The sequence below is a fragment of the Rathayibacter sp. AY1F9 genome, assembly GCF_002932155.1.
Taxonomy (GTDB): Bacteria; Actinomycetota; Actinomycetes; order Actinomycetales; family Microbacteriaceae; genus Rathayibacter.
Genome location: NZ_PSVA01000019.1, coordinates 1 through 55,527 on the forward strand (window position 1 = coordinate 1; position 55,527 = coordinate 55,527).

Consider the following 55,527-nt stretch of genomic DNA (forward strand, 5'->3'; position numbering starts at 1 on the left):
CCCGCGATCAAGCGTCGAAGCGGTAGCCGAGGCCGCGGACAGTAACCAGGAGCACCGGCTCCTTCGGCGTCTTCTCGATCTTCGAGCGGATGCGCTTGACGTGGACGTCGAGGGTCTTCGTGTCGCCGAAGTAGTCGCTCCCCCAGACGCGGTCGATGAGCTGGCCGCGGGTGAGGACGCGGCCCGCGTTGCGGAGGAGCATCTCGAGGAGCTCGAACTCCTTGAGGGGCATCGGGGTCTCGACGCCGTCGACTTCGACCGTGTGGCGTTCGATGTCCATGCGGACGGGGCCCGCGACGACGATCCGCTCCTCGCCGGGCTCCTCGGTGCGGCGTCGGAGGACGGCGCGGATGCGGGCGAGCAGTTCGCGGGTGGAGTAGGGCTTGGTGACGTAGTCGTCCGCGCCGAGCTCCAGGCCGACGACGATGTCCACTTCGGAGTCCTTGGCGGTGACCATGATGATCGGGACGGAGGAGCGGGTGCGGATCTCGCGGCAGACCTCGGTGCCGGGCATGCCGGGCAGCATGAGGTCGAGGAGGATCAGGTCGTAGTCGCCCTCGTCGAAGGCGGCGACGGCGCGGTTGCCGTCCTCGGCGACGGTGACGTCGTAGCCCTCGCGTTCGAGCAGGTAGCTGAGGGGCTCGCTGAGGGCGCTCTCGTCCTCGACGAGCAGGATGCTGGTCACGCGTGTTCTCCTATCGGGGCGGTCGCCGCGAAGGGCGTCCGGGCGGGGTCGGCTTCGGGGAGCCGGATGGTGAAGGTGGAGCCGCGGCCGGGCTTGGACCAGACGCGGACGTCGCCGCCGTGGTTCTGCACGGCGTGCTTGACGATGCTGAGGCCGAGGCCGGTGCCGCCGGTGTGGCGGGAGCGGGCCTGGTCGACGCGGTAGAAGCGCTCGAACACCCGGTCGAGGTCCTCCTCCGGGATGCCGATGCCCTGGTCGGTGACGGCGATCTCGACGACTCCGCCGGTGGAGCGGACGCCGATGCCCACGCGGGAGCCTGCGGGCGAGTACTGGATGGCGTTGGCGAGGAGGTTGTGCAGCGCCGAGACGAGCATCTTCTCCTGCCCCACGACGTAGGCCTTCTTCATCCCGCCCTTGACCAGGGTGACGTCGTGCGACTCCGCCATGACGTGGGTGGTCTCGAGCGCCGCCGTGACGACGTCGTCGACGCGGATGATCTCGGCGGAGCCGGCGACGTCGGCGGCCTGGAGGCGGGAGAGCTCGATGATCTCGCGCGTGATCTTCGCGAGGCGGTGCGACTCCTGGGTCAGCCGGTGCGCGAAGCGGCGCACCTGCTGGGGGTCGTCGGCGGCGGAGTCGAGGGCCTCGGCGAGCAGGCCGACGGCGCCGATCGGGGTCTTCAGCTCGTGGGAGATGTTGGCGACGAAGTCCCGGCGGACGGCCTCGAGCCGGCGCGCCTCGGTGTGGTCCTCGGCGATGACGAGGACGTAGCGGGAGCCGAGGCGGGTCGCGTGGACGACGAGCGTCACGGCGGCGTCGGAGAGCGGGCTGGTCGCGAGCTCGAGGTCCTGGACGATGTCGTCGCCGAAGCGGCGGACGCGGTCGACGATGGCGGCGAGGTCGGGGTGGAGCAGCGTGTCCTGCGAGACCAGGCCGAGCGCGACGGCGCGGGTGGACGCCTTCAGCACGTTGTGAGACGGGTCGGTCACGAAGGCGGGCGAGCCGACGGCGTCGATGATCGCCTCGATCCCCTCGGGGAGCCCGACCGAGATCACGTCCTGCGCGATGCGGCCCTGGCGGGCGGCGAGCGTGAGCACGGTCGTCAGAAGGATCCCGATCGCGACACCGAGAACGAGCGACAAAACCACGATCAAGCCCGAATCCACGGACCCAGGCTAACCATCCACCGGGCGTCCCCCTACCGGACTCCCGTCGATCCTCCGGGGGTCGAGTACTGTTCAAACGCCCGGCACCGTTCGTTAACCTGCCGTGGTCATCATGACTGCGCCTGCGCCCACGGAGTGCAGTCGCAGCGGCGTGCGAGGTGCTCGCCGCAGATCCGGCGCCGTCGTCCGCGCGCGCCGTAGAGAGGGTCGAACACAGATGCGCGAAGTTTTCCAGCAGGAGCTGGCCGAGGTCCAGGAACGACTCGTCGAGATCTCCGGACTCGTCGAGATCGCCATCGAGAAGGCGACCCAGGCGTTCAACCACTCCGACGTCACCCTCGCGGAGGAGGTCATCGCGAGCGACGCGCGCATCGACGAGCTGGCCATCAGCCTCGACGAGCTCGCGATCGACATCCTCGCCCGGCAGAACCCGGTCGCCCGCGACCTGCGGATCGTCGTCTCGGCGCTGCGCATCAGCGCGTCGCTCGAGCGGATGGGCGACATCGCCGAGCACATCGCCCAGCTCTCGCGCTATCGCTTCCCCGACAAGGTGGTCCCCAAGAGCCTGCGTCCGACGTTCGTCGAGATGGGCCGCCTCGACGTGGTCGTCGCACACAAGCTGACCGACCTGCTCCGCTCGCAGGACCCGCGCATCGCCGAGGAGATCCGCGACGAGGACGACAAGATCGACGAGCTGCACGTCAGCGTCTTCGACAAGGTGCTCAGCGAGGCGTGGAAGGGCCAGGCCGCCGACACCGTCGACGCGACCCTCGCCAGCCGCTACCACGAGCGCTTCGCCGACCACGCCGTGTCGATCGCCAAGAAGGTCCAGTACCTGATCTCGGGCGACTACTCCTAGTCGACACCTCGGGCTCCGGCCCGTCTCACCGTCCGGCCCGCAGGAACGAGCGTCTCCTGCGGGCCGGACGTGTCCGTGCGCTCCGCCTCCGGGGCTACGGGAACGGCCCGCCGGAGTCGAGGACTCGGGCGGGCCGTTCGCGCGTGCGGGGCGGTGCTACTTCTTGGCGCCCTGGGCGGCGACGGCGGCGGCACCGGCGGCCGCGGCCTCGGGGTCGAGGTAGCGCGCCTCGCCGATGGGCTCGAAGTCCTCGTTCAGCTCGTAGACGAGCGGGATCCCGGTCGGGATGTTGAGCTCCGCGATGTCCGAGTCCGAGATGCCGTCGAGGGTCTTCACCAGCGCGCGGAGGGAGTTGCCGTGCGCGGTGATCATGACGGTCTTGCCCGAGGCGAGGTCCGGCTTGATGTCGGACTCCCAGTACGGGAGCATCCGCTCGATCACGAGCTTCAGCGACTCGGTGCGGGGCAGGGCGTCGCCGAGGTCGGCGTAGCGCTCGTCGTGCGCCTGCGAGTACTGGTCGTCGTCGTCGAGCGGGGGCGGCGGCACGTCGAAGGAGCGGCGCCAGGTCTGGAACTGCTCGGGGCCGTACTCGGCGAGGGTCTGCGCCTTGTCCTTGCCCTGCAGGGCGCCGTAGTGGCGCTCGTTGAGGCGCCAGGAGCGCTTGACGTCGATCCACAGGCGGTCGGCGACCTCGAGGGCGATGTTGGCGGTCTGGATCGCACGCGTCTGGCGCGACGTGTAGACGATGTCGGGGTGCAGGCCCGCCTCGGTCAGCAGCTCGCCGGCGCGGGTGGCCTCCGCGACTCCCTGCTCGGTCAGGCGCACGTCGACCCAGCCGGTGAAGAGGTTCTTCTGGTTCCACTCGCTGTTGCCGTGGCGCACGAGGATGAGGGTGTAGGTCTCGGACATGCGTCCAGCTTAGAGGCGGCCCCCTCGCCCGCGGATACGCTGGAGAGCATGCCCATCGGAGCCGTCACCCGCGGAACGACGGGCACGAACCGCCTCCGCCGGGTCGACCGCCGGCTCGCCGAGCTGCCCGTCCTGCGCAGCACCGCCTCCCCGCTCGTCGTCGATCTCGGCTTCGGGGCGAGCGCGGTCACCACGCTCGAGCTGCACCGCCGGCTCGTCCGGGCCGCGCCCGACGTCGAGGTGCTCGGCCTCGAGATCGAGCCCGCACGGGTCGACACCGCTCGGCGCCAGCTCGCCCGGGTGAGGGAGGGCGGCACGCCGTTCCCCGCGGACGCGCGCGTGCGCTTCGAGCGCGGCGGCTTCGAGGTGCCCCTGCCCGCGGGGCGGCGGGCGGGCGTCATCCGCGCCTTCAACGTGCTCCGCCAGTACGACGAGGACGCGGTGGAGGAAGCCTGGGCGACGATGACGGACCGCCTGCAGCCCGACGGCGTCCTGGTCGAGGGCACCTGCGACGAGATCGGCCGCATCTGCACCTGGATCGAGGTCGGCCGGGAGGGCCCGCGCTCGCTGACCCTCTCGCTCCGGCTCGCGGCGATCCCCTCGCCGATGACGGCGGCCGAGCGCCTGCCGAAGGCCCTCATCCACCGCAACGTGCCCGGCGAGGGCGTGCACGCCTTCCTCTCCGCCCTCGAGCGGGCGTGGACGCTGAACGCCCCTCTCGCCGTCTACGGTCCGGGTCAGCGCTGGATCGCGGCGGTCCGGGACCTCCGGCCGGAGTGGCCGGTCCTCGGCGGGCCGCGGCGCTGGCGCCTGGGCGAGGTGACGGTCGCGTGGGAGGCGGTCGCCCCCTCCTCCTGAGCGCCGGGCCTGAGCACCGGACCTGAGCACCGGACCTGAGCACCGGACCTCCTGAGCCCTAGGCGAGCGGGGGCAGGGCGGCCCGCGCCTCGGCGGGAGCGGCGCCGGTCGCCGTGAGCAGGTCGACGACGAGCGGGCGGAGCAGGACGAGCACCGTCTTCTCCGCGAGGCGCGCCTCCGGGATCAGCCGCTGGGGGTCGAGCGTGGTCGCGAGCAGCACGAGGTCCTGACGCGCCAGGGCGAGCACCGACGGATCGGCGACCGCGCGGCCGAGCAGCGCCATGCCCGGGCCGAGGGCGGCGACCGCTCCGGCGAGCTCCGGCCGCGGGGCGCCGTCCCGGACGAGGAAGTCGGTGCGGCGCGCGACGATGCGCAGGTTGCGGGTCGCGAGGTCCAGCGCGGACAGCATCACGGCCTGGCGGGAGAGCTCGCCGCGGTGCCGGCGGACGAACGGCGAGATCCGGGCGACGCCGGTCGCGGAGTCGAGCGCCGCGGTCCAGCCGTCGATGACCGGCTGCGTCCCGCGGATCCGCTCGAGGGCTGCGGTGGACGCCGAGGAGTCGCCCCGGCGGAGCGCCTCGGCCAGCTCCTCCACGGTCCGGCTGAGCGCGGTGAGGAGCCGGTGCGCCTCGGCCCGCGCTGTGCGCAGCGGCGGGCGGGGCACGATCGCCGTGCAGAGCAGCGCCGCGAGCCCGCCGATCAGGCCGTCGACGCTCCGGGTGAAGACGCCTCCGTCCGGCGCAGGGAGGACCATCACCAGCATCGCCTGGGTCCCGGCGGCCACCGCGAACCCCGGCGAGGGCGAGAGGGCCCGGCCGAGCGTGAAGACGATCGCGAGGACGACGGCGAGCTGCCAGACGCCGCTCCCCCAGAGCAGGAGCAGGACCTCGCTGGCCGTGATGCCGATGAGCATCCCCGTCGCTGTCTCGGCCACCTGCTTGGGGCGGGTGTCGCGCGCGATGCCGAGGCTCGAGATCGTGGCCGTCAGCGCCAGCACCGGCGCGGGGTGCCCGAGGAGGAAGTGCGCGACGGAGTAGGCGAGGGTCGCCGCGAGCACGATCTGCAGCACGGCGGGGAGCGACGCCCCCGCGCGGGCGAGGGCGCGCGCGGGACTCAGCTCGGGGGTCCGGACGAGACCGCGCAGCCGCTCGGCCGCCCGGCCCCGCTCGGCGGGACGTGCGGCCACCACGGCGTGGCCTACCTGGTCGTCGCCCCGAGGCGGGGCAGGCGGGGCACTCCCGCCTCCGCTCCGGCTCCGGGCGGGACCACGACCTCCTGGGCCGCGGCCACGCGCGAGTCGCCGGCCAGCACGGTCAGCTCGAGATCCACCGGGACGCTCCGCTTGACGACCGCGAGAGCGACCGGTCCGTCCTCGTAGTGCCAGGCGCTGGAGGTGACCGTGCCGACGTCGACCGGCTCGCCGCCCTTGAGCGCCGTGACGACGTCGCCGTGGGCGGGGAGGACCGAGTCGGAGCCGTCGAGCTGCAGCAGGACCAGGCGCCGGGGCGGGTGGCCGAGATTGTGCACCTTCGCCACCGTCTCCTGGCCCCGGTAGCAGCCCTTGGCGAGGTGCACGCTCGAGCGGAGGAGGTCGAGCTCGTGCGGGATGGACCGCTCGTCGACCTCGGTCGCGTGGCGCGGGCGCCAGGCGGCGATGCGCAGCGCCTCGAGGGCGTCGACTCCCGCGAGGGCCACTCCCACCCCGACGGCCGTCTCCGCGAGGGCCTCGAGGGCCGCTCGCGGGACCAGGACCTCGCGGAGCTCCCAGGAGGCCCCGGGGTGCTCTGTGGTCAGCGCATACTGCCAGCCGCCCGGCTGGACCTGCGACCACGGGTCGCTCCAGACGACGGGCTCCTCGGCCAGGGACAGGGCGAGCGTCAGGGCCGGCCCGTCGCCGAGGGCGGCGAGGGTCGCGAAGTCGTCGGTGCGGTCGGCGACCTCGACGCGGAGCATGAAGCGCATCCGGTCGAGCCAGGCGGCCAGGCCGGCCGTCTCGTCGCGGTCGAGCAGGAGCCAGGCGGTCTCGCCGTCGTCGACGAGGCGGATGACGTGCTCGATCCGGCCGGTCGGGTCGAGCAGGAGCGTCTCGGCGGACGCGCCGGGAGCGAGGCGCGAGACGGCCTGGCTGGTGAGCGAGTCGATCCAGGTGAGGCGGTCCGGCCCCGTGACGGTCACGACGCCGCGGCCGGAGAGGTCGACGAGCGCGGTGCCCGCGGCGAGAGCGCGCTGCTCGCGGAAGGGCTCGCCGTAGTGGGCGGCGACGCCGGGCTCGGCGGCGCTCGTCGTCGCGACGGCGCCCGGGGCGGCCAGGAGCGGGGAGAGCGCGTCAGTCGACACGGGCGAGCCGTCCGGAGGAGTGGGTCCGCAGGCCCTGGCCGAGCGCGGCGATGTCCCACGCCCACAGCAGGTGGTCGTCGACCAGGCCGTAGAGGCGCGTGGCGGCGGCGTAGTCCTTCGCCGCGGCGGTGCGCATCACCGCGTCGGTCGCGAGGTCGATCCGCGGCCCCTTGACCTGGCCGAGGTAGAGCTCGCTGACCCCGTCCGGGTGCACGAGCGAGACCTCGATGTCGAACCCGCCGGCGGCGTTGCGCAGCGTCTCGACGGACTCCGCGTCGGGGAAGGCGGGTGCGCCGCGGCCGGGCAGCATTCCCGGGCCGGCGTCGGAGTCGGTCAGAGCGCGGCTGAGGCGCCAGTAGCCGGTCTCGGTGACCAGCGGCCGGGGCGCCTCCTCGGCGCCCTCCTCGATCAGCCACGTGTAGGAGTTGTAGTTGAGGTACGGGAGGCCGTCGTAGCTGAAGCTGATGCGATGGCCGAACTCGGCCTGGACGGAGTCGTCGCCGATCGTGTAGTCGATGACGCCCGAGCCCTCCCAGACGCCGAGCAGCCAGGACAGGGGGACGAGCTCGGGCGGCAGGCCCGACGGAAGCGAGATCACTCGGGCTCCGGCGGCGGCTAGCGCTGGCCGCGGTAGAGCTTGTAGACGACCACGCCGGAGACCCACGCGATGGCGAGGGAGGCGAGCCCGAGCAGACCGAGGTAGAAGAGTTCCAGGGCGAGAAGCATGCGCTCATCCTACCCGCCGCCTCCGACGCAGGGGCGGGGCGGACGCGACCGCTCAGGCGGTGCGGATCCGGGCGCTCGGGACGGGAGGGCGCGACTGCTCAGGCGGGGAGGAGGAGGGCGATCCCGCTCGCGACCGCGACCACGGCCATCGCTCCGACGATGCTCGTCATCGCGCGGAGGAGGTACCCCTCGGCGCGGGCCACGGCGAGCTGCACCGCGAAGGTCGCGAGCACGCAGCCGCCGAACGTCAGCGCGAGCCAGAGCTGCCGGGACTCCGGAGCGGCGATCGCCAGCGTCAGCACGGAGCCCGCGAGTGCGAGCGCCCAGACGACTCCGATGCCCACCCGATCCCTGCCCATCCGACAATTGTGCCCCAGGCGGACGCCCCTCCCGGCCCGCCGCTAGTATTGCGGGCAGACCAGTTCTGGAGGATCCGTGGCGCAGTTGTTGATACTGACCTCGGCGGGAGGCGCCGAGGTGCTCCCCGCACTGGGGCTCCTCAGCCACCGGACCCGGCAGATCCCCGCGGAGCCCGCCCAGCTCGTGAACGCCCCGAGCTGCGATCTGATCCTGGTCGACGCGCGGCAGGACCTCGCCAGCGCCAAGTCGCTCTGCAAGATCCTCACGACCACGGGCATCAACGTCCCCCTCATCCTGATCCTCACGGAGGGCGGGCTCACGGCCGTCTCGGCCGACTGGGGCGTCAACGACGTCATTCTCGACTCGGCCGGCCCCGCCGAGGTCGACGCCCGCATCCGCCTGGTGATCGGCCGGCTGGCGCAGGAGCAGTCGACCTCGCGCATCCAGGCCTCGGGCGTCGTGATCGACGAGGCAAGTTACTCCGCCAAGGTGCACGGGCGCCCGCTCGACCTCACCTTCAAGGAGTTCGAGCTCCTCCGCTTCTTCGCCACGCACCCCTCGCGCGTCTTCACCCGCGAGCAGCTGCTGAGCGAGGTCTGGGGCTACGACTACTTCGGCGGCACCCGCACGGTCGACGTGCACGTGCGGCGCCTCCGCGCGAAGCTCGGCGACCTGGAGTCGCTGATCGGCACGGTCCGCAACGTCGGATACCGCTTCAACGTGTACGAAGAGGACAATGAGCGAGTCGCTCAACCTGTCCGTTGAGGACCTGGCCGATCCCGCGGTGGCGGCCGGCCTCGAGCACCTGATCGGGCGCGCCGCCTGGTTCGACCATCAGCCCCCCTTCAGCGACCAGACTCTCGTCGACGCCCGGGCCGGCTCGCGCACCCTCCTCGTGGGGCTGCGCGCCGACGTGGTCGTGGCGGCGGCGATCCTCGGGCAGGGCGAGCTGGAGTTCGTCGTCGATCCGGAGTGGCGCGGGGTCGGCTTCGGCACCGCGACCCTCGAGCAGGTCCTCGCGAGCGGCCGGACGGGCCTGCTCGCCTGGGCGCACGGCGACCACCCCGCCGCCCGGGCCCTCGCGGCCTCCCACGGCTTCGCCCCGGTGCGCACCCTCCTGCACCTCGAGCTCGAGCCGCTCGCCGCCCCCGAGGTCCGCGTCCCCGAGGGCGTCGTCCTCTCGGACGCCCGCGACCTCGCTCCGGCCGAGTGGATCGCCCTGAACGCGCGGGTCTTCGCCGCGCACCCCGAGCAGGGGCGGATGACGGAGGAGGACCTGGCGGCCCGCCGCGCCGAGCCGTGGTTCGACGAGGGCGACTTCCTCCTGCTCCGCGACGCCGACGGCACGCTCCTCGGCTACGACTGGCTCAAGATCGAGCCCGGATCGACGACCGGCGAGATCTACGTCCTCGGGGTCGCCCCCGAGGCGGCCGGACGGGGACTCGGCCGCACCCTGCTGAACGCCGGGCTCGCGCGGATGCTCGAGCGCGGCTGCACCGCGGCCGACCTCTACGTCGAGGCCGAGAACCGGTCGGCGGTGGCGCTCTACCGCTCGCTCGGGTTCACGGACGCCTCCGTCGACGTGCAGTACCTGCAGCGCGCCGCGCCGCTGCGCTGAGCCGGCACTCCTCCACAGGGCCTCCCCCGGCCCCGTTCATCCGGCATTCACGAGCGGCGGCGCGGAGCGGACGGACGCGGTGCCAGGATGGTCGCATGGACGGCGACAACCTGCTTCTCGAAGACGGTCTCAGCGATGACCTCGACGACGACTTCGACGACGAGGAGGAGCACTCGGACCCGCTCCTCCCCGACAACCGCTACCTCGACCGGGAGCTGAGCTGGCTCGCGTTCAACCAGCGCGTGCTCGAGCTCGCGGAGGATCCGCTGGTTCCGGCGCTCGAGCGGGCGAACTTCCTCGCGATCTTCTCGTCCAACCTCGACGAGTTCTTCATGGTCCGGGTCGCCGGCCTCAAGCGCCGCATCCTCACGGGGCTCGCCCTGCCGACGAACATCGGGCGCGTGCCGGTCGACGTGCTGACCGACATCTCGGAGAAGGCGCACCTGCTGCAGCAGCGCCACTCCCGAGCGTTCAAGGAGCTCGTCGAGCCCGCCCTGCGCGACGGCGGCATCGACCTCGTCCGCTGGGACGAGCTGAGCGACGCCGAGCGCACCGTGCTGGACGACTACTTCTCGGCCCAGGTGTTCCCGGTGCTGATGCCGCTCGCGGTCGACCCGGCGCACCCGTTCCCCTACATCTCCGGCCTCTCGCTCAACCTCTCGGTGCGGGTGCGGAACCCGAAGACGCAGAAGGTCGAGTTCGCGCGCCTCAAGGTGCCGCAGATGCTCCCCCGCTTCGTGCGGATCGCCGGCGTCGCGGCGCCGGGCGAGCCGATGCGGTTCATCTCGCTCGAGGACCTGATCGCCAACCAGCTGGACGACCTGTTCCCCGGCATGGAGATCCTCGACCACCACGTGTTCCGGGTGACGCGCAACGAGGACGTCGAGGTCGACGAGGACGAGACCGAGAACCTGATCAAGGCCCTCGAGAAGGAGCTGCTGCGCCGCCGGTTCGGCCCGCCCATCCGCCTCGAGGTCACCGACGACATGGACGACGAGACGCTGGGCCTGCTGGTCCGCGAGCTCGACATCACGACGCAGGAGGTCTACAAGCTCCCGGCCCCGCTCGACCTCAGCGGGCTCTTCAGCCTGCAGAAGATCGACCGCCCGGACCTGAAGTACCCCAACCACGTCCCGACGACGGCAGTGCAGCTCTCGCCCAGCGAGCCCAACCAGCGGCAGGACGTCTTCAAGGCGGTCTCCCGCGGCGACGTGCTCCTGCACCACCCCTACGAGTCCTTCGCGACGAGCGTGCAGTCGTTCCTCGAGCAGGCGGCGGCCGATCCGGACGTGCTCGCGATCAAGCAGACGCTCTACCGCACCTCCGGCGACTCCCCCATCGTCGAGGCGCTCATCGACGCGGCCGAGTCGGGGAAGCAGGTGCTCGCCCTGGTCGAGATCAAGGCGCGCTTCGACGAGCAGGCGAACATCTCGTGGGCGCGCAAGCTCGAGAAGGCGGGCGTGCACGTGGTCTACGGGCTCGTCGGGCTGAAGACCCACTGCAAGCTCGCGCTCGTCATCCGCCAGGAGAAGGGCGGAGTGCTCCGCCACTACTCCCACATCGGCACCGGCAACTACAACCCGAAGACCTCGCGCATCTACGAGGACCTCGGACTCCTGACGGCCGACCCCGAGGTCGGCAAGGACCTCACGCGTCTGTTCAACGAGCTCTCGGGCTACGCGATCGAGAAGAAGTTCAAGCGCCTGCTCGTCGCGCCGCGCCACCTGCGGAAGGGCCTGCTCAAGCGGATCGCCGCCGAGACCGAGAACGCCCGCGCGGGGCGCCCCTCGGGCATCCGGATCAAGGTCAACTCGATCGTCGACGAGTCCGTGATCGACGCGCTCTACCGCGCCAGCCAGGCCGGCGTGCCGGTCGACGTGTGGGTGCGCGGCATCTGCGGGCTGAAGCCCGGCCAGGAGGGGCTCTCCGAGACCATCCGCGTGCGCTCGATCCTCGGCCGCTACCTCGAGCACTCCCGCATCTTCAGCTTCGTCAACGGCGGCGAGCCGGACGTCTTCATCGGCAGCGCCGACATGATGCACCGCAACCTCGACCGCCGCGTCGAGGCTCTGGTGCGGATCGTCGAGCCGGCGCACCTCAGCGAGATCGACGACATGTTCGAGCGGGCGATGGACGAGCGGACCGCCTCCTGGTGGCTCGGCCCGGACGGCGACTGGACGCGGCACCACCTCGATGAGGAGGGCGCTCCGCTCGCCGACCTGCAGAACCAGCTGATGCAGCACATCACCCATCGCAAGCGCGCGGCGACACGGTCCGCCAACCGGGCCTCCAGCCGCTGACGCCCGTGACGGGCACCGTCTACGCAGCAGGAGCGGTGTGCTGGCGAATCATCGAGGGCCGCCCGCACATCCTCGTGATCCACCGGCCGCACCGCCGGGACGTCAGCCTGCCCAAGGGCAAGGTCGACGCGGGCGAGTCCCTCCCGGAGACCGCGGTGCGCGAGATCCGCGAGGAGACCGGGCTCTCGGTGGCGCTCGGGGTGCCGCTGGGGTGCACCGAGTACACGCTGCCGAGTGGGCGCCCGAAGGCCGTCTACTACTGGGCGGCGCAGGTGACCGAGAAGGCCGTCCTGGCGTCCGACTTCCTCCCGAACGACGAGGTCGAGGCGCTCGAGTGGGTGACGCTCAAGCGGGCCCGGAGCTACCTGACCTATCCGCACGACGTGACGATCGTCGACGAGTTCGCCCGGATCGCCGCACGCGGTGCGCTCGAGACCTTCGCGATCGTGGTCCTGCGGCACGCGAAGGCGGTGCCCGCCTCCTCCTGGGACGGCCGCGACTCCACCCGCCGCCTCACCGGGCGCGGCCGGGTCGAGGCCGCTGCCGCCGCTCAGGCCGTGGCCGCCTGGCGCCCGCGCCGCCTCGTCTCGAGCACCGCCAAGCGCTGCCGGTCGACCATCGCCCCGCTGTCCGGTCTGGTCAGGAAGCCGGTCAAGCTGCGCGACGACCTCAGCCAGGAGGCGCACGAGCAGGGCACCGCCGACGTCCGCGCCCTGGTCGGCAAGCGGGTCCGCGCCCGCCGCACCGCCGTCCTCTGCAGCCACCGACCGGTGATCCCCGAGATCCTGCGCGAGATCGCCCTCGCCACGGCGACCCCTCTCGGCGCCTACCTCGACGAGGCGGCAGCGCTCCCGACCGGCGGCTTCGCCGTGGTGCACCTCTCCACCGGTCACCCCGGCTCCGGCATCGTCGCGATCGAGACGCACACGCCGCTGGCCTGACCCGCCCGGGCGCTGCGCGGCCGGCTCGACGGGTCCCTCCGGACCGGGCCGGTCGCGCCGCCGGGACGCGCCCGACGCACCGCGCCTTCCCCGCCGCCCCGTCGCTCCGCAATCCCCGAGGCGGACCCGTTCACCGCGCGTTCACCGAGCGGTCGGTGCCAGGACACGACCCCTCCGTACTCTCGCTCGCGGGCTGCACCAGGCCCTGTTCTGTTTTCCACGCTTTCCTACCCGAAAGGGATACTTGTGAGATTCTCGCGTCTCGGCCAGGCGGCCGTCGTCGCCGCCGTCGCAGCGATCACGCTGACCTCCTGCGCTGCCAACGAGGCACCGGCCGCAGGCGGCAGCTCCGGCTCCGCCACCACCTCCACGCTCTCCGGCACCATCACCGGGATCGGCTCGTCCGCTCAGGGCACCGCGCAGACCACCTGGGCCGCCGCGTTCCAGACCGCGAACCCCGAGGTCACGGTCAACTACGACCCGCAGGGCTCCGGCGCCGGCCGCACCAACTTCATCGACGGCGCCGCCGACTACGCCGGCTCCGACTCCGCGCTCAAGGACGAGGAGCTCGCGGGCACCTTCGCCGCCTGCGCCCCCGACACCAAGGCGATCGACCTCCCGGTCTACATCTCGCCGATCGCGGTCATCTTCAACGTGGAGGGCGTCGACGAGCTCAAGCTCGACGCGGCCACCATCGCTGGCATCTTCAAGGGCACCATCACCTCCTGGGACGCCCCGGAGATCAAGGCCCTGAACCCCGACGCGACCCTCCCGTCGGCGAACATCACCTCCGTGCACCGCTCGGACGACTCGGGCACCACGCAGAACTTCACCGACTACCTCGCGGCCACCGCGAGCGACGTCTGGGACGCTCCCGCCGCGCAGACCTTCCCGTACCAGAGCGGTGACGGCGCCAAGGGCACCTCGGGTGTCGTCGACGCGGTCAAGAACGGCACCAACACGATCGGCTACGCCGACGAGTCCGGCGCCCAAGGCATGGACATGGCCCAGCTGAAGGTCGGCGACGCGTTCTCGACCATCTCGGCCGACGGAGCCGCGGCGGTCGTCGCCGCCTCGCCCATCGCCGACGGCCGCGAGGACAACGACCTCGCGATCAAGATCGACCGCACCGGCACCGAGGCGGACGCCTGGCCGATGGTCCTGGTCAGCTACCTCATCGTGTGCCAGGAGTACGCGGACGCCGACAAGGGCGAGGTCGTCAAGTCCTTCGCCTCCTACGTCGCGAGCGAGGAGGGCCAGGAGGCCGCCGCCGCTCAGGCCGGCTCCGCTCCCCTGAGCTCCGAGCTCGCCTCGACCGTCGCCACCGCGATCGAGTCGATCAAGTAGTCCCACCGGCAGGGCCCGTCTCGCAGCACGATCCGCGGGACGGGCCCCGCCTGTGCCGGGCTCGACCCACCGGACGCCCCTCCGAGCCCTAGCATCTCCCTGTGCGCCCCGCCGAACCCCCTCGTCTGAAGAGAGTCCCCTGGAATGGCAACTGAGACCGTCGTCCGCCCGAAGGCGAAGGTGCGTGTCGGAGATCGGGTCTTCTCGATCTCGACCGTCGCCGCCGGCTCCCTCATCCTCCTCGTCCTCGCCGCCGTCGCGATCTTCCTCATCGCGCAGTCGATCCCCGCGTTCACCGCGCCGGCCGGCAGCCTCCCCGGCGACGCGACGAGCTTCTGGGCCTACGTCGGCCCGCTGGTGTTCGGCACGGTCTGGTCGGCGGTGATCGCCCTGGTGATCGCCCTGCCGCTCTCGATCGCGATCGCCCTCTTCATCTCGCACTACGCGCCGCGCCGCATCGCGATGGCCCTCGGCTACGTGGTCGACCTCCTCGCCGCCGTCCCCTCGGTGGTCTTCGGCCTCTGGGGCGCGACCGTGCTGGCGCCGATGGTGCAGCCCTTCTACCTCTTCCTCAACGTGAACATCGGCTGGTTCCCGCTCTTCGGCGGCCAGGCGTCGGGCACCGGCAAGACGATCCTCACCGCCTCGGTGGTGCTGGCCGTCATGGTCATCCCGATCATCACCGCGGTCTGCCGCGAGATCTTCCTCCAGGCCCCGCGCCTGCACGAGGAGGCGGCGCTCGCGCTCGGCGCGACCCGCTGGGAGATGATCCGCATGGCCGTCCTGCCCTTCGGCGCCCCGGGCATCGTCTCGGCCGCCATGCTCGGCCTCGGCCGGGCCCTCGGCGAGACGCTCGCCGTCGCGATGGTGCTCTCGCCCGCGACGGTCGTCTCCTTCCTCCTGCTCACCTCGCAGAACTCGAACACCATCGCCGCGAACATCGCGCTGCAGTTCCCGGAGGCGAGCGGAGTCGGCGTCAACGTCCTCGTCGCCTCGGGCCTCATCCTCTTCGTCATCACCCTCGTCGTGAACTCGGTCGCGCGGTTCATCGTCAACCGCCGCAAGGCCTTCTCGGGAGCCAACTGATGTCCGCCGCCACCTCGTCGATGCCCTTCTCGCTGCAGGCGGGCAAGCTGCCCAAGGGCACCCCCTGGATGCTGCTCGTCGGCAGCTGGGTCGTGTTCGCCGCCGTCTTCCTGATCCTCCAGGCGGCCGGCATGATGAACGACTTCAGCCTCGTCGGCGCGATCTTCTGGGGCACCGTCCTCTTCGACGTCGCCATCTACGTGGTCTCGCGCCTGGTCGAGGGCGGCCGCAAGGCTGTCGACCGCCTCGTGACCTCGCTGGTCGCGACCGCGTTCATCATCGCGCTGCTCCCGCTGATCTCCCTGCTCTACACGGTCGTCTCCAACGGAGTCGCGCGGTTCGATCCGCTCTTCTTCTCCTCGTCCATGCGCAACGTCATCGACGCGGGCGGCGGCGCCCTCCACGCGATCATCGGCACGCTCGAGATCACGGCCATGGCCGCGCTGATCTCGGTGCCGATCGGCCTGCTCACCTCGATCTACCTCGTCGAGTACGGCCGCGGCCACCTCGCCCGGGCGATCACCTTCTTCGTCGACGTGATGACGGGCATCCCCTCCATCGTCGCGGGCCTGTTCGCGTACGCGCTCTTCGCGCTGCTCCTCGGCCCCGGCGTCCGGATGGGCTTCGCCGGCTCGATCGCCCTCGCCGTGCTGATGATCCCCGTAGTCGTCCGCTCGTCGGAGGAGATGCTGAAGCTGGTCCCGAACGAGCTGCGCGAGGCGTCCTACGCCCTGGGCGTGCCGAAGTGGCTGACCATCGTCAAGATCGTGCTGCCGACCTCCATCGCCGGCATCACGACGGGCATCACCCTCGCGATCGCCCGCGTCATCGGCGAGACCGCCCCGCTGCTCATCGTCGCCGGCTTCACCGCGTCGATGAACTACGACCTCTTCAGCGAGCGGATGATGACCCTCCCGGTCTTCGTCTACACGCAGTACGCGAACCAGGGCCCCGACGCCGAGGCGTTCCTCAACCGGGCCTGGACCGGCGCGCTGGCCCTCATCCTGATCGTCATGGCGCTGAACCTGGTCGCCCGCCTGATCGCGAAGATCTTCGCCCCCAAGCTCGGCCGCTGACACCCACCACTCGGCTCCGGCCGGAATCCCCGAAGGAAGCAATGTCCAAGCGCATCGAGGTCAACGACCTCAACGTCTACTACAGCCAGTTCCTCGCGGTGGAGGGCGTCTCGCTCGCCATCGAGCCCCGCACGGTCACCGCCTTCATCGGCCCGTCCGGCTGCGGCAAGTCGACCTTCCTCCGCACGCTCAACCGCATGCACGAGGTCATCCCCGGCGCGCACGTCGAGGGCGAGGTCCTGATCGACGGCAACAACCTGTACGGCCCGGGCGTCGACCCGGTGCAGGTCCGCCGGCAGGTGGGCATGGTCTTCCAGCGCCCCAACCCGTTCCCGACGATGTCCATCCGGGACAACGTGCTGGCCGGCGTGAAGCTCAACAACCGCCGCATCTCGAAGTCGGACGCGGACGCGCTCGTCGAGCGCTCGCTCCAGGGCGCGAACCTCTGGAACGAGGTGAAGGACCGCCTCGACAAGCCGGGCTCCGGTCTCTCCGGCGGCCAGCAGCAGCGTCTGTGCATCGCCCGCGCGATCGCCGTCTCCCCCGACGTCCTCCTGATGGACGAGCCCTGCTCCGCCCTCGACCCGATCTCGACCCTCGCGATCGAGGACCTCATCGAGGAGCTCAAGAACGACTACACGATCGTCATCGTGACCCACAACATGCAGCAGGCCTCGCGCGTCTCGGACCGCACCGCGTTCTTCAACATCGCGGGCACCGGCAAGCCGGGCAAGCTCATCGAGTACGACGACACCGCGACGATGTTCTCGCGGCCGTCCGTCCAGGCGACCGAGGACTACGTCTCGGGCCGCTTCGGCTGATCCGCCCCAGACGAGAGCGAGCCGCGTCCCTCCGGGGTCGCGGCTCGCTCTCGTTCCACCGCGTTCCCTCCGGGAACGAGAAGAGCCGCACTCCGTCATGGGAGTGCGGCTCTTCTCGTGCTCGGGCCGTCAGGCGATGTCGATCGCCAGTATCGGATCGGTGGTCGGAGTCGGCGAGCCGCCGGCGTCCTCGACCGTCACGGCGACGACTCCGCCCTCGGTCAGGCTCCCCTCGAGCGGGGCCACGGTGCTGCCCTCTCCCCCATCGAACGTCCCTGCGGCGACCGGACCGGACGAGCCGATGTACCAGAGCTCGTAGGTCTTGTCCTCCGGCAGCGGCGCCAGGTCGTCCACCACGAGGGCGGAGCGGCCGAGCGAGCTCGACCAGACCAGCGTCGCCTGCTCGCCGGTGGCGACCGTGCCGGTCGTCTCCTGCGCGTCGGGGGCGCTGCGGATCTGCTCCAGAGCCGTCTGCTGCTGCGTCTGGCCGGGGCCGGACGAGAGCAGCGGCGGAAGGGTCACTCCGCCGACCACGATCACCGCGGCGGCCGCGGCCGCCGAGAGGTAGACCGCGGGGCGGGCGAACCAGCGGCTCCGGGCGCGGTTCGCGGCGCTGCCGCCACCGTCCCGGCGAGCCGTCGGACCGCTCCGCTCGCCCTCGGAGGCGACGGGGACCAGACGGGGCGCGGCGGGCGCCTCGTGGTCCTCGTCGGGCTCCTCCAGCGGCAGCTGCGGAGTGGTGGCGATGAGCGCCATCAGGTCGGCCTTGAAGCCCGGCGAGGGCTCCACGGCGGGTGCGTCGGCGACCAGCGCCTCCGCCACCTCAGCGAACGCGTCGGCCTCGCCGCGCGCCTCCGGGTGCTCGGAGAGGAAGCGCTCGAAGCGCTCCTGCTCCTCGGGCGTCAGGATGCCCAGTGCGTGACCCGCCGCGAGATCGCGCGGGTCGTCCATCCCGTCGGGGAGTCGCACATCGTTCACAGGGCCACCCCCATCTCTTCTCGAAGTCTGATCATTCCGTCACGCAGGCGTGTCTTGACGGTTCCCACGGGGCACTGCAGGATCCCCGCGATCTCGCTGTGCGAGTATCCGCCGTAGTAAGCGAGCTGCAGCGCCTGCCGCTGCAGTTCCGTCAGGCGGCCCATGGCGGCCGCGACCTTCTCGTGCTCGAGGGACACCTCCGCCTGCTCGGAGACCTGGTCGTAGTCGCGTCCGAGGTCTCGGATTCCGATGCGCATGTCCCGATCACGGCCGGCTTGAGCCGCGCGGACCCTGTCGATGGCCCTGCGGTGTGCCATCGTGAGGATCCAGGTCGTCGCGCTTCCTTTATTCGGAGCGAAACGCCCAGCGGTTTGCCAGATCTCGAGGAAGACCTCCTGGGCCACCTCCTCGGACTGGGAGCGGTCGACGAGGACGCGGATGATCAGGCCGAGGACCCGGCCGGCCATCTGGTCGTAGAGCGCGGCGAACGCGGCCTGCTCTCCCCCGGCGATGCGCTCGAGGAGGACAGCCGCCTCCGCTGTGGTGTCGTCCGTCATCAGCCCCGCCTCGCCCGCGCCCGGGCTGAAAGATTCCGCGTCATCCAGAAGGCTGTCACGGCCAGGCCTGCAACGACGACCGACACCTCGATCGGATGCGTCACGAATCGGACATCCAGCGCCAACGTGCCGATCGGCACGAGCGCGGGGTCGCCCAGCCGGGGGGCCAGCCAGAGCGAGATCACGGCCACCGCCGCAGCGGTGATGCCCGGATAGCTGCGCGGGCGGATGAGGACCCAGAGCCCGGCGAGCACGTCGAGGACCGCGAGGACGCGCATCACCGTGCCCTGCGAGAGCGAGACCCCCGCGGCGAACTGGGCGCCCTCCGCGTCGTCGACGCTCGGCGCGGCGAGGAGGTAGAGGGCGGCGACGACCAGCAGCCCCGTCCCCGCCCAGACGCGCGCGCCGATCCGGAGAGCTCTGCTGTTCTTCATTCCGCTGGCGCCTGTCTGTGGGGACTCGGGCGAGGATCGACTCCTCCTGGGCCCTCGCCTCGCGCACCGTGGCCTCGATGCGAGCAGAGAAGGGGCCGGACCGCAGGAACGCCTCTCGGCGCGAGGCCGCTCGAAGCGGCTATAAGTGGAGCCCGGGGTTACTGCGATCCGGCTTCCGCCAGTCTACCAAAGGCCTCCGCGGTGGCGGCGAGCGGCGTTCGCAGTGGGTGAACGCGGGTTGCGCGTCACTCCAGGGAGTCGCTCCGCCACAGCCGCGCGCAGCTCACGAGCTCGGCCGCGGTGGTCGAGAGGCGCAGGGCGCGGGTGGTCAGCTCGCTCGCCCGGGCGGGGTTCACCGGCTCCACGTCGTCGGCGACCGAGACGGCTCCGGAGGCGCTCACGCGGCAGAACGCCGCGGCGCGGTCCAGTGCCACCGCGAAGTCGCCGTCGAAGACGCCGCGGAGGATCCGGTCGGCCAGCTCGGTGATCTCGGCCGGCCCCGTGGGAGTGCTGGCTCCGGCGACCACCGGGTCGATCGTGGCGGACAGCTCGACTCCGCGCTGGTAGAGGAAGCTCGTGCTCTCCGGGTCCTGCCGGATGACCAGCCGCAGCAGGTAGATCCGCCAGAGGGCGCCTGGCAGGCTCGCCGCGCTGGAGCGCGCCCAGAGCTCGGCGAGCGCGTCGATGCCGTTGTGGTCGGTGTACTCGACCAGGCGGTCGATGACCACCGGGTCGGGGTCGTTCCGGACACGGCTCAGCAGCGCGATCGCGGTCTCGTGGGCGACACGGCTGATCTGCGCCGGGTCCTCTCCTCCCTGGAACGCCTCGAAGACGTGGGAGGGGAACTTGGTCGGCTTGTGGAAGCCGTCTGTCATGGGGCCGCCTTCCGCGGTCGTGCGCGCGGACGCTCTCGCGCTCGCGCTCCGTAGGGGGTTCGAGGAGGGTAACGCCCGCGGCTGGGCGGGTATGCCCGCGCCGAGGACGCGGTCCGCTCCGGGATCGTCCGCGGTCCGGGCCGCACCTGCTCCGGGCCGCACCTGCTCCGGGGGCGTCGACGGCCCGCTACCCTGGAGCGCGCGGGCCTCTAGCTCAGTTGGCAGAGCAGCGGACTTTTAATCCGCGGGTCGTCGGTTCGAGCCCGACGGGGCCCACCACATCCCCGCCAACGCAACAGTTGACTCGGGTTGATGGTTCGTCACTCCGAACTAACTCCGAACATTGGGCCGAGCGCGTCCGCAGCCTTGCGTGTCTTCGTGGTGCGGCTCATGTAGGTGTTCGTGGTGATGGTCGGGTCCTCATGACCTAGATACTCCGCGATCTCGTTCAGCGGCATGCCGGCCGCGCTGAGCGCCGTGGCCACTGTCTTGCGGAAGCCGTGACTCTTGAACCCGGGGTAGCCCAGTCGCTCACGGTTCGCGCGCCAGTCGGCCTCCGTGTTGGACGTGTCACGGAGCCTGCCGAGGATCGAGGGGAACACGAGCCCGAGGTCGGTGATGATGCCCTCCCGCTGTCGGCGCTCGAGAAGGGCGACCGTCGCAGCTGGCACGATGATGGTGCGGGTCGAGGCAGCCGTCTTGCCCTCGTCCTGAATCCGAAGGCCGACCCCCTTGATGCGCACCACGTTGGGGCCGATCGAAACCGTCCCCGCTGCGATGTCGACACGATCCCACGTGAGGCCCAGCGCCTCACCGATGCGGCATCCGGTCGCGAGCATGAACTCCCACAGGTCGACCAGATCGAGTCTCTTCATCTCGCCGTCTGCTCGGATCGTGGCAACGAAGGCTGGCACGGAATCGAGTGGTAGCGCCGTCGCCGCAGCGCCAGCCGGTGCTTTCTTAATGTTCTGGATGCCCGCGACAGGGTTCGACTGCAGGGCATCGTTCACGACCGCGAGCGCAAGCATCCCGGAGAGTGCCGACCGACAGCCCTTCGCCGCTCCTGGCCCGTTCGTCTTCGTGACCTGCGTGATGAACTTCTGGACCCGCATCGGGGTCATCTCCCCCACGGTCAGACTCCCGATAGCAGGCACGATGATGCTCGAGATGTTGTGCCTGTAGGTGTCGATCGACCGCGGCTTGAGCCCAGCCTCCGTCTTCACTGCAAGGTACGTTTCAGCGAGCTTCGCGATGGTCGTACCGCGTCGGATCTCCTCCTCTGACGGAGCCTCAATGGTCGTGAGCGCGAGTAGCAGAGCCTGGCGAGCCTTCGGCCCCGACTCTCGGACTCGCTCGACCTGTCGCCGCTTGCCGTCATGGAATCGGTACAGCGTGCGCGCGCGCCACTTGCCGGGCTCGAGCTCCGAGATGTTCAGAACACCATGAGACCCCGCAGGGTTACGAGGACGCGCCATCGGTTCCACCACTCGCCTCGAGCGAAAGCTTGTATGCGACTTCGACTAGCTCCGGCTCATCGAGACTCTCGAGCTGCAGATCCAGCGCTAGTTTTGTCCAGCGGTCGACAGATCGGGCGCCCGTTGCAGCCTCGGGAACTCGGTCGAGGGTCGCACGGAGCAACGCCGTCGCCGTCGCCAGCTGACGCGCGCTCTTGATCACCCATTCGTCAGCCAGGATCTCCTCTGGCGACAAGCCAGCCAGCGACCCCCTCGTTCCGAACCCGCTCACCGTGAGCAGCTTGTTCCACACGCTCCACTTGATTCCCGGGAGGCTTGCGAGCAACTGCACGAGATCGTTTCCGCTTCCCAGGGCGGCGGAGTCCGGCGGCGCGACCGTCCCTACGGGCTCGCCGAGGCCGAGAAAGTTCGAGTTCACCAGGTCGACCGGATGAACCCTGACGCCGGGCAGCACCTCCACCGGCTCGTCCTTCTCGCTCATGAGCGGCGCGACGGGAGCCAGTAAGACGAGCGTGCTCACCCCAAGCGCAGCCGCGAACGCGGTCACTTCGCTCGTGGAGATCGAACGCCGTTTGCCGCGAAGGATTCCGAGCATGGTGTTGACCGGCACCGGCCATCCCACCAGCGCGAGCCTGCGACACAGCTCGACAGGGGTCACCTCGAAGAGTTCGCAGAAGTGCCCTACCCGCGCCACGACTCTCAGCGCATCGCGCTTCTCGAACGCGGCCCATGCGGTGCGTTCTACCTCGGTGTCGTCGATCATATTTTGATTCTTTCAGATCAGAACTTGCGCGTCAACGCGAGAGGGCGTACAACTGTCGCTAGGCGCAATCAACGCTTGCTTGTCAAAATCACTTTTTGATTGGAGTTCCATGACCGATACGAAACGCGTCGCCTCACGCACCTTCCTGGACGTCAACGACGTCGCTGGCCAGCTGAAGGTGAGCGTCGCCACCCTCTACCGGTGGCGCAGCATCGGAGCCGACATGCCAAAGGGGTTCAAGGTCGGCTCCAAGCTGCGCTTCACGCAGGAATCCGTGGACGCCTGGATAGAAGAGCAGCAGGCGAAAGCGGTGCCGGCATAGACGGCAACCGGCACGCCCCGTCTCAGGCCGACCTCCGGGCGCCTGACTTCAACTCCCTGACGTACCGGGACCCGACAGGAGATCGGGCTGTCAGGAATCTGACCCCCGGCAACTACAAAATCAGCGGCCCCGCTGGCGACGTCTTCCTCATCGAGTCGGGCCTGCTCGAGGCGGTCCTCGTCCACTGCGAGGCGGTACCGACGCGTTCCGGCAGGTCGCGCCGCATCCAGGTCAAGAGCGAAAGGTCGCAAACGTGATCCGCACGAAAAAGCCGGTCGAAGCCCTGGCAGGCCCGACCGGCAACACCCCACCCGAAAAGTCTCACGAATCCGAAGGAGCTATTCCGATGACTGTACCGGCCATCGCCACCGACCAGAAGCCGACCGCACTCGCAGACTGGCGTCGTCTCGTCGTCGACCAGCGCGCTGACCTCCTCTCCGCGGCCGTGACGATCACCGTCGATCAGGACACCGAGGGCTCCCGCAGCTGGCTCGAGCTCCCTCGCCCCAACCCCGCCTTGGATATCAACACCGTCCACGACCTGACGTCCGGAACATGGCAGGTAGAGGCGAACGTGCAGAGGGCCTTGTCGAGCGACGAGGCCCTCGCTGCCTCGGTCGCACTCGCCACCGCTGCCCGTCAGGCCGACACGCTGAACGCCGGAGAACTGTTCTCTATCCCGACCTCGCACGTGTCGAGGGACATTGTCGGCCGGATCGGGTCCGTCGTCTCGCTCGTTGCCACCGAGTACGAGGGCATCGTCGCGCTTCACATCAACCTCGACGCCCACGCCGAGCGGTTCACGGCGCCTGGTGCCCGCTGGTCCTGGCAGGACGAAGACTCTGACTGCCCGATGCTGTTCGAGTACCTCGGTGACTACCGCGTCGTCGGTCTCGACGTGCTCGACGCGTTCTCGCCGCGCGTCATCCTTGCGAGCACGGAGCCGGTGCTTTGAGCAGCATCGCGGTCGACGTCCGTCACGCGGCGGGGGCCGTCTTCGTCAGGCCCAAAGCGTTCCTCGATCGGCCCGCCGTTCACCTCGCCTTCCCCGAACTCGAGGTGCCTTTATCGCCCGCCGAGGCGTGGAGGCTCGCCACAGCCCTCCTTGAGGCGGCACACCGGTCCGAGCATCCCGTCGTCAACTACTGGCTCGACGACCCCGACGCGGAGGAGGCGGCGTCACGGACGGACGACTAATCGGCCACTCCGTCGACGCACAGCTGGAAGAGACGCTCTGGCGCCTCATCGCTGGCGAGATCGGGCTGCAGCAACTCGCACCCGGTCTCGCCGGCTTCTGGTCACTCGCTTACGACGAAGGTCGCGCTTCACGTCAAGCCGAAATCGACCGAGCGAACGCCGACGCAGACAGGTACTACCGCGCCGCTTACGACACCCGCGAACGCCAACTTCGTCGGATCGACACCGCCGCCGAGAACTACTGGCAGGACGTCATGACCGGCCGCATCGACCTCACCGAAATCCCTTCCCGAAAGGAGGAAGCCGCATGACAGAAGCCGCACGCACCCTCCATCTCACGCGCGCATCGCACATCAAGTCCCTCAGGCAGCCCTGGCTCATCCCCAGCCTGATCCCGCTTTCCACCCTCACGGTCTGCGCCGGCAGGGGAGGCGCCGGCAAATCCTCCTGGGTCCTCGCCCGGATCGCAGACCTCACCCACGGCCGGCTCACCGGTGACGTCCGAACGCCGACCGACGCCCTGATCGTCGGGCCAGAAGACGATTGGAGTGCCGTCATGGTTCCCCGGCTCATCGCGGCCGGCGCCGACCTCGAGCGAGTCCACCGCTTCGAGGTCCGAACAACCTACGAAGGCGGCGAGTCCTCAACAAGCTCACCGGTCATGCCTCTCGACGTGGACCGACTGCGCGAAGCGATCGAGGTCACGAAGGCCGGACTCGTGATGCTCGACCCCGCCTCCTCGATCGTCTCCGGCGACCTCAACAAGCGCGAGGACGTTCGCGCGGCCATGGACCGCCTTGCGACCGTCGCGCAGGAGACGCGCACCGCCATCGTCATCGTCAGCCACTTCAACAAGGGAGCGGGCTCGGTGAGCGACAAGCTGACAGGCTCCGCCGCCTTCCGAGACGCAGCGCGCTCCGTGCTCGTATTCGCCGAGGACGAAGAGACCGGCGATCGCATCGTCTCCGTGGACAAGTCGAACTACTCAGCCGCGGCGGGCGAATCCCTCGCGTTCCGCCTCGAGTCGGTCGACGTCCCCACCGACGACGGCGAGCTGACTCAGGTAGCTCGTGTCATCGACCTCGGCATCACCGACAGGACCGTGCACGACGTCATCAACAGGGGGAGCGAGGACGAGCAAGACGACCGGAACGCTGCACAGGCCTTCGTCCTCGACTACATCCGGAGCACCGAAGCGCAGGAGGCGAACGCGGCCGACGTCATCAAGGCCGGTCGAGGAGCTGGCTTCAACGAATCCGAGATGAAGAACGCCCGCAGACGCTGCAGGAACCCGAAGATCCAGAGCGTGAAGTCTGCGTTCGGGTCCGGCTGGGTCTGGCAACTCGACCACGAAGGTGTCACCGAAGGCGTCAAAGGTGTCACCACCCTGAGGCCCGACGCCTTCGACACCTTGGCTGACGCCTTCGAGGGACCGCCCGCGATCGTGAGCCTCTTCCCAACCCCTCATCACCAGCAGGAGACGCCATGACGCTCCCACTCGCCGTAGCACTCGCGGAGATCTACGCGCACGGTGGCTACTTCGCCACCACCCCCGACGCCCTCCTCCTCGTCATGCCCGAAGGAGCGACCGTCTCTCCAGACGTACACCGTTGCATCGCGCTGAACCAGGCCGAGTTGTACGAACACCACCACAAGCACGAGCACGAAAGGGAAGAAGCATGAACGACAACACCGAGGATCAGATTCTCTGGGAGGGCACTGACGGCACACTCGCCGCGATGCCCAAGGAGCAGTACCAGCGCGACTCGACGCGCCTGTTCGAGCTCATCATCACCGCCGGCGCGGACTCGAGCGTCAACGTGAGCAAAGAGACGCGGCGGATCTTCGACGAGACGAGCGCCGACTACCTCCTCGCGGTCGGGACCACCGTCGCAGGCACCTTCGCCGGGTTCTCGCTCACCCACCCGAACACGTTCCAGGTGTCGGCCGCGCTCATCAACTTCGGCGCGTTCCTCACCACCTTCCGCGCGCTCGTGCCACCCGCGCCGTATCCGACGGCCACCACCGAGGAGGACGCGGCATGAGCACTTCCAGTCGCTACCTGCCCAAGAACCATCCCGTGCGGTTCCTGCTCGAGTCGGCAGCGAACGGCAGCCCGGTCACCGCGGCAGACCTGCAAATCCTCGCCCACGCCGACCTGCCGACGTCCGAGTCGCTAACCGTCTTCGCCAACGTGATCGAACAGGCGGGGCTGTTCATCGCGAAGGTCGGTGCTACCGGAGCGCGACAGCCGGCCCTAAAGCTCGCGCAAGAGCAGTGGGAGACCATCGCCGCATCCATGACCGACAGCCAGCGCGCGGTCGACACCACCGAACGGGCAACCCCGCCCGACACCGACATCGACGCGATCGTGACCCGCGTCTTCAACCGCTAGCCCAGGAGGCACGCATGCTCACCATCACCACCCCCGCCAAGGACGCACACGACGACCTGACCCGCCAGCTCGAGCAGCTCGACCGGCAGCGGATCAACCTCGAACAGTCCGCCCTCGCCGGCAATGTCGACGGCGCATCCCTCGCCCGCTTCGACAACGAACGCGCACTCGTCGCAGCCCGACTCAACGCCGCACGCCGAGCCCTCGAGCAGGAGACCAGCGCACGCGGACCCGAAGCCGACATTCGCGCCGCCCTCGACGAGATGCTCGCGGACGAGGCGCTCAGTACCGACCAGGCGGCAGAAGCGATCACCGCGCTCAATACTGCGCTCGAGCAGGTCATCCTCGCCTTCGATGCACGCAACACCTCAGTCCGCGAATGGGCCGCTCGCCTTCGCAAGCTCGGCATCCCGCGCGACGGGCTCGAGATAGATGGCGTCCCCGTCACCGTGCGAGGCGGCGGGGCTGGCGAATGGGGCGACACCGAGATCGTGTACGGCGGCAACCGCATCTCCTCCATCCCAGGAGCTGCACCCTTCGTGAAGGCCGTCACCGACCCGATCACGACGGGCGAGCAGTTCACCCAGGGACTCGACGCGCTCGCCCGTCACGACCGGCGAGACCAGCCGGCCAATCCCGAGGTGCGTGTGCGACTTCTCAAGGACAGCGGCGGGCATGCAGCCGGCGACGTCATCACCAGCCACAAGCTCGCTGCGTCCTCGCTCCGGCACCTCGTCGGCGCAGGCAACGCTGTGGAGATCGACGAGGACGGCTACGACGTACCGACCGAGTAACGCTGGGGCGCGTCGAGCGGACCTGGCTCCGGCGCGCCCTACCGTTCCTGCTATGAGTGAAAGCGTCTGGACTGCAGTCATCGCGGGATTAGCCCTGATCGTTGGTGCCATCTTCCAAGCGCCCAGGCTGCGGAACACGAGGGCTGACGTTCTTCGTGACATCGAGATCTACAACGCGATGCCCAGCGACCTCAGCTCGAAAGCCCAACTGAAGAGGCGCATTGACCGTGACGTCAGCATCTTGGCCACAGGCGGTGAGAAGCGACGCGACGGTCCGAGCATCGTGATCGGACTGCTCTTCCTTGCCACGTCGGGCTGGCTCACGTGGCAGCTGTTCACGATCGGTCAGGCTTGGTGGTGGTTCGGCAGCCCCGTCTTGTTCGCCCTCTGGCTTATCGGCCTGGTCGGCACCGTGCAGGGTGTCACAAAGCACCACCGCACCGCCTCGGGGCGCATCATCAAGCCCCAAGCGCTTAGCACCGATCCGGTGGACGTGGCTTCAGCTTGAGGAGACGATAACCCTGATCGAAAGGGGGTGGGGGTGCCCCTTTTGTGTCGATACAAAAAACCGCCGGATAGCCATCCCTGGCCAGCTAGGTCTCCCCGGCTGGTTCTCCCGGCCTCGCACCATCAGTGCCGTGCATTCGCGCGGCTTCTTCTGTTTCTGGGGCTTCCCCTGAACGATTCGAAAGGAATTGAAAGTGAGAGTAAACGCACCGAAAGGCCTGGCTTTGACCGGCAAACGGCTATGGAAGGAAGTGACCGCCACGTACACATTGCGTCAGGACGAGCTCGAGGTGCTCCGCGCCGCGTGCGGCACGGCCGACCTCATCGATCAGCTGCAGGACGCGATGAAGGATCAGCCTGCGATGGTGCCGGGCTCGAAGGGGCAGTTGGTAGCTCATCCTCTGCTGCAGGAGGTCCGGCAGCAGCGTTTGACGTTCTCGCAGCTCGTACGCGGGCTGAAGCTCCCTGACGAGAACTCCGGCGCCGCGGTCAACCCGCACCGTGCAGGCGGTCAGTCACGGTGGATGCAGGCGTACGGCAAGTCCATTTGATGAGCATGGACGCGGGTGGCCCAGTCTGCGCCAACTCGGACAACGACCGAGCGGCGGTGCTCTTCGATCTCGAGTGCGAGGCTGTCTTGGCGGAGCCGCCCGCCGACACGGATGATGGGTGTAGCGCAGATGGTTCAGGTGTCGCGACAATGAGCGACATGCCTTCGATACTTTGCCCGTTCTGCGAGAACCGCACGCACGCCACTGTCCGCTGGGGGAAGATCAACGAGAGGGGTACGCGACTTCGGATTGCTGCCACGTGTGACTACTGTCACGAAGTGTCGTCCGCTTCGTCTTATGTCCAAAGTGGCTACCCAAACAACACGCATTTGGACACCATCAACCAGACGGCCGAAGAGTACTCGTCCTCCCTCGATTGGTGGCCGAAAGTTGGCGTTTCGCCCGAAGTTCGTGATGTACCGGAGCACATTGCACGGGCGGCCCGTGAAGCCTATTCGAGCGCCAGCGTGAATAATGCAATGGCTGCAATCCTGATGGCTCGCACGGTCGTTGAGGCGTGCGCCAAGAGTCAAGGAATATCTTCCGGCACGCTCGCTTCGAAGATCAACGCGATGCGAGATGGTGGACTTATTCGACCGGCAATCGCAGAGCAGGCTCATGAGGTTCGCTTCATGGGAAATGATATGGCGCATGGCGACATTGATTCCGCTCCGGATTCCCTCGATGCTGAAGAGATCCTTGCCCTGATGGCCGAGGTTCTCAGCGAGGTATTCCAGGGACCAGCTCGACTAGCTCGCATACGCGAGAAACGAATAAATAGGTCAAACTGACCTCTCCCCATAACCAAAGCCCCATCTGTGAATGCAGATGGGGCGTTTTCATACCCGAAAGGAAACCAAAATGGTCGATAGGCAGGTAAAGGTCACTGCGATTTTGCAGGCGACTCAGTACATCCAGGGCCTCGACAAGATGCAGCGCAAGATGCGCGAGACCACCAGGGACGGCGTCGACAAGCTCGCGGAGCAGCGCGAAGCCATGAACCAGCTTGGCACCGCCGCGATCGGTGTCGGTGTCGTCGCTATCGCCGCGGTGGGACTCGCGATCGCCAAGTTCGCCGAGTTCGACAAGGCGATGTCGGGCGTCGCGGCTTCGACTCACGAGTCCACGGCGAACATGGGGCTCCTGCGGGATGCGGCTCTCGAGGCCGGCGCGGAAACCGTGTTCTCCGCCACCGAGGCGGCAGGCGCGATCAACGAGCTCGCGAAGGCTGGCGTCTCGACCAAGGACATCCTCGGCGGAGGCCTGATGGGTGCGCTGTCGCTCGCGTCCGCAGGCTCGCTGGACGTTGCTGACGCTGCAGAGATCGCAGCGACCGCAATGACCCAGTTCAACCTGAAGGGGTCGGAGGTACCCCACATCGCGGACCTGCTCGCCGCGGGCGCCGGCAAGGCTCAGGGGTCCGTCGAGGATCTGTCGCAGGCGCTTAACCAGGGCGGACTCGTCGCCTCGCAGGCCGGGTTCTCGATCGAGGAGACCACCGGGACGCTCGCGGCATTCGCGGCTGCGGGTTTGGTTGGTTCGGATGCGGGTACTTCCCTCAAGACCGCGATCCTCGCGCTGCAGAACCCCTCTGAGAAGGCGCGGGGGGTGATGGAGCAGTACGGACTGTCCGTCTACGACTCTTCGGGCAACATGCTGTCGTTCTCTGACATCGCAGGGCAGCTCGAGAGCAAGCTCGGCGGTCTCACTGACGAGCAGCGCAACGCAGCTCTGGCAACGATCTTCGGCAACGATGCGGTCCGTGCCGCAAACGTCCTCTACTCCAACGGGGCGGACGGCATCACGGACTGGACATCGAAGGTCAACGACGCCGGCTACGCGGCGATCACCGCCGCCACCAACCTCGACAACCTCTCCGGAGACCTCGAGTACCTGCAGGGCGCGATCGACACCGGGCTCATCAAGGCGGGCTCGGGCGCTAACGAGGTGCTGCGAGAGATGGTGCAGCACGCGACCGATGCCGTCGACTTCTTCGGGCAGCTCCCCGCCCCCGTGCTCTCGGCGGGACTCGCGGCCACCGGCACGGTCGGCGGATTCTCGCTCCTCGGCGGCACGCTCCTGATCGGCGCTACGCGCGTCGGAGAGATGCGCCGCAGCCTCGCCGTGCTGAACGAGGAGATGCCCCGAACCGCGAAGTTCGCAACTGGCGCGGCGAAGGGCCTCGGGCTGATCGCTGGGCTCACCACCGTTGCTGTCGTCCTCGACGCGATCGCCAACAGCGGCAATCGGGCGGCGCCCTCTCTCGAGGAGACCGCTCGCGCCATGAAGCAGCTGGACGGCGTCGACAAGATCTTTGCGCAGCTGGACGGAGCCGGCCCGGTCGACGACCTCGACGGTGCGCTCAAGCGACTCCTCGGGAACGATCTGGACGAGAACCTCGACGGATTCAACCGGTGGGCTTCGGGAATCAACCAGGCGCTCGGCGGACCCGTCAGTGACTCCGTGCAGACCACGCGGGACCAGTTCGAGAAGATCGACCAGGTACTCAAGGCTCTTGTCGAGGGTGGTGCGGCCGACGAGGCAGCGCGACAGTTCCGGACCATCGCTGACGCGGCAGAAGCGCAGGGAATCCCGACGCAGAAGCTCATGGACGAACTGCTTCCCGGCTACCAGGAGGCCCTGCAGGGGACCGCTACGGCGCAGGAGGACACGGCCGCGGCGACCGAGGCGAACACTGAGAAGCTGGAAGGCCTGTCGGGTAAGGCGCAGTCGGCCAAGACCGACCTCGACGCGCTCGCAGATGCAATCCGCGGGTTCGGCTCCGCGCAGCTCGACGTGAACTCGTCGACGCGTGAGTTCGAGGCCGCTCTCGACGCCGCAACCGCGTCTGTTCAGGAGAACGGCACGTCGCTCGACGTGAGCACCGAGGCCGGCCGATCCAACCAGGCTGCCCTCGACGCGATCGCCTCCTCGGCGCTCGGAGTCGCCTCGGCCACACTGAAGCGAACCGGCAGCGAGGAAGACGCGCGCGCGGCTGTGCAGCGCGGCCGGGAGGAGCTGATCGCGCAGCTCGCACAATTCGGCATCACCGGGCAGGCCGCGGACGACTACGCAGACAACCTCGGGCTCATCCCTGACGACGTCAGCACGGCGGTCGGGCTTACGGGCGTCGACAAGGCGGAGGCGGATCTCGCGTACCTCACCCGCAACCGCACAACGTCCGTCACCGTCGTGACCAACAGCCCCAACGGCGCCGCGTTCTCGGACGCGCGCAGCTCGGCCGGCTCCGCGAACGGCAACCTTTTCGCCTACGCGAATGGCGCAGTCGCAGCCGCCAATAACGCGCTCGCCTTCGCCAACGGCGGGTTCGCGCCCGGGATCTACGCCGGCCGTCAGGGGGCGATCCACAAGTTCGCGGAGCCGGAAACACGCTGGGAGGCGTACATCTCCGGCAAGCCCGGCCAAGAGCGCCGCAACCTCGCAATCTGGGAGGCGGCAGGTGAGCGCCTCGGAGCGTTTGGCCGCGGAGGCGACGGGATCGACGTTCGGACGCTCGCCCCGATGCCATCGCAGTACACGACCAACAACGTCTATGGCGGCAGAACCATCGCGCCGGTGGTGAACCTCAACGGCCCGTTCTACAGCTACGACCCGACTCGTGTCGCGAAAGACATTCAGCGCAAGCTCAGCCAGGCCCTCGCGCTTTACGCCAACTAGCGCGACCACTGAGCCCCCGCGGCTCGCAGCATCTCGCTGCGGACCGCGGGGGCTTTCTGTCGTTGTGGGCTTCGAGCGCGCCACCAGCGCCACAGTTCACGCCGTCCAGCCACGACGCCTAACGGGCGCTAGACGATGGAGCCATGACCAGCTCCGAGCACTACCTCGTGACGACACGCCGCCCATGGGACGAAGCGCCGACCGTCCTCGGCATCTTCGCCAGCCCCGACGACGCGGACGCTGCGATCGCTCGCGCGCAACAGGACGAGCCGACGCCCGACCGGTACTCAGTCGAAGGGTGGCAAGACGAGCACCGGGTGACCTTGAGGTCCTGATCCGCACGAAGTTCTACCGCCGCAATCATGACGCCCAACGCCGGTCGTGGCGCGCGCTGCGCGTCAACGGTATCAACTGACATGTGGGGCGCGCCTTCACGAGGACGCCGCCCGTCCTCGTCCTGCGCGTCGCCTAACTCGGCCGCGCCATATACAGAGAGGCATCAACTCGGGCGGCGACGCGATCGTCCCGAGCCCTCGCCAAGGTCAGCTGGGTGCGCGGTCCCTGTCGAACCGGTTCGTCGCTGCTCGCTCCATGAAGGTTCGCACTCGCTCACGAAGGAGCGTCGACCAGTACTAGTCTCGCAAAGTGACTGTCAACGACGAGAACCCCATCAGTAGCAAAGAGCTGTACGAACTTCGAAAAAGTTGGGAAAGGCAAATTGCATCAGTCTCTGGTGGTCCAAATTTTGACGAGGTCCTTAATCTGGCCTCTATTTACTTGGACGCCTTCCAGCTACTGGCCGACCCATCCCATAGCCCATTCGTCAATATTGACCGAGATGCCGTACTTCGAGCCCTTGATCGCGGGTCCGTAAATCTGCAGAGTCTTGCGCAAGAAGCGTCAAGACCGACTTTCCTTGGCGAGATGCAACGGGCTCTCGACGCACTTGAATTCATACTCGAGTTATCGAATTCCTCGTTCTCGGCCGCGAGAGACGAAGCTCACGTGCCGTCCTCTGCGGAGTGGGAGTGGACGCAAGCGATCAGACGAATCTTCAAGCGGATTCGCTCCGCTGAAATCCGAATCCTTACTGGGGATGAACTTCAGCGATCAGTTGCGGAACTAGATGCTCTGCTCGATGAGTCGAAGGCAGCGAGTGTTCGAGCGAGCCGCGCGGCAGCCGACGCCGCCCGTTCTGCAGGGGAGCAAGGAACCAGCGAGTTACAATCAGCATTCGAGAAGTATGCTTTCGAGGAGCGGCGAACAGCCGGCCGCTTCCGGATCGCAACAGTTGTGATCTTGTCTATTGTGGTTCTCGCGGCAGTGGCTCTAGTTGTTTACGGCTATGTCAGCCCAAGGCAAGAGTCGGGGAATTTTGCTTGGAGTGAGACAATCTATCATGTCGCTTTTCTTTCCGCTCTTTCCGCTCTCTCAGCCTACCTAGCGAGGCAGGCCACTCACCACAGGCAAGCTGCAGTATGGGCGGAAGGAATCACCGTGCAGTTGCGGTCTTTTCTTGCCTTCGTCAGCCCAATAGATGACGCGGAGTCGAAGGCGCGAGTTTACGAAGCATTCGCGAGGCGCGTCCTCGGGTCGCCCCCGGATTCGGGAAAGACGGATGACGACTCGAGCGCGCAACAACTGCTCGCCGCAGTCACCGAAATTCTGTCTAAGCGCTCCTCCTGAAGTTTCGAAGTTCTCCTCGTCGCGGTACCTAATGGGCGGCACGTGCTCTCTAGCGTGAAGAGGAAGCCAGAGGTGAAGGTCTGGCCAGGTCACCAGGGTCGCGGCTTCTTCGCGTCGTCCTGCTGGCATGAGGCAACGAAGGCTCGCCCCGCGCTGGTCGCGAACCGGGACGGCGAGTCTCGATACCGCTAGCATGGCGCGATGGTGGACCGGACGGCGATCAACGAAGCACGTGCTGCGCATATGATCATGTTCGTGCTGAGCACGCTCTTCCTGCTCGCATGCGCGCTGAGACTGTGGGGCGATGTCACTTGGGAGTGGTTCATCGCGAACCTCGTCGTGATGCTGACTAACGGTGCAGCCTACTTGCACTACTCCCACTCAGTCATGACGCGAGACCAGATTCCTCTGCGTAGTCCCGCTGAAATTTATGCGCCGGACGCGAGGGTCCTAGACGAGTTTGTGTCTGCAGCGGGCTTCGGAAAGCTGGGACCGAAGCAACTGACGCTTTTTGTCGACTGCGTAGTACATCCAACAACACGCTACTTGCGCATCTCAGAGACCATCCGCCTCAGCCACAGATCGACGCTTGTCTCCTCCACCTTTAGCACTCGCATCGCGTCCCCGGGAAAGTCCGTAGACGGCTCAGCTGACTCTTCGACAAATTTTATCGTTCCGCTCCAGCTTACTCCTAAGGGGCAAGTTGTCGACGGGCTTCGCGTTCACGGGCATGACGACAAACGGGTCTCAACTCTCACTGGAGAGGATGTCGCCCTTTTCGAACTGGCGGTTCTTCGCGGCCTCGCCCTCATGTTCTCGCAAAGCTTCTTTCGCGAGTACGTTCGAACCTCAGAACCGGCACAGGAATCGCTAGAAGACCGAGTCTCGAGCATGCTGCGGATGCCGCACGCGCCGGAGCCCAACGTACTTGCCGCGCTAGAGGCGGACCTAAAGAGTAAAGCGGCTCAGTCTTGGAAGCCGCCCTCCTGGCGCATTGCTAAGCGTCGTGGACCGACCCGTGAGCTGGGACTATTCCTCGCAGTACTACGGAGGCTTGCCGCCACTCAGCCTCTCTGCGTGGGAATTCGCCCATCAGATGTCGAGGGCCAGCCTTGGCCGCACGTGATGCGGTTACGGCTGGAGCGCCGATATGTTCGATCGGTATTGAGCAATCCGCCCTTCGCTTCGAACGCTCAACGCTTTCTCGAGACGCTCACTAAAACTTTCAAGCGCGCCCTCGAACAGGTCCGAATGTTTTTCGGGGTGCGCCCCGACGTCATCTACTTTGAGATTGAGAACGCGCGGCAAACCCCAAGTTATCACCTTTCAGTTGAAGGCCCGATCGGAACCTTTCTCGCGCAACAAGAGCTCATTGGCGATGACAAGAAGGACGTAAATGCTCTCAAGGCGGCGGTACAGCCAAGGTTGGGCCAGCGTCGAGCACACGTGTACATCAAGCACAATTCCCAACAGACTGCTCTCTACTTCACCGCCACGTTCCTAGAACGATCTCCAGGATCTCTCGCCGCGCCGACCCTCGCCGCACTTGCCGCCCTGGTCGTTCTCGGTGCGATTGCGATCCGGCACCGGCTAGGGATCACGCCGAAGACCGGGCCGGTAGATGACTCGCCGCTCATCGGTCTCCTGCTTGCCGTGCCCATCGCTGTCGCCGCGCTCTCAGGTTTTGACGTCAACAAAGAGTCACGGCACCCCGTCCTGATCTCGCGCCTGGTTCCGACAGTTGTTGCTTTCTTGGCCCTAGGAGGCGTCGTGCTTGCAATCGTTCAGAACTCAAAGGTCATCAGCCCAGACTTCGATCCCACGAGGATGTGGATCAGCCTTGCCTGCCTGGCAGCTATCACATTCATAGCGTCAGCCGCCAGCTGGGGGCGTAGAGTGCTTCTTGAGCACACGCTCACCGCATCAACGGAGAAGGACTCGAGTTGAGCAAACATCATAACCGCAAGTCCGGTGCAGCGTCGCAGCCGGACTCGGAAGCCATCGGCGACGGGCACGCGGACCGTCCTGAGCGCGTGGAGCGAACCTGGGGCGGTTACAGCTTCCTTGAGCGCCTCCGAGCCCGCGGTACCGTACTCGACCACATCTCGGGGCCGACGGGTGACAGCTTCACCGACTATAGTTCCGCCGAGCTTGAGGACAGTGCGCGTGCTCTACGCCGTCGAGGCGGCGGACTGGCGCCTGCGCGCTAGCCCGGCCTCGATCGCGCCATTTCGCGCTGGATTGCGCTTAGGCCGCGCTGTAGGGCGAACGTTCGTCATCATCGATTTGTGGCACTGGTAGTTGAGCACTCCGTAGTGATCAAGTTGTCGCCTTGGGCGGATGATATTCGTTGCTCGGCGTGTCTAGGAGCCGTGGGGCCGTGGCGTTCTTCGTGCGCGCCATGCGTAGCGCAGACGTGGCGCTGGGGGCCGTCGCAATCGAGTGCGGGCGGTTGCGACGTTGCTCGAGTGTTGGTCGATCTGAAGAGACGTGCTTCCTGAAGTGGTCCGTGTGCCCCGGCGGCCTTCGGATGGTGTCGGTGGTGATATGCACACTTCGTCCATGGGAACCCGCTACGACCCGAACCATCCCGCCCGGCCGCGCGAAGTGTCCGTCTACGAACAGGCGTTCCGCAACGTCGGCGACGAGGCGCCCTGGTTGCTCGCCTGGCGCGACGGGAAGGTGATGACCAACCCTGATACCGGTCGGTACCTTTACAGCCACGAGGTGCCCGGACAGAGCGGGCAACGAAGCTCTCGAAGCTCGAGGCGCTGACCTAAACCCCCGCGTGGCGCAGCTCGGCCACGAACGTCGTCCCGACGGCCTGCATCATCCGCATCGCCTCGACCACCGTAACTGGCGACTTGCACGTCATCTTGCGGTGCATCGTCCCCTCAGAGATACCGATGCGGCGAGCTACCCATGCATGCGATCGGCCGCTGCGATGGACAGCGTCGATCACGACGGCGGTTCCAGGATCAGGGTGCAGCGCATCATTCATGCCCGGACCCTACGGGCGTCTCGGCGACGACGCTCGAGGATCTGCCGGAACTGATGCCGTCAGTACCGGCAGATGGAACAGCCCTCGAGCAAGGGGGCCTCCATTACTCCGAACTATCTCCGCACATAGAGCGACAATCATCGCTAGACGCTGCGATCCGAAACTGCCCTTGACCTGCCCATTTGGCAGCTTGCGCTAGCCCGAACTAACCCCTGATAGACCCGTACGCCTAATCCGCGGGTCGTCGGTTCGAGCCCGACGGGGCCCACCACACGACCGCCTGGTCGCGCTTTCCGGACAGTGCCAGGGCGCAGCCAGGTCGCCGCACTACCGTGCAGAGGTGCTGACCGTCCTCCGCGTCCTCCTGCGCCGGCCTCGGCTGTGCGAGGCGTGCCGCGTCCGGCCGGCCCGCCGCCGTGACCCGTTCTGCCCGACGGACTGCGCGAAGACGTACTACCTCTACCTCTGACGGCTCGTCCGGGCCGCGGTGCTCCGCGACGGCGTCACTCGTGGCAGAGCGACCACACCTCGTCCGGGTAGTCGCGGACCTTCTCGCCGACGAGCAGGCGCCAGCGGCCGTCTTGGTGCTCGAGCAGGCGGCCGGTGACGACATCCGAGAGCCAGTCGGAGTCGATCCGGTACCAGCGGACGAGGCGGACGGTCGTCGCGGTGTGCGAGACGCGAGTCGTCATCGCGGGAGTCCCTTCTCGAGGAGGGAGCGGGGTGCTGGAACCAGCGGGGCGTTCGACGCGCGAACGGGGGGATGACCCGCACCGGGACGACTCCGTTGTCGACCGGCCGGGAGACTGCGGCGGGCATCCGGCGGACCGGATGCCAGGAACTCTAGACGACCGCGCGAACGGTGTCTGTCCCGTCGCCGGTCACAGCGGAGCGGCTCCGTTCAGCGGACTCAGGGCTGGACGGTGCAGCCGGCCGAGCGCGTCTGCCGGAACGCGGCCGCTTCGCGGGTGCGGGAGCGGAGCCTCCTCGCGCGGCGGCGGAGGAGCCGCTCGCTCGGGCCGAAGGCTCCGGATTCGAGGAGCTGGCGGAGGGACAGGGTCACCTGCCGGGCCAGACGGGGATCGATGCGGCCGGGGATCCGGATCGCGTCGATGAGGTCGAGGGCGTTGCGCGTGGTGCGGGAGATCGCCATGACGGAACCCTAGGGACGCCGGGGCGCGGTGTGCGCGCCCCGGACGGGGGCGCCGACGGGGACTGATGCTCAGCCCCGGGGCGCCCCGGCGGGATCAGTCGTGCCCGTTGCTGCCGTCGCCACGGCCCGTGGAGGACTGCAGGCGGTCGATGTGCTCGGAGGCCTGGGCCTTGGTGAGGTCGGCGGGCAGGGTCTCGCCCGCCTCGCGCGCGAGGGTGTCGAGGTAGCTGCGCTGCGGGCCGGTCATCGGCTCATCGCCGGTGACCCAGTCGGACGGGTCCTTGCTGGCGCTGGTGTCGCTGCCGTCGTCGGCACGGGCGCCGAGGACGTCGCCCTCGGTCTTGACATCGGGATCGGTGGTGTTGTCATCGCTCATGGTGCGACCGTACGCCCGACCACCGACGCCGACGAGGGCTTGCGGAGCGGGCCCGGGCGCCCCGCTTCACGAGCCGAGCAGCGCGTGCGCGACGGTGAAGATGACCAGCCCGGCCAGGGAGCCCACGACGGTGCCGTTGATCCGGATGAACTGGAGGTCCTTCCCGACCTGCAGCTCGAGCTTCTCGGACGTCTCGCGCGGGTCCCAGCGGTGGATGGTGTCGCCGATGATGCTGGCGATGTCGGTGCGGTAGCGGTCGACCAGGTTGGCCGCTACCGATCCGATCCAGGAGTCGACGGTCGCCGCGAGACCGGCGTCGGTCGAGAGCCGGCGGCCCAGATCGACCACGATCGACTCGATGCTGCCGCGGAGGGGGCTCGACGGGTCGTCCATCGCGCCGAGGAGGGAGGCCTTCGTCGCCTCCCAGGCGTCCCCGGCGAGCTCGCGGACGCGCGGGCTGTCGAAGGCGCGGTTCTTGATCTCCTCGACCCGGGCGATCAGGTCGGGGTCGGTGCCCAGATCCTGCGCCAGCGTGGCGAGGTAGCCGTCGATCGCGATCCGGAACGGGTGCACCTGGTCCTCGCGCACCGCGGCGACGAAGACGAGCGCCTCGCGGTACAGCCGCTCGTCCACCGCTCGGCTGACCGCGGAGGGCAGCCAGCTCGGCAGGCGGCCGCTGACCATGCGGGTGAAGCTCTGCGGGTTCGCGGTCAGCCACGCCTCCGCCTGCTCCACCAGCGTGTCCACGAGGCGCCGGTGGTGGCCCGCCTCGACCACGCTGCCCACCAGCGAGCCCAGCGGCGGGCCCCACTGCGGGTCGAGGAGGTGGCGCCGCGCCAGCGCCTCGATCACGCGCTGCACGTCGGAGTCGTCCAGCAGGGCGATCGCCGAGCGGACGGCCGCGGCACTCTCGCCGCCGACCCGGTGCGCGTTCTCCGGCTCGGCGAGCCACAGCCCCGCCCGCCGGGCGATCCCGAAGGAGTCGAGCTTCTCGCGCACAATGGCGCCGCGGAGGAAGTTCTCCTCGACGAACTGCGCGAGGCTCGCGCCGATCTCGTCCTTCTTGGTCGGGATGATCGCGGTGTGCGGGATCGGCAGGCCCAGCGGCCGACGGAACAGCGCTGTCACGGCGAACCAGTCGGCGAGCGCGCCGACCATCCCGCCCTCGCTCGCGGCCCGGACCCACTGCAGCCACGGGTAGCGCTCCTGCAGGGCGAACGACACGGCGAAGACGACGGCCATCACCACGAGCAGGCCCGTGGCGAGCCGCTTCATCCGGACGAGAGCGACGCGCTTGGCCTCGTCGTCGCGCCCGACCGCCGCGAGGGTGGTCATGACGCGGTGGGGAACCCCTCGTGGCGGATGCCCCACGCGACGGTCCACTCCTCGCCCGGCTCGAGCCAGCGCAGGCCCTGCCCGCTGTTGAACGCCTCGGCGGGAGCGGTCATCGGCTCCACGGCGATCGCGGTCTTCACGTCGTCGCCGTCGGGGAAGATCCGGGTGATGAAGACCTGGATGAAGTTGTGCGAGGCGTCGGCCCAGAGGAGCACGCGGCGGCCGTCCGCGGCGCGGAGGCCGTGCACGCTCTCGCCGTCGACCATCCGGACGTCGGCCCAGGCGTCGTCGAGCTCGAGGTCGCCGATGCGGCGGCCGGAGCGGAGGTCCCACTCGGTGCCCTCGACCGGGTTCTGCACGGTGGGGTTGAGGCGCTCGTCGACCTCGATGTGCACCGCCGCGTCGACGGTGATCTCGAGCTCGTCGGTCGGGACGTCGCCGATGGCGAGGAAGGGGTGCGTGCCGATGGCGACGGGCGCCTCGTCGGCTCCGACGTTGACGACGCGGTGGACGACCTTCAGCCCGTCGGCCTGCAGCTCGTAGCGGACCGAGGTCTCGAGGTGGAACGGGTAGCCCGCCTGCGGCACGACCGGCGCGGCCAGCTCGACGAAGGACAGGCCCTGGTCGACGAGGCGGTACGGGGTGCTCACCAGGAGGCCGTGGATGGCGTTGTGGTACTTCGGCTCGGTGATCGCGAGCTGGAGCGTCTCGCCGCGGTGGTGCCAGCGCCCGTCCTTGACGCGGTTGGGCCAGGGCATCAGGACGATGCCCGAGCCGAACGGCGGGACGGTGCTCTCCGGGTAGGAGGCGGTGATCTCCACTCCGTCGACCGAGAGGTGGCGCAGCGCTGCGGCCACCTCCGTCACGACGGCGTGCAGGGTGCGTCCCTCGGCGGTGAGGTCGAGCGAGAACTGGCGCCCGGTGGCGGGGGCGGGGGTGAAGTCGGCCATTCCTTGATCCTACGGACTGACGCGCTCGCCGAGCGTCCGGCAGCGGGTGACCGCGAGCCCCGCCTCCTCCAGAGCGGCGACGACTCCGTCGGCGGCCCCCGCCCCCGTGAGCAGACGGTCGAACTCGTCGGGAGCGGCGACCCGGCCGAGGTCGACCACTCCGAGCTTCGAGGAGTCCGCGACCACGACCCGGCGGGTCGCCGCCTGCAGCATCCGGCGCTTCAGGGTCGCCTCCGGGAGGTTGACGTTGGTGACGCCGGCCTCGGGGTGCACGCCGGTGCAGCCGATGAAGGCGATGTCGGCGCGGATCCGCTCGAGCAGCTCGGACGCGAGCGGCTCGACCAGCGAGTGCTGCAGCGGCCGCAGAGTGCCCCCGGTGACGACGACCGTGAAGCGCGGGATGGCCGGCTCGAGCGCCAGCGCCGTGGAGAGGCCGTTCGTGATCACCGTGACGTCGCGCAGCTCCTCCCGCGCCACGAGCGCGTGCGCGATGGCGAGCGGGGTGGTGCCCACGTCGAGCACGATGCTCTGCCCGGAGGAGACGGAGGCGGCGGCCTCCTCGCCGATCGCGGCCTTCTCGTCGGAGGCGGCGCTCAGGCCCTCCTCGAGCGAGCGCTCACCGGTGGGCCTCGGCGCCGGGATCGCCCCTCCGCGCACCCGCTGGAGGACGCCCTCGCTCGCGAGCAGGGCGAGATCGGAGCGGACCGTGACGACCGAGACCCCGAGCATGTCGGCCATCGGGGCGACCCCGACGAAGCCCGAGCTCTCGGCGGCCAGACGCAGCCGCAGCCGGCGCTCGATCGCCGACGTGGACTCCTGCTCGCCGTCCGTCCTCATCCGCCCATCGTGCCCGCGGGCCGGTGGACTTGTCAAAGGGAAAACGAGCTTTCCTTTTCGAAGGTGCGGCCCTAGTCTGACTCCTGCCATGAACGAAGCGATCACACTCTCCGCCGGCGTCGTCAAGCGCCCGCACACGCTGGCCGACGGCCGCGAGCTCCTCTACTTCGACGACGCCGACACGACCCTCCCCCCGGAGCGCGCCGCCGACGCCCGCCACCTCGACCCCCGCCCTGCCACCGCGCGGATGCGCCAGGACGTGCTGACCGGCGAGTGGGTCTCCATCGCCGCGTCGCGCCAGAACCGCGTGTTCCTGCCGCCGGCCGAGCTCGATCCGCTCGCCCCGGCGTCGCCGACGAACCCGTCGGAGGTGCCCAGCCGCTACGACGTCGCCGTCTTCGAGAACCGCTCCCCCTCCTTCGGCCCGCTCCTCGAGGACGCGGACGCGCCCGCCTCCCTGGAGGACCTGCGCACTCTCGGGCTCGGCCGGACGCTGACCAGCGTCGGCCGCTGCGAGGTCGTCTGCTTCAGCCCCGAGCACGAGGGCTCGTTCGCCACGCTCAGCGCCTCCCGAGCCCGGACCGTGGTCGAGGCCTGGGCCGACCGCGTGGGCGCCCTCTCGGCCCTTCCCGGCGTGCAGCAGGTCTTCCCGTTCGAGAACCGCGGCGAGGCGATCGGCGTCACGCTGCACCATCCCCACGGGCAGATCTACTCCTACCCCTACGTCACGCCGCGCACGACCCGCCTGCTCGCCTCGCTCGACAGCTACGGGCCGTCGATGTTCGCCGACGTCCTCGCCTTCGAGCAGGCCGGCGAGCGCGTCCTCCTCCGCGGCGAGCACTTCACCGCGTTCGTGCCGTTCGCCGCGCGCTGGCCCGTCGAGGTGCACCTCCTGCCGCACCGCCACGTCCCGGACCTGGCGGCGACGACCCCGGAGGAGCGCGACGAGCTGGCTGTGATGTACCAGCGCCTGCTCCGCGGCATCGACGCCCTCTACGACACCCCGACGCCCTACATCGCCGCCTGGCACCAGGCCCCGGTGCACGAGCGCCGCGACGAGGTGCGCCTGATGCTCCAGATCACCTCGCCCCGCCGCGCCGAGACGAAGCTCAAGTACCTCGCGGGGAGCGAGGCCGCGATGGGCGCCTGGATCGGCGACATCGCCCCCGAGACGAGCGCCGCGGCCCTGCGCGCGGCGATCGAGCGGGCCGAAGCGGCCGTGCTCGAGGCCGGGATCGCACAGCGCCCCGACGCGGCGCTGCCGGTCGCCGCGCACAGCGACGACTCGCTTCCCGGCGGCGCCGCCACTCCCGCCACCACCGCCGCCGACATCGCCGAGGAGAACCGATGACCGCCGCTCCCGCATCCCTGACCGCCGTCGCCGAGAGCGCGGCCGCCGCCTTCGAGCGCACCTTCGGCCGCCCCGCCGCGGGCGTCTGGGCCGGCCCCGGCCGCGTGAACCTGATCGGCGAGCACACCGACTACAACGACGGCTTCGTCTTCCCCTTCGCGATCGACCGCGCCACGGCGATGGCCGTCGCTCCGAGGGAGGACCGCCTGATCCGGATCAGCAGCGCCTTCTCCCCCGAGGTGGTCGAGGTCGCTCTCGACGAGCTCGGCCCCGGCGCCGTGACCGGCTGGTCGGCCTACCCGCTCGGCGTGGTCTGGGCGCTCACCGAGTACGGCGTCGACCTGGGCTCCCGCTCGGGCTTCGACGCGTACGTCGACTCCGACGTGCCGGTCGGCGCGGGGCTCTCGAGCTCGGCGGCGCTGATGTGCGCGATGGCCGTCGCCCTCGACGAGCTCTGGGACCTCGGCTTCGACCGCGCGACGATGGCCCGCGTCGGCCGTCGCGCCGAGAACGTCGCGGTCGGCGCCCCCACCGGGATCATGGACGAGTCCGCCTCCCTCTTCGGGAAGCGCGACGCCGCGGTGTTCCTGGACTGCCGCAGCCTCGACACCGAGGTCGTCCCCCTCGGCTTCGAGGAGGCCGGCCTCGTCCTGCTCGTCGTCGACACGCGCGTCGAGCACGCGCACGCCACCGGCGGCTACGCCGAGCGGCGCGCCTCCTGCGAGCTCGGCGCCGCGACCCTCGGCGTGCCGTCGCTCCGCGAGCTGACGGTCGACGACCTGCCGCGCGCCCAGGAGCTCCTCGACGACGTCACCTACCGGCGCGTGAAGCACGTCGTGACCGAGGACGTCCGCGTGCTCGAGACCGTCCGCACCCTGCGCGAGCACGGTCCCCGGGCGATCGGCGATCTGCTCGACGCCGGCCACGTCTCCCTCCGCGACGACTTCGAGATCTCGGTGCCCGAGCTCGACACCGCCGTCGAGGCGGCGCGCGGCGCCGGAGCGATCGGCGCCCGGATGACCGGCGGCGGCTTCGGCGGCTCCGCGATCGCCCTCACCCCGGTGGAGAAGGAGGAGGAGGTCCGCGCCGCGGTCCTCGCCGCCTTCGCCGAGAAGGGCTTCACGACTCCGGAGCTCTTCCTGGTCACGGCCGCCGACGGCGCGGGTCGGGTGCTCTGACCTCTGCTTCCGTCGACGCCCCCTGCGACCTCGCGTCGCAGGGGGCGTTCCTCGTCCAGCCGCTACGGCGCCGGATCCGGCGGAACGACGGCGCGCCCTTCTCCCCCGGTGACCCGAACCAGCTCGGCGAAGCTCGTCGGGTAGACGGTGTGCGCGTGCCCGGCCGCAGCCCAGACCACGTCGTAGGCGGCGAGGGCCGTGTCGACCACGGTGCGCAGCGGCGCGGGATGGCCCACCGGCGCGATCCCGCCGATCGTCTGGCCCGTCGCGGACTTCACCTCCGCGGCCGGCGCCCGGGTGATCGATCCGCCCAGCTGCACGCCCAGCCAGGCGGTGTCGACGCGGTGGCCGCCGCTGGTCAGGACCAGCAGCGGCGCACCGTCGATCAGGAACACGAGCGAGTTGGCGATCTGGCCGACGTCGACGCCCAGCGCCTCGGCCGCCAGTGCCGCCGTCGACGCGGCCGAATCGAGCCAGCGCACGGTCGGGTGCACGCCGTGCCGGTCGAGGTCGGCGAGGACGCGGTCGACGGCCGGGTGGCTCCGTTCGCTCATGCCGCCGAGGCTAGCGCCCCGGCCGCGCTCACTTCTCGAACGTGGAGGCGTCGATCACGAAGCGGTAGCGGACGTCCGAGGCGAGAACGCGCTCGTAGGCCTCGTTGATCTGCGAGGCCGAGACGACCTCGACCTCGCTCGCGATGCCCTTCTCGGCACAGAAGTCGAGCATCTCCTGGGTCTCGCGGATGCCGCCGATGCCCGAGCCCGCGAAGGAGCGACGGGCGCCGAAGAGCGTGAAGACGTGCAACGGCAGCGCCTCGGCCGGAGCGCCCACGTTCACCATCGTGCCGTTGCGGCGCAGAAGCCCCAGGTAGGCGTCGAGGTCGAGGGGCGCGCTGACCGTGTTGACGATCAGGTCGAAGGTGTTCGCGAGATCGGTGAAGGTCGCCTCGTCGCGCGTCGCGTAGTAGTGGTCGGCGCCCAGGCGGAGGCCGTCCTCCTTCTTGCTGAGGGTCTGCGAGAGCACGGTGACCTCGGCGCCCATCGCGTGCGCGAACTTGACGGCCATGTGGCCGAGCCCGCCGAGGCCGACGACGGCCACGCGCTTGCCGGGCCCCGCCTCCCAGTGCGAGAGCGGCGAGTAGGTCGTGATGCCCGCGCACAGCAGCGGGGCGGCGGCCTCGTAGGGGATCGACTCCGGGACGCGGAGCACGAAGTCCTCGACGACGACGACGTGCGTGGAGTAGCCGCCCTGGGTGATGGTGCCGTCGCGGTCGACGGAGGCGTAGGTGCCGGTGTTGCCCTTCAGGCAGTACTGCTCCTCGCCCGCGAGGCAGTTCTCGCACTCGCGGCAGGAGTTCACCATGCAGCCGACGCCGACGCGGTCGCCGACGGAGTGCTTGGTGACCTCGGAGCCGACCTCGGCGACGACGCCGACGATCTCGTGGCCGACGGTCAGCGGGTACGCCACCGGACCCCAGTCTCCGCGGACGGTGTGGATGTCGGAGTGGCAGATGCCGGAGTAGGCGATCTCGATGAGCACGTCGTGCGGTCCGACGTCGCGGCGCTCGATGGTGGTGGGGACGAGCGGCTCGGTCGCGGAGGGGGCGGCGTAGGCGGTGACGGTGAGCATGGGTTCTCCTCGTGGGGCGGGGCGCGCTCCGAGGACGTGTCCGACGGGGTGGGGGACGCGAGAGCGCCGGGCCACGCTACCGGCAGGCGACTGGACGTCGCCCCCGAGCGCGGTCCGGCGCGGGTCCTGTGGCGCGGGACCGGTCAGCGCAGGGCGCGCTCGGCCGCCGTCACCACGTTGTGGATGAGCATCGCGCGCGTCATCGGGCCGACTCCGCCGGGCACGGGCGACAGCCAGCCCGCGACCTCCGCCGCCTCCGGTGCGACGTCGCCGGTCAGCTTCGCGCGGCCCGTCTCCGGGTTCTCGACCCGCGTGATGCCCACGTCGAGCACGGCGGCGCCGGGCTTCACCCAGTCGGCGCGGATGAGCCCGGGCACGCCCACGGCGGCCACCACGATGTCGGCGCGGCGCACCTCCGCGGCGAGATCGGCCGTGCGGGAGTGGGTGAGGGTCACGGTGGCGTCGAGGCCCTTCCGCGTGAGCAGGAGCCCGAGCGGACGGCCGACGGTGAGCCCGCGGCCCACGACGACGACATGCCGGCCCGAGGTCGGGATGCCGTGGCGCTGCAGCATCTCGACGATCCCGTTCGGCGTGCAGGGCAGCGGGCTGTCCAGCTCGCCCTCGACGCCGAGAACCAGGCGGCCGAGGTTGGTGGGGTGCAGGCCGTCGGCGTCCTTGTCCGGATCCATGAGCTCGAGCATCGCGTTTTCGTCGATGCCCTTCGGCAGCGGGAGCTGGATGATGTACCCGGTCACGGCCTCCGAGTCGTTGAGCTGCCGGATGGCGGCGCGGATGTCGTCCGCCGACGCGGTCGCGGGGAGGTCCACGCGGATCGACTCGATCCCGACCTCCGCGCAGTCGCGGTGCTTGCCCGCGACGTACGAGCGGGAGGCGGGATCGTCCCCCACCAGCAGCGTTCCGAGCCCGGGCACGACGCCCCGCTCGCGCAGAGCGGCGACCCGCTCCGCGATCTCCGTCTTGACCGCCGTCGCCGTCGCGACGCCGTCGAGTACCTGTGCCGTCATCTCGGGCTCCTCGGTCGTTGCGCGGCGGAGGGGGACGGTGCCCCGGCCTCCGCCGCGCGGGTGGTGCAGCGGATCGACTACAGCCCGGGGTAGAGCGGGAAGTCGTCGGTGAGGCGGGCGACACGGCCGCGCAGCGCCTCGAGGTCGGCCGAGGGCTTGAGCGCCTCGGCGATGACGTCGGCGACCTCGGTGAACTCCGTGTCGCCGAAGCCGCGGGTCGCGAGCGCCGGCGTGCCGATGCGCAGGCCCGAGGTGACCATCGGCGGGCGGGGGTCGAACGGCACGGCGTTGCGGTTGACCGTGATGCCGACCTCGTGGAGGCGGTCCTCGGCCTGCTTGCCGTCCAGCGGCGAGTCGCGCAGGTCGGCGAGGACGAGGTGGACGTCCGTGCCGCCGGTCAGGACGTCGATGCCCTCGGCCTTCGAGTCGGCCGCCGTGAGGCGCTCGGCGAGGATCTGCGCGCCGCGGATGGTGCGTGCCTGGCGGTCGGCGAACTCGGGCTCGCCGGCGAGCTTGAACGCGGTCGCCTTCGCGGCGATCACGTGCATGAGCGGGCCGCCCTGCTGGCCGGGGAAGACGGCCGAGTTCAGCTTCTTGGCGTACTCCTGCTTCGCGAGGATGAGCCCCGAGCGCGGGCCGGCCAGCGTCTTGTGGACGGTGGTCGTCACGACGTCGGCGTAGGGCACCGGCGACGGGTGCAGCCCCGCCGCCACGAGGCCTGCGAAGTGGGCCATGTCGACCCAGAGCTTCGCGCCGACCTCGTCGGCGATGGCGCGGAACGCCTCGAAGTCGAGCTGACGGGGGTAGGCGGACCAGCCGGCGATGAGCACCTGCGGACGGACCTCGAGGGCCTTCTCGCGGACCGCGTCCATGTCGATGCGGAAGGTCTGCGGGTCGACGCCGTACGCGGTCGCGTTGTAGAGCTTGCCCGAGAAGTTCAGCTTCATGCCGTGGGTCAGGTGGCCGCCGTGCGCGAGCTCGAGGCCGAGGATGGTGTCTCCGGGCTGCACGAGCGCGGCGAGCGCCGCGGCGTTGGCGGAGGCTCCGGAGTGCGGCTGGACATTGGCGAACTCGGCGCCGAAGAGGGCCTTGGCGCGGTCGATCGCGAGCTGCTCGGCGATGTCGACGTACTCGCAGCCGCCGTAGTAGCGGCGGCCGGGGTAGCCCTCGGCGTACTTGTTGGTCAGGACGGAGCCCTGCGACTCGAGGATCGCGCGCGGCACGAAGTTCTCGCTCGCGATCATCTCGAGGTAGCCGCGCTGGCGGTCGAGCTCCTGCTGGAGCACGGCGGCGATCTCGGGGTCGACCACCGACACGGGCTGGTCGAACGAGGCGGCGACGCCGGGGCTGGCGGGGGAAGAGGACACGGACGCTCCTTGGCTGGGAAACGGAAGGGGCCCGGCAGGTCGCTGCGGCGCGACACGGCTCGTTCGGGCGACCCGATCTACGGTATCCGTTCCAGCCCAGGCGTGCGGCGGGAAAAGTGTCCGGGGCGCTGCCCCGGAGGAGGTGCCGCTCCCTGATGGTCACCCATCCGAACGCCAGTCGCGGCGGGCTCACTCTAGCAAGCGGGCCGGGTGGCGCGGGAGTCGCGCCAGTCGGGGGCGGTCACGCGCGATCGTGCGACGATCCCTCGGGGGGTCCCGGCGCGGGACCGGGAGGGAGGGCGTCGCCGTGAGTCCTCGACGCCGCTCCGAGCGCATCGACGGCCGCAGCGACGAGGAGCTCGTCGCGCTGGTCCGGGAGGGCCGCACCGACGCGGTCTCCGAGCTCTGGCGCCGCCACTCCTCGGCCGGGCGCACCGTGGCCCGGGCGTGGGCGAGCAGCTCCGACCCCGACGACCTGGTCTCGGAGGCGTTCCTCCGCGTCCTGCGGGCGATCGAGCGCGGCGGCGGACCCGAGGGCGCCTTCCGCCCCTACTTCTTCACCGCCGTCCGCAACGTCGCGGGGTCCTGGGCCCGGCGGGACCGGCACGAGCGGCCGTTCGACGAGGCCGACCGCGCCCTCCCCTCTGCCGGCCCCGATCCCGAGGCGCACGCCCTCGCCGCCCTCGAGCGCGACCTGGGCGCGCGCGCGTTCCGGGCGCTGCCGCCGCGCTGGCAGGAGGTGCTCTGGTACACGGAGGTGGAGGGCCTGTCCCCCGCCGCCGCCGCGCCGCTGATGGGCCTGCGGCCCAATGCGGTCGCAGCGCTCGGGGTGCGGGCGCGGGAGGGGCTGCGATCCGCGTGGATCCGGGAGCACGTGACGGACGCCTCGGCGACGGGCGAGTGCGAGTGGGTGCTCGAGCGGGCCGGGACGTACGCGCGAGGACGAGTCCCCGTCCGGGACAGGCACCGCATCGACCGGCACCTGGACGGGTGCTTCTCCTGCCGGGAGGCGCTGGCGGAGGCCGAGAGCACTGCGCGCCGCCTCGCGTCGGTGCTGCTGCCGCTCTCGGCCGGCGTGAGCGGTGCGGCCGCCTGGGCGGCGGGCGGGGGCTCCGGCGCGGCCTCCGGTCCGCTGCCGAGCGCGGTCCGGGCGTCGAGCGCGGTCCGCGCATCGGCGGTCCGAGCGTCGAGAGCGGGCAGCGGAACAAGAGTGGTCGTCGCCGCGTCCGCTGCGGCGGCACTCGCGGTCGCGGGAGTCGTCGGCGCGGTGCTGCTGTCCGGGAACGGGGGCGGCGCGCTCGTGGCGGCGGAGGACGCCTCCGCGCGGGTGGACGAGCGCGCAACGGCCGAGGCGGCTGCGCCGGCGTCGAGCGGAGGAGCGACGGCGAGCGCCGACCGACCGGAGACGGACCCGGAGGCCGCGGACCGGACGAGTGCAGCGGACGGCGATCCGGCGGGGCGGTCCAGGGGTTCCGGCGCCGCTCCGAGGAGCACGGTGCCGGCCGTGGCCGGACGGGCTGCGTCGGACGATGCCGGAGCGACGCGCGCGACCCCCGGGAGGACGGGACGCCCGCCGCAACAAAAGCCGTCCCACGATCCCGTCGGCGCACCGGCGTCGAGAGGGATCGAGGCGACCGCCTCCCCGACTCCTGCCGCCGAGCCCGCCCCGTCCCGCCCTGCCGTGACCGGCGGCCCCGCACCGGCGCCCTCCCCTGCCGTCACCGAGGCTCCGGCCCCCTCCGGGCCGCCGGGGACCACGACCGGGGGCTCCGCGCCGGGCCCGATCGGCAGCGATCCGGCCCTGCCCTCCGTTCCGGTCCCGACCCCCGCACCGAGCACTCCGGTCCCGGTTCCTGTTCCGATCGTGACTCCCCCACCGGACACTCCGGCTCCGGCAGCGACGCACGTACCGAGCACTCCGGCGCCGGTCCCGACAGAGGCGCCGAGCACCTCCGCTCCGGTCACGACTCCCACTCCGGTCACGACTCCCACTCCGGCCGCACCTCCCGCTCCGGCCGCACCGACCCTCGCGTTCGACACCGACGGCCGGCTGCTGCCCGATGCCCGGGGCACCGCCGCGCCCGGCGCCGAGGTGCTCCTCGAGGACGCCTCCGACGGACACCGTGTGGGCTCCGCCACCGCCGACGCCGACGGCTCCTGGACCGCGCCGGCGCTCCCCCTCCCCGCGGGCACGACCACGGTGCTGGCGCGCACCGCTGCAGGAGTCAGCGCCCCCGAGACGGTCGACCTGCGCGCTCCGGTGCTCCTCGCCCGGGCCGCGTCGAGCGGGGGCGCGGTCGGCGTGCTCGTGCTCGCCGATCCCGACGCGGACGGCCTCGACCTCCTGGTCGACGGCGGGCAGGTGCGGTCCCTCGCTCCCGGAGCCCCCGTCCTCGCCGCGACCCTGGAGGTCGGTCCTGGGAGGCACACGATCGGCGTCCGCTACTCCTCCCCGGACAGGCGGACGGGACCCGTCGCCGTCGTGTCCGTCGATGCGGGCTGAGGCGCGCGGACCGCCCCGTGCCCCACCGTTATCCTGGGCGGATGCAGCCCGAACCCGCCGCGTCCGCGACTCCCCGGCCCGCCTCCGCGAGCACCCGTCCGACGGGCAGCGACGCCGCGTGGTCCGGCGCCCGGCCCGCGGGAAACCACTGGACCCTGACCTTCGCCTGCCCCGACCAGCCGGGCATCGTGCACGCCGTGTCCGGTGCCGTCGTCCAGGCCCGCGGCAACATCACCGAGAGCCAGCAGTTCTCGAGCGCCGACACCGGCCGCTTCTTCATGCGCCTGCAGGTGGAGTCGCCGATCAGCCGCGAGGAGTTCGCCGCCGCCCTGCTGCCGATCACCGAGCACTACGGGATGACCTGGCGCCTCGACGTCGTCGGCCGGCCGCTGCGCACCCTCGTCCTCGCCTCCACGGCCGCGCACTGCGTCAACGACCTGCTCTTCCGCCAGCGCGCCGGGCAGCTCGCGGTGGACATCCCGATGATCCTGTCCAACCACGGCAGCCTGCGCGACCTCGCCGAGTTCTACGGCGTGCCCTTCGAGTCGCGCCCCGTGGTCTCGCCGGAGTCGAAGCGCGGGTTCGAGGAGCGCGTGCTGGAGGTCGTCGAGGAGCACGACGTCGAGCTCGTGGTCCTGGCGCGCTACATGCAGATCCTCTCCCCCGAGCTCTGCGCGCGACTGGCCGGCCGCGCCATCAACATCCACCACTCGTTCCTGCCGGGCTTCAAGGGCGCGAACCCGTACAAGCAGGCGCACGCCCGCGGCGTCAAGCTGATCGGGGCGACCGCGCACTTCGTCACCAGCGACCTCGACGAGGGGCCGATCATCGAGCAGAACGTGGTGCGCGTGGACCACTCGCACTCGGTCGCTCAGCTCGTGGCGATCGGGCAGGACGAGGAGAGCCGCACGCTCACGCAGGCGGTCAAGTGGTTCGCGGAGGACCGGGTGCTCCTCGACGGGGCCCGCACCATCATCTTCCGCTGACCTCCGGCGGCTAGCATGGTCGGCGTGAATCGAGCAGGAGCGGACACCGCGGGCACCGACATCAGGATCGGCCCGAACGCGATCCTCCGGTTCCTCCTGGAGCTCGTCGCGTTGGCGACCTTCGCCCTCTGGGGCTTCGCGTCGTGGGACCTCCCGTGGAACATCGTCCTCGGTATCGGCGCTCCGGTGGTCGCCGCGCTGGTCTGGGCGCTCTTCCTCTCGCCGCGCGCGGTCCTCGCGATCGACATCTACGGCCGCTCGCTGATCGAGCTGCTCGTGATGGGCGCCGCCGCGCTGGCGTGGCTGGACCTCGGCCAGCCGGTCGTCGCGATCGTCTTCGGCGTCCTCGCCGTCGTCTCCGGCGTCATCGCGGGACGCCGCTCCCTCTGATTCTGACGGCGGCCGCTCAGGCCGAGGGGGCGCTCGCTCGGAGCCGTCCACCGCTGTCCCCGAGGGTGCACCGCTGTCCCCGTGCGATCACCGCCGCCTCGGACCGGAACCGTAGGGGGCGTCCCGACTCGCAGCGGCAGGTTGCCATCGCGCTCTCCCGTCGATGCACCTCCGGGGGTGCGCCACCGCAGCGGGATCCCGGGCCGATCGCACTGCCGGGGCCCCAGTCGGAGATGCTCCGCCCCGCCTGATCGTCGATCTCTCCCCGACCCGCTCCCGCCTCCGCTCTCGAGCCGTTCCCCCACGCAGCCCGGCCGGTCCTGCTCCCGGCCCGCACCACGAGCCGCCCCGTCTCCGCCTCCCCCGCCCGGGAACGGCGAACGGCCGCCCCCGCCGCTCCGGGAGGAGCAGGGGGACGGCCGTTCGCGGCGGTCGCGGAGGACTACTCCGCGGCGCCCGCCTCACGCTGCGCCAGGGCGCGGCGTCGGAGGCCGGTGATCACAGCACCTGCACCGAGGAGGGCGAGGGCGGCGGCTCCGAGGAGACCGCCGTCGAAGCCCGTCGACGGGAGGCCGCCGGCGCCGTGGCCGGGCGCCCCCGGTCCGGCGGTCGGCGTGGAGGTGGGCTCCCCCGGTCCGGCGGTGGGGCCGGCCGTCGGCGTCGCGGTCGGCTCCGGGGTGCCCGTGGGCTCCGGAGTCGCGGTCGGCGTCGGGGTGGGGGTGACCGCCTCGGTGACGTCGACGCTCACGAGCGTCGCGAGTCCCGAGTCGGTGTAGGCGACACGGCCGAGGTAGCGGGCCGGGCCCGCCAGGTTCGACCAGGAGACCGCGTACGCGATCGGCTCGCCCTGCACGGCGTCGACCACGGCGGGGTCGGTGCTCAGCGAGCCGAGACCGTTCTCCGGAGTGATGACGAAGCTGCGGAAGTCGAACGTGACGGTCGAGGATCCCGGAGCGGTCGAGTAGACATCGGCCTGGACCGTGTACTCGCCCGGAGCGGGGTCGGCGATGTCGACGCGCTCGTCGGCCGAGCCGGTCGCCGAGGTGAAGACCTTGTCGGTGCTCTCGCTGGTGACGGTGAGGTCGAGGTCGGCCGCGTCGTCGAGCGAGTCGAGATCGAAGCGGGCGAACTCGGCGCCCTCCGGCACCACGACGGTGGTCGTCAGCGACTTCCCCGTGGGGAGCGTCGCCGAGTGGCCGTCGGCGGCGGTGGCGTCCTCGGCGAGGACACCCTCGGCGAGACCGCTCGCGGTGAGCGGCAGCGCGCCGGTGATGCCGGGCGTGACCGTCACCGTGCCGGTGCCGGTCGAGCCGGTTCCGGAGACCTCGTAGGGCGCGTCCAGCAGGACGGGGCGCACCGCGATCGGGCTGCGGACGTCGTGCTCCGCGCTCGCCCAGGTCAGGTAGCCGGTGGCGAACTGGTTGAGCGCCGCCGAGCCGGTGGTGAAGGAGACCGTGTACTCCGCCGTCTGGCCCGCACCCGTGAAGGAGAGGGTCGAGGGCGAGACGACGGTGTCGATCCCGGCGAGGCCGTCGACCGAGGCGGTGTAGGTGCCCGCGCCGGTCGAGGTGACCGTGCGGGTCACGGTCTGCGTGCCCGCGAGGGCGCCGATCGCGATCGAGGCCTGGTTGAGGTCGGACGGGTCGATCGCGGCGATCGGGTCGATCACCGGGTTCGAGGTGAAGACGTAGCCCGCACCCTTGAGGAACGCGATCCAGTCCTCCGTGCCGCTCTGGTAGAGCAGTCCGGGGTCGAGGAACGCGGCCGGGTCGACGTGTCCGGCGCCCTGGGCGAAGACGTCCTCGGACGCGGCGCCCGACTGGTCGACGCCGTCGTAGGCGGAGGTCATCATGGCCGACTTCACCGCGGACGGCGAGGCCTTCGGGGTCGCGCCGAGGATCAGCGCGCCGAGGCCCGCCACGTGCGGCGACGACATCGAGGTGCCGGACTCGAACGCGAAGGCGGGGTCGTCGCCCTCGGCGTTGAAGCTGTCGGCGAGGATCGCGACGCCGGGCGCCGTGAGGTCGGGCTTCAGCACGTCGGCGCCGTCCGCCTCAGCGGGTCCGCGCGACGAGAAGCCGGCGACCTGCGGGACGGGGATGGAGGCTCCGGACGAGTTGCCCTCGGAGAGGGTCACGGTCGCACCGGCGGTACCGGCGTAGGTCGTGATCGCCTGATAGGCCTGCGAGTCGATCTGGATGCTCGGGACCGAGTGGTCGTCGACGTGCAGGGCATTCGGGGTCGGGTTGAGCAGCAGCATGCCGATGCCGCCGGCCCGCTCGACCTCGGCCGACTTGGAGACGCGCGCGGTGACGCCCGCGGTGCAGGCGACGATCGTGCCCTTCACCTTGTCGGGGTCGAGGGTGCCGGTCTCGCAGATGGCGGGGTTCTCGGCGCCCGAGCGGACGACGTCGGCGCTGTTCACCAGCGGTCCGGTGACGTCCTCGTGGACCGAGATGGATCCTCCGACGAACTTCTGGCCGTCGCCGAGAGCGGCGGTCGCGGTGTAGGTCGGGATGGAGGACGCGGCGACCGTGGTGTACCAGGGCGACGCGTGGTCGAGCGTGGAGGCGCCCGCACCCGAGTTGCCGGCCGAGGCCGCGACGAAGACGCCCGCGGCGGCGGCGTTGAGGAACGCCTCGTCGATCGCGGTCAGGGTCGAGGTGGCCGAGCCGCCGCCGATCGAGAAGTTGATGACGTCGACGCCGTCCTTGGTCGCGGCGTCGATGGCCGCGAGGATGCCCGCTCCGGAGCAGAAGTCGTCGTCGTCGGTGCCCTCGTCGGGTCCGTTCCAGCAGACCTTGTACGCGGCGACCTTGGCGGCCGGGGCGACTCCGGAGATCTTCCCGTAGTCGTATCCGTCGACGCTCGCCTCGACGCCGTTGTTGCCGGCTGCCGTGCTCGCGGTGTGCGAGCCGTGTCCGTCGGCGTCGCGCGGGGAGCGGTACTCGGGGTTGTCCGTCGAGCCGACCTCCTCGTCCGCGAGGAACCAGCGTGCGCCGATGAGCTTCTGGTTGCACTCGTCGCCGTCCCACTGCTCGGAGGCGGGGAGCCCCGGCGAGCAGGAGCCGACGAAGGTGCCGCCGTCCGACTTCACGAAGGAGGTGGTGGTGCCGTCCGTGTAGGGGGCCGCTCCGGGCGAGGTCGCCAGGGGCGCGCCTGCGAAGGAGGGGTTCTCGGGCGCGATGCCGGAGTCGATGACGCCGACGACGACGCCCTCGCCCGCCTTGTCGATGCCGCCCAGCTTCTGCCAGACGCCGTTCTCGCCCTCGAGGCCGAGGAAGTCGGTGGAGCGCTGCTGTCCGGTGTCGGGCACCGGGGTACCGGCGGCGGCCGCGGCGAGCGGTGAGGCCTGCGCGGCGCGGTCGACCTTCAAATTCTCGACCTTGCGGACCTGGGCGACGTCGCGGCGGCTCGCGAGCTCGCCCGCCTGCTCGCCCGAGAGGGTCGCGGAGAAGCCGTTGAGGGCGACGGTGTAGTGGTAGCCGATGGCGGCGTCGACCGCGGAGGCGACGTCCTCCTGGCGCTGCTCGAGGTGGGCGGAGTAGTCCTCCACCGGAGCCGAGGCGGCCTGCAGCTGCGCACCGTCGACGGGCGCGGTGCGGGCGAAACGGGCATCGCTGCCCTGGTAGGTGGCCGCGGAGGGCTCGACGAGGGTGACGACGTAGTCGCCGTCGTCGAAGCTCTGGCCGACGGAGAGCCCGCCGACGAGCGAGGCACTGCCGGCGAGAGGGGCGGCACTGGCGCCGGTGGTGGCGAAGGCCGCGGTCGCGGCGACTCCGAGGACGGCGAGGCCCGCGAGGATGCGCCTCTCAGCGCGGCGGACGGGTGGTCGGTGGGACAGGTGGATCGGCAATCGATGTCCTTACTCACATTCGCTGGGAACCGGATCGGTTTCCACACAGAAACGACCCTACGAACTCGATTGCCCAGCTTTGTTACGAACGGGTAACGAAGTTGACGCCGAAAGAGGCCGATCCGTTGGCACTCTCCCTCCGCGAGTGCTAATTTATTCGCATTGAGCCGGGTCGGCTCAACTCTTGGAACTCTTCGTTGCACGACTGAATGGAGTGATCTCATGGCTGTCACCTACGACCCCGTCCGCGAGCTGGACCGCCTCGCCACCGCCCTCCTCGGCTCCGGCC

General features: G+C 69.9%; 58 protein-coding genes and 1 tRNA gene (1 of these 59 only partly in view). 34 read left to right on the forward strand and 25 right to left on the reverse strand.

Going from position 1 to position 55,527, the window contains the following annotated elements:
• Nucleotides 1-7 precede the first annotated feature (7 nt).
• On the reverse strand, nt 8-685 hold the full coding sequence (locus tag C5C37_RS12205; protein WP_104227263.1) for a response regulator transcription factor: 678 nt from the start codon (nt 683-685) through the stop codon (nt 8-10).
• Nucleotides 682-1,851: a cell wall metabolism sensor histidine kinase WalK gene (locus tag C5C37_RS12210; RefSeq protein WP_104224692.1), complete on the reverse strand. Its 1,170-nt coding sequence runs from the start codon at nt 1,849-1,851 to the stop codon at nt 682-684. The genes C5C37_RS12205 and C5C37_RS12210 overlap by 4 nt, the downstream gene beginning before the upstream one ends.
• 217 nt (nt 1,852-2,068) lie before the next feature.
• On the opposite strand from C5C37_RS12210, the gene phoU reads away from it, so the two are divergent.
• A complete protein-coding gene (gene phoU / locus C5C37_RS12215) occupies nt 2,069-2,710 on the forward strand; it encodes a phosphate signaling complex protein PhoU (protein WP_104224693.1) in 642 nt (213 codons plus the stop codon).
• 156 nt (nt 2,711-2,866) lie between these two features.
• On the opposite strand, the gene C5C37_RS12220 is transcribed toward phoU, so the two are convergent.
• A complete protein-coding gene (locus C5C37_RS12220; RefSeq protein ID WP_104224694.1) occupies nt 2,867-3,619 on the reverse strand; it encodes a phosphoglyceromutase in 753 nt (250 codons plus the stop codon).
• 48 nt (nt 3,620-3,667) lie between these two features.
• On the opposite strand from C5C37_RS12220, the gene C5C37_RS12225 reads away from it, so the two are divergent.
• On the forward strand, nt 3,668-4,477 hold the full coding sequence (locus tag C5C37_RS12225) for a class I SAM-dependent methyltransferase (protein ID WP_104338990.1): 810 nt from the start codon (nt 3,668-3,670) through the stop codon (nt 4,475-4,477).
• Nucleotides 4,478-4,535: 58 nt separating this feature from the next.
• On the opposite strand, the gene C5C37_RS12230 is transcribed toward C5C37_RS12225, so the two are convergent.
• From C5C37_RS12230 to C5C37_RS12245, 4 genes are all read right to left on the reverse strand, one after another.
• Entirely contained in the window at nt 4,536-5,666 is a 1,131-nt protein-coding gene (locus tag C5C37_RS12230; RefSeq protein WP_104338991.1) for an aromatic acid exporter family protein, read from the reverse strand.
• Between the two features lie 8 nt (nt 5,667-5,674).
• A complete protein-coding gene (locus C5C37_RS12235) occupies nt 5,675-6,814 on the reverse strand; it encodes a folate-binding protein YgfZ (RefSeq protein WP_104263063.1) in 1,140 nt (379 codons plus the stop codon).
• Nucleotides 6,804-7,412, reverse strand: coding sequence for an FABP family protein (locus C5C37_RS12240; RefSeq protein WP_104224698.1), 609 nt, complete (start codon nt 7,410-7,412; stop codon nt 6,804-6,806). Before C5C37_RS12240 ends, C5C37_RS12235 begins: the two co-directional genes overlap by 11 nt.
• A 226-nt stretch (nt 7,413-7,638) precedes the next feature.
• Entirely contained in the window at nt 7,639-7,899 is a 261-nt protein-coding gene (locus tag C5C37_RS12245) for a hypothetical protein (protein WP_146076503.1), read from the reverse strand.
• Between the two features lie 76 nt (nt 7,900-7,975).
• On the opposite strand from C5C37_RS12245, the gene C5C37_RS12250 reads away from it, so the two are divergent.
• The 8 genes from C5C37_RS12250 (at nt 7,976) to pstB (ending at nt 17,089) form a co-directional block, all read left to right on the forward strand.
• Nucleotides 7,976-8,665 (forward strand): winged helix-turn-helix domain-containing protein, encoded by a 690-nt coding sequence (locus C5C37_RS12250; RefSeq protein WP_104224700.1) that lies wholly within the window; start codon nt 7,976-7,978, stop codon nt 8,663-8,665.
• Nucleotides 8,637-9,518 carry a mycothiol synthase gene (gene mshD / locus C5C37_RS12255; RefSeq protein ID WP_104338992.1) on the forward strand — a complete coding sequence of 294 codons (882 nt, stop codon included), beginning with the start codon at nt 8,637-8,639 and terminating at the stop codon, nt 9,516-9,518. The genes C5C37_RS12250 and mshD overlap by 29 nt, the downstream gene beginning before the upstream one ends.
• Before the next feature lie 95 nt (nt 9,519-9,613).
• On the forward strand, nt 9,614-11,818 hold the full coding sequence (locus tag C5C37_RS12260) for an RNA degradosome polyphosphate kinase (RefSeq protein ID WP_104224702.1): 2,205 nt from the start codon (nt 9,614-9,616) through the stop codon (nt 11,816-11,818).
• A 5-nt stretch (nt 11,819-11,823) separates the two neighbouring features.
• Nucleotides 11,824-12,759: an NUDIX domain-containing protein gene (locus C5C37_RS12265; RefSeq protein ID WP_104224703.1), complete on the forward strand. Its 936-nt coding sequence runs from the start codon at nt 11,824-11,826 to the stop codon at nt 12,757-12,759.
• 246 nt (nt 12,760-13,005) lie between these two features.
• Nucleotides 13,006-14,106 (forward strand): phosphate ABC transporter substrate-binding protein PstS, encoded by a 1,101-nt coding sequence (gene pstS, locus C5C37_RS12270; RefSeq protein ID WP_104224704.1) that lies wholly within the window; start codon nt 13,006-13,008, stop codon nt 14,104-14,106.
• 144 nt (nt 14,107-14,250) lie between these two features.
• Entirely contained in the window at nt 14,251-15,192 is a 942-nt protein-coding gene (gene pstC, locus C5C37_RS12275) for a phosphate ABC transporter permease subunit PstC (protein ID WP_104227270.1), read from the forward strand.
• Nucleotides 15,192-16,268 (forward strand): phosphate ABC transporter permease PstA, encoded by a 1,077-nt coding sequence (pstA, locus tag C5C37_RS12280; RefSeq protein ID WP_104224706.1) that lies wholly within the window; start codon nt 15,192-15,194, stop codon nt 16,266-16,268. Before pstC ends, pstA begins: the two co-directional genes overlap by 1 nt.
• Before the next feature lie 41 nt (nt 16,269-16,309).
• Nucleotides 16,310-17,089, forward strand: a complete 780-nt coding sequence (pstB, locus tag C5C37_RS12285; RefSeq protein ID WP_104224707.1) for a phosphate ABC transporter ATP-binding protein PstB — start codon at nt 16,310-16,312, stop codon at nt 17,087-17,089.
• Between the two features lie 129 nt (nt 17,090-17,218).
• On the opposite strand, the gene C5C37_RS12290 is transcribed toward pstB, so the two are convergent.
• From C5C37_RS12290 to C5C37_RS12305, 4 genes are all read right to left on the reverse strand, one after another.
• Nucleotides 17,219-18,067, reverse strand: a complete 849-nt coding sequence (locus tag C5C37_RS12290) for an anti-sigma factor domain-containing protein (RefSeq protein ID WP_146085222.1) — start codon at nt 18,065-18,067, stop codon at nt 17,219-17,221.
• On the reverse strand, nt 18,064-18,624 hold the full coding sequence (gene sigK, locus C5C37_RS12295; protein ID WP_104224709.1) for an ECF RNA polymerase sigma factor SigK: 561 nt from the start codon (nt 18,622-18,624) through the stop codon (nt 18,064-18,066). The genes C5C37_RS12290 and sigK overlap by 4 nt, the downstream gene beginning before the upstream one ends.
• Nucleotides 18,624-19,058 (reverse strand): hypothetical protein, encoded by a 435-nt coding sequence (locus C5C37_RS12300; RefSeq protein WP_104227272.1) that lies wholly within the window; start codon nt 19,056-19,058, stop codon nt 18,624-18,626. The genes sigK and C5C37_RS12300 overlap by 1 nt, the downstream gene beginning before the upstream one ends.
• A 245-nt stretch (nt 19,059-19,303) precedes the next feature.
• Nucleotides 19,304-19,933 carry a DNA-directed RNA polymerase subunit beta gene (locus C5C37_RS12305; RefSeq protein ID WP_104227273.1) on the reverse strand — a complete coding sequence of 210 codons (630 nt, stop codon included), beginning with the start codon at nt 19,931-19,933 and terminating at the stop codon, nt 19,304-19,306.
• 203 nt (nt 19,934-20,136) lie between these two features.
• Between C5C37_RS12305 and C5C37_RS12310 the strand changes: the two genes are divergently transcribed.
• A tRNA-Lys gene (locus C5C37_RS12310) sits at nt 20,137-20,212 on the forward strand.
• Between the two features lie 41 nt (nt 20,213-20,253).
• Here C5C37_RS12310 and xerC read toward each other — a convergent pair.
• Both xerC and C5C37_RS12320 read right to left on the reverse strand, forming a co-directional pair.
• Nucleotides 20,254-21,420, reverse strand: a complete 1,167-nt coding sequence (gene xerC / locus C5C37_RS12315; protein WP_146085223.1) for a tyrosine recombinase XerC — start codon at nt 21,418-21,420, stop codon at nt 20,254-20,256.
• Nucleotides 21,392-22,171 (reverse strand): hypothetical protein, encoded by a 780-nt coding sequence (locus C5C37_RS12320; RefSeq protein WP_104338994.1) that lies wholly within the window; start codon nt 22,169-22,171, stop codon nt 21,392-21,394. Before C5C37_RS12320 ends, xerC begins: the two co-directional genes overlap by 29 nt.
• A 109-nt stretch (nt 22,172-22,280) precedes the next feature.
• On the opposite strand from C5C37_RS12320, the gene C5C37_RS12325 reads away from it, so the two are divergent.
• The 16 genes from C5C37_RS12325 to C5C37_RS17175 all read left to right on the forward strand — a co-directional run bounded on the left by C5C37_RS12325 (nt 22,281) and on the right by C5C37_RS17175 (nt 36,076).
• Nucleotides 22,281-22,493: an AlpA family transcriptional regulator gene (locus C5C37_RS12325; RefSeq protein WP_104338995.1), complete on the forward strand. Its 213-nt coding sequence runs from the start codon at nt 22,281-22,283 to the stop codon at nt 22,491-22,493.
• Nucleotides 22,494-22,746: 253 nt separating this feature from the next.
• Complete coding sequence (locus C5C37_RS12330; RefSeq protein ID WP_146085224.1) at nt 22,747-23,448, forward strand: hypothetical protein; 702 nt, start codon at nt 22,747-22,749, stop codon at nt 23,446-23,448.
• Entirely contained in the window at nt 23,445-23,690 is a 246-nt protein-coding gene (locus C5C37_RS12335; RefSeq protein ID WP_104338997.1) for a hypothetical protein, read from the forward strand. Before C5C37_RS12330 ends, C5C37_RS12335 begins: the two co-directional genes overlap by 4 nt.
• Before the next feature lie 307 nt (nt 23,691-23,997).
• The gene (locus C5C37_RS12340; protein ID WP_104338998.1) at nt 23,998-25,179 is read left to right on the forward strand and encodes an AAA family ATPase; all 1,182 of its coding nucleotides are present in this window, start codon (nt 23,998-24,000) and stop codon (nt 25,177-25,179) included.
• Entirely contained in the window at nt 25,176-25,373 is a 198-nt protein-coding gene (locus C5C37_RS12345) for a hypothetical protein (RefSeq protein WP_104338999.1), read from the forward strand. Before C5C37_RS12340 ends, C5C37_RS12345 begins: the two co-directional genes overlap by 4 nt.
• Nucleotides 25,370-25,735: a hypothetical protein gene (locus C5C37_RS12350; protein ID WP_104339000.1), complete on the forward strand. Its 366-nt coding sequence runs from the start codon at nt 25,370-25,372 to the stop codon at nt 25,733-25,735. The genes C5C37_RS12345 and C5C37_RS12350 overlap by 4 nt, the downstream gene beginning before the upstream one ends.
• A complete protein-coding gene (locus C5C37_RS12355) occupies nt 25,732-26,085 on the forward strand; it encodes a hypothetical protein (protein WP_104339001.1) in 354 nt (117 codons plus the stop codon). The genes C5C37_RS12350 and C5C37_RS12355 overlap by 4 nt, the downstream gene beginning before the upstream one ends.
• A 14-nt stretch (nt 26,086-26,099) precedes the next feature.
• The gene (locus tag C5C37_RS12360; RefSeq protein ID WP_104339002.1) at nt 26,100-26,879 is read left to right on the forward strand and encodes a hypothetical protein; all 780 of its coding nucleotides are present in this window, start codon (nt 26,100-26,102) and stop codon (nt 26,877-26,879) included.
• Nucleotides 26,880-26,931: 52 nt separating this feature from the next.
• Nucleotides 26,932-27,387, forward strand: a complete 456-nt coding sequence (locus C5C37_RS12365) for a hypothetical protein (protein ID WP_104339003.1) — start codon at nt 26,932-26,934, stop codon at nt 27,385-27,387.
• 193 nt (nt 27,388-27,580) lie between these two features.
• The gene (locus tag C5C37_RS12370; RefSeq protein ID WP_146085225.1) at nt 27,581-27,937 is read left to right on the forward strand and encodes a hypothetical protein; all 357 of its coding nucleotides are present in this window, start codon (nt 27,581-27,583) and stop codon (nt 27,935-27,937) included.
• A 278-nt stretch (nt 27,938-28,215) separates the two neighbouring features.
• Entirely contained in the window at nt 28,216-28,728 is a 513-nt protein-coding gene (locus tag C5C37_RS17570; RefSeq protein ID WP_181127415.1) for a DUF4145 domain-containing protein, read from the forward strand.
• 70 nt (nt 28,729-28,798) lie between these two features.
• Nucleotides 28,799-31,615, forward strand: a complete 2,817-nt coding sequence (locus C5C37_RS12380) for a phage tail tape measure protein (protein WP_181127416.1) — start codon at nt 28,799-28,801, stop codon at nt 31,613-31,615.
• A 143-nt stretch (nt 31,616-31,758) separates the two neighbouring features.
• Nucleotides 31,759-31,950 (forward strand): hypothetical protein, encoded by a 192-nt coding sequence (locus C5C37_RS12385; RefSeq protein ID WP_104339007.1) that lies wholly within the window; start codon nt 31,759-31,761, stop codon nt 31,948-31,950.
• A gap of 310 nt (nt 31,951-32,260) precedes the next feature.
• Nucleotides 32,261-33,301: a hypothetical protein gene (locus C5C37_RS17165; RefSeq protein ID WP_146085226.1), complete on the forward strand. Its 1,041-nt coding sequence runs from the start codon at nt 32,261-32,263 to the stop codon at nt 33,299-33,301.
• A 201-nt stretch (nt 33,302-33,502) separates the two neighbouring features.
• A complete protein-coding gene (locus C5C37_RS17170) occupies nt 33,503-35,248 on the forward strand; it encodes a hypothetical protein (RefSeq protein WP_146085227.1) in 1,746 nt (581 codons plus the stop codon).
• A 615-nt stretch (nt 35,249-35,863) separates the two neighbouring features.
• Nucleotides 35,864-36,076: a hypothetical protein gene (locus C5C37_RS17175; RefSeq protein ID WP_146084807.1), complete on the forward strand. Its 213-nt coding sequence runs from the start codon at nt 35,864-35,866 to the stop codon at nt 36,074-36,076.
• Between the two features lies 1 nt (nt 36,077).
• Here C5C37_RS17175 and C5C37_RS17180 read toward each other — a convergent pair whose 3' ends face one another.
• The gene (locus tag C5C37_RS17180) at nt 36,078-36,302 is read right to left on the reverse strand and encodes a helix-turn-helix domain-containing protein (RefSeq protein ID WP_146085228.1); all 225 of its coding nucleotides are present in this window, start codon (nt 36,300-36,302) and stop codon (nt 36,078-36,080) included.
• 340 nt (nt 36,303-36,642) lie between these two features.
• Between C5C37_RS17180 and C5C37_RS17920 the strand changes: the two genes are divergently transcribed.
• On the forward strand, nt 36,643-36,771 hold the full coding sequence (locus C5C37_RS17920) for a hypothetical protein (RefSeq protein WP_258074130.1): 129 nt from the start codon (nt 36,643-36,645) through the stop codon (nt 36,769-36,771).
• Nucleotides 36,772-36,805: 34 nt separating this feature from the next.
• On the opposite strand, the gene C5C37_RS12395 is transcribed toward C5C37_RS17920, so the two are convergent.
• The 6 genes from C5C37_RS12395 to C5C37_RS12420 form a co-directional block, all read right to left on the reverse strand.
• Nucleotides 36,806-36,994: a hypothetical protein gene (locus tag C5C37_RS12395; protein ID WP_104339009.1), complete on the reverse strand. Its 189-nt coding sequence runs from the start codon at nt 36,992-36,994 to the stop codon at nt 36,806-36,808.
• Between the two features lie 218 nt (nt 36,995-37,212).
• Entirely contained in the window at nt 37,213-37,455 is a 243-nt protein-coding gene (locus C5C37_RS12400; RefSeq protein WP_104224713.1) for a hypothetical protein, read from the reverse strand.
• A 94-nt stretch (nt 37,456-37,549) separates the two neighbouring features.
• Nucleotides 37,550-37,831, reverse strand: coding sequence for a DUF3072 domain-containing protein (locus C5C37_RS12405; RefSeq protein ID WP_104224714.1), 282 nt, complete (start codon nt 37,829-37,831; stop codon nt 37,550-37,552).
• A 66-nt stretch (nt 37,832-37,897) separates the two neighbouring features.
• Entirely contained in the window at nt 37,898-39,166 is a 1,269-nt protein-coding gene (locus tag C5C37_RS12410) for a DUF445 domain-containing protein (protein WP_104224715.1), read from the reverse strand.
• Complete coding sequence (locus C5C37_RS12415) at nt 39,163-40,116, reverse strand: aldose 1-epimerase family protein (RefSeq protein ID WP_104327972.1); 954 nt, start codon at nt 40,114-40,116, stop codon at nt 39,163-39,165. Before C5C37_RS12415 ends, C5C37_RS12410 begins: the two co-directional genes overlap by 4 nt.
• Nucleotides 40,117-40,125: 9 nt before the next feature.
• Nucleotides 40,126-40,953, reverse strand: coding sequence for a DeoR/GlpR family DNA-binding transcription regulator (locus C5C37_RS12420; protein WP_104224717.1), 828 nt, complete (start codon nt 40,951-40,953; stop codon nt 40,126-40,128).
• Nucleotides 40,954-41,041: 88 nt separating this feature from the next.
• Here C5C37_RS12420 and galT point away from each other — a divergent pair, with 88 nt between their 5' ends.
• Entirely contained in the window at nt 41,042-42,304 is a 1,263-nt protein-coding gene (gene galT, locus C5C37_RS12425; RefSeq protein ID WP_104263068.1) for a galactose-1-phosphate uridylyltransferase, read from the forward strand.
• The gene (galK, locus tag C5C37_RS12430; protein ID WP_104224719.1) at nt 42,301-43,482 is read left to right on the forward strand and encodes a galactokinase; all 1,182 of its coding nucleotides are present in this window, start codon (nt 42,301-42,303) and stop codon (nt 43,480-43,482) included. The genes galT and galK overlap by 4 nt, the downstream gene beginning before the upstream one ends.
• Nucleotides 43,483-43,544: 62 nt before the next feature.
• On the opposite strand, the gene C5C37_RS12435 is transcribed toward galK, so the two are convergent.
• From C5C37_RS12435 to glyA, 4 genes are all read right to left on the reverse strand, one after another.
• Nucleotides 43,545-44,036: a YbaK/EbsC family protein gene (locus C5C37_RS12435; RefSeq protein ID WP_104227277.1), complete on the reverse strand. Its 492-nt coding sequence runs from the start codon at nt 44,034-44,036 to the stop codon at nt 43,545-43,547.
• Nucleotides 44,037-44,064: 28 nt separating this feature from the next.
• Entirely contained in the window at nt 44,065-45,111 is a 1,047-nt protein-coding gene (locus tag C5C37_RS12440; protein ID WP_104233905.1) for an NAD(P)-dependent alcohol dehydrogenase, read from the reverse strand.
• A 143-nt stretch (nt 45,112-45,254) separates the two neighbouring features.
• Nucleotides 45,255-46,136, reverse strand: a complete 882-nt coding sequence (locus C5C37_RS12445; RefSeq protein WP_104247702.1) for a bifunctional methylenetetrahydrofolate dehydrogenase/methenyltetrahydrofolate cyclohydrolase — start codon at nt 46,134-46,136, stop codon at nt 45,255-45,257.
• Between the two features lie 77 nt (nt 46,137-46,213).
• A complete protein-coding gene (glyA, locus tag C5C37_RS12450; protein ID WP_104224723.1) occupies nt 46,214-47,503 on the reverse strand; it encodes a serine hydroxymethyltransferase in 1,290 nt (429 codons plus the stop codon).
• 307 nt (nt 47,504-47,810) lie between these two features.
• On the opposite strand from glyA, the gene C5C37_RS12455 reads away from it, so the two are divergent.
• The 3 genes from C5C37_RS12455 to C5C37_RS12465 are packed head-to-tail and all read left to right on the forward strand — an operon-like array spanning nt 47,811 to nt 51,382.
• The gene (locus C5C37_RS12455; protein ID WP_146085229.1) at nt 47,811-50,006 is read left to right on the forward strand and encodes a sigma-70 family RNA polymerase sigma factor; all 2,196 of its coding nucleotides are present in this window, start codon (nt 47,811-47,813) and stop codon (nt 50,004-50,006) included.
• A 41-nt stretch (nt 50,007-50,047) separates the two neighbouring features.
• Nucleotides 50,048-50,992 carry a formyltetrahydrofolate deformylase gene (purU, locus tag C5C37_RS12460; RefSeq protein ID WP_104227281.1) on the forward strand — a complete coding sequence of 315 codons (945 nt, stop codon included), beginning with the start codon at nt 50,048-50,050 and terminating at the stop codon, nt 50,990-50,992.
• A gap of 24 nt (nt 50,993-51,016) precedes the next feature.
• A complete protein-coding gene (locus tag C5C37_RS12465) occupies nt 51,017-51,382 on the forward strand; it encodes a YrdB family protein (protein WP_258067734.1) in 366 nt (121 codons plus the stop codon).
• Nucleotides 51,383-51,824: 442 nt separating this feature from the next.
• Here C5C37_RS12465 and C5C37_RS12470 read toward each other — a convergent pair whose 3' ends face one another.
• Nucleotides 51,825-55,238 (reverse strand): S8 family serine peptidase, encoded by a 3,414-nt coding sequence (locus C5C37_RS12470; RefSeq protein ID WP_104339011.1) that lies wholly within the window; start codon nt 55,236-55,238, stop codon nt 51,825-51,827.
• Between the two features lie 222 nt (nt 55,239-55,460).
• Between C5C37_RS12470 and C5C37_RS12475 the strand changes: the two genes are divergently transcribed.
• Nucleotides 55,461-55,527 carry the start of an Hsp20/alpha crystallin family protein gene (locus C5C37_RS12475; RefSeq protein ID WP_104227284.1) on the forward strand. The gene runs 374 nt beyond the window's last position, so 67 of the gene's 441 nt are visible here — the first part of the coding sequence; its start codon is at nt 55,461-55,463; its stop codon lies off the right edge, out of view.

Excerpts from the sequence above, each read along its gene's own strand:
- phoU (WP_104224693.1), top strand. The coding sequence starts at position 2,069 with ATGCGCGAAGTTTTCCAGCAGGAGCTGGCCGAGGTCCAGGAACGACTC.
- C5C37_RS12220 (WP_104224694.1), bottom strand. The coding sequence starts at position 3,619 with ATGTCCGAGACCTACACCCTCATCCTCGTGCGCCACGGCAACAGCGAG.
- C5C37_RS12225 (WP_104338990.1), top strand. The coding sequence starts at position 3,668 with ATGCCCATCGGAGCCGTCACCCGCGGAACGACGGGCACGAACCGCCTC.
- C5C37_RS12245 (WP_146076503.1), bottom strand. The coding sequence starts at position 7,899 with ATGGGCAGGGATCGGGTGGGCATCGGAGTCGTCTGGGCGCTCGCACTC.
- mshD (WP_104338992.1), top strand. The coding sequence starts at position 8,637 with ATGAGCGAGTCGCTCAACCTGTCCGTTGAGGACCTGGCCGATCCCGCG.
- C5C37_RS12260 (WP_104224702.1), top strand. The coding sequence starts at position 9,614 with ATGGACGGCGACAACCTGCTTCTCGAAGACGGTCTCAGCGATGACCTC.
- pstC (WP_104227270.1), top strand. The coding sequence starts at position 14,251 with ATGGCAACTGAGACCGTCGTCCGCCCGAAGGCGAAGGTGCGTGTCGGA.
- pstA (WP_104224706.1), top strand. The coding sequence starts at position 15,192 with ATGTCCGCCGCCACCTCGTCGATGCCCTTCTCGCTGCAGGCGGGCAAG.
- pstB (WP_104224707.1), top strand. The coding sequence starts at position 16,310 with ATGTCCAAGCGCATCGAGGTCAACGACCTCAACGTCTACTACAGCCAG.
- sigK (WP_104224709.1), bottom strand. The coding sequence starts at position 18,624 with ATGACGGACGACACCACAGCGGAGGCGGCTGTCCTCCTCGAGCGCATC.
- C5C37_RS12300 (WP_104227272.1), bottom strand. The coding sequence starts at position 19,058 with ATGAAGAACAGCAGAGCTCTCCGGATCGGCGCGCGCGTCTGGGCGGGG.
- C5C37_RS12305 (WP_104227273.1), bottom strand. The coding sequence starts at position 19,933 with ATGACAGACGGCTTCCACAAGCCGACCAAGTTCCCCTCCCACGTCTTC.
- C5C37_RS12320 (WP_104338994.1), bottom strand. The coding sequence starts at position 22,171 with ATGATCGACGACACCGAGGTAGAACGCACCGCATGGGCCGCGTTCGAG.
- C5C37_RS12325 (WP_104338995.1), top strand. The coding sequence starts at position 22,281 with ATGACCGATACGAAACGCGTCGCCTCACGCACCTTCCTGGACGTCAAC.
- C5C37_RS12340 (WP_104338998.1), top strand. The coding sequence starts at position 23,998 with ATGACAGAAGCCGCACGCACCCTCCATCTCACGCGCGCATCGCACATC.
- C5C37_RS12345 (WP_104338999.1), top strand. The coding sequence starts at position 25,176 with ATGACGCTCCCACTCGCCGTAGCACTCGCGGAGATCTACGCGCACGGT.
- C5C37_RS12350 (WP_104339000.1), top strand. The coding sequence starts at position 25,370 with ATGAACGACAACACCGAGGATCAGATTCTCTGGGAGGGCACTGACGGC.
- C5C37_RS12355 (WP_104339001.1), top strand. The coding sequence starts at position 25,732 with ATGAGCACTTCCAGTCGCTACCTGCCCAAGAACCATCCCGTGCGGTTC.
- C5C37_RS12360 (WP_104339002.1), top strand. The coding sequence starts at position 26,100 with ATGCTCACCATCACCACCCCCGCCAAGGACGCACACGACGACCTGACC.
- C5C37_RS12365 (WP_104339003.1), top strand. The coding sequence starts at position 26,932 with ATGAGTGAAAGCGTCTGGACTGCAGTCATCGCGGGATTAGCCCTGATC.
- C5C37_RS12380 (WP_181127416.1), top strand. The coding sequence starts at position 28,799 with ATGGTCGATAGGCAGGTAAAGGTCACTGCGATTTTGCAGGCGACTCAG.
- C5C37_RS12385 (WP_104339007.1), top strand. The coding sequence starts at position 31,759 with ATGACCAGCTCCGAGCACTACCTCGTGACGACACGCCGCCCATGGGAC.
- C5C37_RS17170 (WP_146085227.1), top strand. The coding sequence starts at position 33,503 with ATGGTGGACCGGACGGCGATCAACGAAGCACGTGCTGCGCATATGATC.
- C5C37_RS17175 (WP_146084807.1), top strand. The coding sequence starts at position 35,864 with ATGGGAACCCGCTACGACCCGAACCATCCCGCCCGGCCGCGCGAAGTG.
- C5C37_RS17180 (WP_146085228.1), bottom strand. The coding sequence starts at position 36,302 with ATGAATGATGCGCTGCACCCTGATCCTGGAACCGCCGTCGTGATCGAC.
- C5C37_RS12395 (WP_104339009.1), bottom strand. The coding sequence starts at position 36,994 with ATGACGACTCGCGTCTCGCACACCGCGACGACCGTCCGCCTCGTCCGC.
- C5C37_RS12400 (WP_104224713.1), bottom strand. The coding sequence starts at position 37,455 with ATGGCGATCTCCCGCACCACGCGCAACGCCCTCGACCTCATCGACGCG.
- C5C37_RS12405 (WP_104224714.1), bottom strand. The coding sequence starts at position 37,831 with ATGAGCGATGACAACACCACCGATCCCGATGTCAAGACCGAGGGCGAC.
- C5C37_RS12410 (WP_104224715.1), bottom strand. The coding sequence starts at position 39,166 with ATGACCACCCTCGCGGCGGTCGGGCGCGACGACGAGGCCAAGCGCGTC.
- C5C37_RS12415 (WP_104327972.1), bottom strand. The coding sequence starts at position 40,116 with ATGGCCGACTTCACCCCCGCCCCCGCCACCGGGCGCCAGTTCTCGCTC.
- C5C37_RS12420 (WP_104224717.1), bottom strand. The coding sequence starts at position 40,953 with ATGAGGACGGACGGCGAGCAGGAGTCCACGTCGGCGATCGAGCGCCGG.
- galT (WP_104263068.1), top strand. The coding sequence starts at position 41,042 with ATGAACGAAGCGATCACACTCTCCGCCGGCGTCGTCAAGCGCCCGCAC.
- galK (WP_104224719.1), top strand. The coding sequence starts at position 42,301 with ATGACCGCCGCTCCCGCATCCCTGACCGCCGTCGCCGAGAGCGCGGCC.
- C5C37_RS12435 (WP_104227277.1), bottom strand. The coding sequence starts at position 44,036 with ATGAGCGAACGGAGCCACCCGGCCGTCGACCGCGTCCTCGCCGACCTC.
- C5C37_RS12440 (WP_104233905.1), bottom strand. The coding sequence starts at position 45,111 with ATGCTCACCGTCACCGCCTACGCCGCCCCCTCCGCGACCGAGCCGCTC.
- C5C37_RS12445 (WP_104247702.1), bottom strand. The coding sequence starts at position 46,136 with ATGACGGCACAGGTACTCGACGGCGTCGCGACGGCGACGGCGGTCAAG.
- purU (WP_104227281.1), top strand. The coding sequence starts at position 50,048 with ATGCAGCCCGAACCCGCCGCGTCCGCGACTCCCCGGCCCGCCTCCGCG.